47 protein-coding genes and 1 pseudogene (1 of these 48 running past the window's edge) are annotated in these 42694 nt (G+C 71.4%); 17 read left to right on the top strand and 31 right to left on the bottom strand.

The features are described 5' to 3' along the window. Nucleotides 1-426: 426 nt before the first annotated feature. The 7 genes from DT019_RS16690 to DT019_RS16660 all read right to left on the bottom strand — a co-directional run bounded on the left by DT019_RS16690 (nt 427) and on the right by DT019_RS16660 (nt 6012). On the bottom strand, nt 427-1242 hold the full coding sequence (locus DT019_RS16690; RefSeq protein ID WP_223279589.1) for an alpha/beta fold hydrolase: 816 nt from the start codon (nt 1240-1242) through the stop codon (nt 427-429). A 137-nt stretch (nt 1243-1379) separates the two neighbouring features. Further along, nucleotides 1380-1808, bottom strand: coding sequence for a hypothetical protein (locus DT019_RS40260; protein ID WP_223279588.1), 429 nt, complete (start codon nt 1806-1808; stop codon nt 1380-1382). 115 nt (nt 1809-1923) lie between these two features. Further along, entirely contained in the window at nt 1924-2724 is an 801-nt protein-coding gene (locus DT019_RS16680; RefSeq protein WP_114037575.1) for a SigB/SigF/SigG family RNA polymerase sigma factor, read from the bottom strand. 244 nt (nt 2725-2968) lie between these two features. Beyond that, complete coding sequence (locus DT019_RS16675) at nt 2969-4063, bottom strand: glutamate--cysteine ligase (RefSeq protein WP_114037620.1); 1095 nt, start codon at nt 4061-4063, stop codon at nt 2969-2971. A 46-nt stretch (nt 4064-4109) separates the two neighbouring features. Continuing rightward, nucleotides 4110-4307 (bottom strand): CDGSH iron-sulfur domain-containing protein, encoded by a 198-nt coding sequence (locus DT019_RS16670; RefSeq protein WP_114037574.1) that lies wholly within the window; start codon nt 4305-4307, stop codon nt 4110-4112. Next, nucleotides 4288-4941 (bottom strand): HemK2/MTQ2 family protein methyltransferase, encoded by a 654-nt coding sequence (locus DT019_RS16665; protein WP_114037573.1) that lies wholly within the window; start codon nt 4939-4941, stop codon nt 4288-4290. Before DT019_RS16665 ends, DT019_RS16670 begins: the two co-directional genes overlap by 20 nt. 48 nt (nt 4942-4989) lie before the next feature. Then, complete coding sequence (locus tag DT019_RS16660; protein ID WP_114037572.1) at nt 4990-6012, bottom strand: iron-containing redox enzyme family protein; 1023 nt, start codon at nt 6010-6012, stop codon at nt 4990-4992. A gap of 142 nt (nt 6013-6154) precedes the next feature. Between DT019_RS16660 and DT019_RS16655 the strand changes: the two genes are divergently transcribed. Beyond that, nucleotides 6155-6664 (top strand): DUF6328 family protein, encoded by a 510-nt coding sequence (locus tag DT019_RS16655; RefSeq protein WP_114037571.1) that lies wholly within the window; start codon nt 6155-6157, stop codon nt 6662-6664. A 119-nt stretch (nt 6665-6783) separates the two neighbouring features. Here DT019_RS16655 and DT019_RS16650 read toward each other — a convergent pair whose 3' ends face one another. Beyond that, nucleotides 6784-7218 carry an ATP-binding protein gene (locus DT019_RS16650; RefSeq protein WP_114037570.1) on the bottom strand — a complete coding sequence of 145 codons (435 nt, stop codon included), beginning with the start codon at nt 7216-7218 and terminating at the stop codon, nt 6784-6786. A 142-nt stretch (nt 7219-7360) separates the two neighbouring features. On the opposite strand from DT019_RS16650, the gene DT019_RS16645 reads away from it, so the two are divergent. Continuing rightward, the gene (locus DT019_RS16645; protein ID WP_114037569.1) at nt 7361-8251 is read left to right on the top strand and encodes a SigB/SigF/SigG family RNA polymerase sigma factor; all 891 of its coding nucleotides are present in this window, start codon (nt 7361-7363) and stop codon (nt 8249-8251) included. Between the two features lie 4 nt (nt 8252-8255). On the opposite strand, the gene DT019_RS16640 is transcribed toward DT019_RS16645, so the two are convergent. The 3 genes from DT019_RS16640 to DT019_RS16630 form a co-directional block, all read right to left on the bottom strand. Further along, a complete protein-coding gene (locus DT019_RS16640; protein WP_114037568.1) occupies nt 8256-8693 on the bottom strand; it encodes an ATP-binding protein in 438 nt (145 codons plus the stop codon). Nucleotides 8694-8704: 11 nt separating this feature from the next. Continuing rightward, nucleotides 8705-9097, bottom strand: a complete 393-nt coding sequence (locus tag DT019_RS16635) for an STAS domain-containing protein (protein ID WP_114037567.1) — start codon at nt 9095-9097, stop codon at nt 8705-8707. Between the two features lie 99 nt (nt 9098-9196). Then, nucleotides 9197-9457, bottom strand: coding sequence for a DUF5133 domain-containing protein (locus tag DT019_RS16630; RefSeq protein ID WP_114037566.1), 261 nt, complete (start codon nt 9455-9457; stop codon nt 9197-9199). 167 nt (nt 9458-9624) lie between these two features. On the opposite strand from DT019_RS16630, the gene DT019_RS16625 reads away from it, so the two are divergent. Beyond that, nucleotides 9625-10590: an LLM class F420-dependent oxidoreductase gene (locus DT019_RS16625; protein WP_114037565.1), complete on the top strand. Its 966-nt coding sequence runs from the start codon at nt 9625-9627 to the stop codon at nt 10588-10590. A 22-nt stretch (nt 10591-10612) separates the two neighbouring features. Here the strand turns inward: DT019_RS16625 and nrfD are convergent, their stop codons facing one another. The 5 genes from nrfD to DT019_RS16600 form a co-directional block, all read right to left on the bottom strand. Beyond that, complete coding sequence (gene nrfD, locus DT019_RS16620) at nt 10613-11584, bottom strand: NrfD/PsrC family molybdoenzyme membrane anchor subunit (protein WP_189389646.1); 972 nt, start codon at nt 11582-11584, stop codon at nt 10613-10615. Further along, nucleotides 11581-12489: a 4Fe-4S dicluster domain-containing protein gene (locus DT019_RS16615; RefSeq protein ID WP_189389644.1), complete on the bottom strand. Its 909-nt coding sequence runs from the start codon at nt 12487-12489 to the stop codon at nt 11581-11583. The genes nrfD and DT019_RS16615 overlap by 4 nt, the downstream gene beginning before the upstream one ends. Then, nucleotides 12486-15731, bottom strand: a complete 3246-nt coding sequence (gene fdh, locus DT019_RS16610; RefSeq protein ID WP_114037563.1) for a formate dehydrogenase — start codon at nt 15729-15731, stop codon at nt 12486-12488. Before fdh ends, DT019_RS16615 begins: the two co-directional genes overlap by 4 nt. A gap of 154 nt (nt 15732-15885) precedes the next feature. Beyond that, complete coding sequence (locus DT019_RS16605) at nt 15886-16443, bottom strand: hemerythrin domain-containing protein (protein WP_114037562.1); 558 nt, start codon at nt 16441-16443, stop codon at nt 15886-15888. 98 nt (nt 16444-16541) lie between these two features. Next, a complete protein-coding gene (locus DT019_RS16600; RefSeq protein WP_114037561.1) occupies nt 16542-17078 on the bottom strand; it encodes a cysteine hydrolase family protein in 537 nt (178 codons plus the stop codon). A 330-nt stretch (nt 17079-17408) separates the two neighbouring features. Here DT019_RS16600 and DT019_RS40255 point away from each other — a divergent pair, with 330 nt between their 5' ends. The 3 genes from DT019_RS40255 (at nt 17409) to DT019_RS16590 (ending at nt 19540) form a co-directional block, all read left to right on the top strand. Next, nucleotides 17409-17870: a hypothetical protein gene (locus DT019_RS40255; protein ID WP_223279587.1), complete on the top strand. Its 462-nt coding sequence runs from the start codon at nt 17409-17411 to the stop codon at nt 17868-17870. Further along, on the top strand, nt 17858-18055 hold the full coding sequence (locus DT019_RS40250) for a hypothetical protein (protein ID WP_223279586.1): 198 nt from the start codon (nt 17858-17860) through the stop codon (nt 18053-18055). The genes DT019_RS40255 and DT019_RS40250 overlap by 13 nt, the downstream gene beginning before the upstream one ends. Nucleotides 18056-18148: 93 nt before the next feature. After that, nucleotides 18149-19540 (top strand): mycothione reductase, encoded by a 1392-nt coding sequence (locus DT019_RS16590; RefSeq protein WP_114037560.1) that lies wholly within the window; start codon nt 18149-18151, stop codon nt 19538-19540. A 17-nt stretch (nt 19541-19557) separates the two neighbouring features. On the opposite strand, the gene DT019_RS16585 is transcribed toward DT019_RS16590, so the two are convergent. Beyond that, nucleotides 19558-20325, bottom strand: coding sequence for a dienelactone hydrolase family protein (locus DT019_RS16585; protein ID WP_411292713.1), 768 nt, complete (start codon nt 20323-20325; stop codon nt 19558-19560). A 198-nt stretch (nt 20326-20523) separates the two neighbouring features. After that, the gene (locus DT019_RS16580; RefSeq protein WP_114037559.1) at nt 20524-21069 is read right to left on the bottom strand and encodes a dihydrofolate reductase family protein; all 546 of its coding nucleotides are present in this window, start codon (nt 21067-21069) and stop codon (nt 20524-20526) included. A gap of 196 nt (nt 21070-21265) precedes the next feature. On the opposite strand from DT019_RS16580, the gene DT019_RS16575 reads away from it, so the two are divergent. Together DT019_RS16575 and DT019_RS16570 are read left to right on the top strand one after the other, a co-directional pair. Then, the gene (locus tag DT019_RS16575) at nt 21266-21910 is read left to right on the top strand and encodes a dihydrofolate reductase family protein (RefSeq protein WP_114037558.1); all 645 of its coding nucleotides are present in this window, start codon (nt 21266-21268) and stop codon (nt 21908-21910) included. Between the two features lie 200 nt (nt 21911-22110). After that, nucleotides 22111-23061, top strand: a complete 951-nt coding sequence (locus tag DT019_RS16570; RefSeq protein ID WP_189389642.1) for an SDR family NAD(P)-dependent oxidoreductase — start codon at nt 22111-22113, stop codon at nt 23059-23061. A 79-nt stretch (nt 23062-23140) separates the two neighbouring features. Here the strand turns inward: DT019_RS16570 and DT019_RS16565 are convergent, their stop codons facing one another. Then, the gene (locus DT019_RS16565) at nt 23141-24637 is read right to left on the bottom strand and encodes an IMP dehydrogenase (RefSeq protein WP_114037557.1); all 1497 of its coding nucleotides are present in this window, start codon (nt 24635-24637) and stop codon (nt 23141-23143) included. Between the two features lie 613 nt (nt 24638-25250). Here DT019_RS16565 and DT019_RS16560 point away from each other — a divergent pair. Beyond that, nucleotides 25251-25475, top strand: coding sequence for a hypothetical protein (locus DT019_RS16560; RefSeq protein WP_114037556.1), 225 nt, complete (start codon nt 25251-25253; stop codon nt 25473-25475). Nucleotides 25476-25659: 184 nt separating this feature from the next. Here the strand turns inward: DT019_RS16560 and DT019_RS39160 are convergent, their stop codons facing one another. The 5 genes from DT019_RS39160 to DT019_RS16540 all read right to left on the bottom strand — a co-directional run bounded on the left by DT019_RS39160 (nt 25660) and on the right by DT019_RS16540 (nt 29511). Continuing rightward, nucleotides 25660-26181: a hypothetical protein gene (locus tag DT019_RS39160; RefSeq protein WP_147267320.1), complete on the bottom strand. Its 522-nt coding sequence runs from the start codon at nt 26179-26181 to the stop codon at nt 25660-25662. 248 nt (nt 26182-26429) lie between these two features. After that, on the bottom strand, nt 26430-26672 hold the full coding sequence (locus DT019_RS40245) for a hypothetical protein (protein WP_223279585.1): 243 nt from the start codon (nt 26670-26672) through the stop codon (nt 26430-26432). Nucleotides 26673-26713: 41 nt separating this feature from the next. Next, nucleotides 26714-27091 (bottom strand): SGNH/GDSL hydrolase family protein, encoded by a 378-nt coding sequence (locus DT019_RS40240; RefSeq protein ID WP_223279584.1) that lies wholly within the window; start codon nt 27089-27091, stop codon nt 26714-26716. Next, nucleotides 27088-28605 carry an FAD-dependent oxidoreductase gene (locus DT019_RS16545; RefSeq protein WP_114037554.1) on the bottom strand — a complete coding sequence of 506 codons (1518 nt, stop codon included), beginning with the start codon at nt 28603-28605 and terminating at the stop codon, nt 27088-27090. Before DT019_RS16545 ends, DT019_RS40240 begins: the two co-directional genes overlap by 4 nt. A gap of 216 nt (nt 28606-28821) precedes the next feature. Beyond that, on the bottom strand, nt 28822-29511 hold the full coding sequence (locus DT019_RS16540) for a hypothetical protein (protein WP_114037616.1): 690 nt from the start codon (nt 29509-29511) through the stop codon (nt 28822-28824). 296 nt (nt 29512-29807) lie between these two features. Here DT019_RS16540 and DT019_RS16535 point away from each other — a divergent pair, with 296 nt between their 5' ends. Next, nucleotides 29808-30374: a hypothetical protein gene (locus tag DT019_RS16535; RefSeq protein WP_114037553.1), complete on the top strand. Its 567-nt coding sequence runs from the start codon at nt 29808-29810 to the stop codon at nt 30372-30374. A 91-nt stretch (nt 30375-30465) separates the two neighbouring features. Here DT019_RS16535 and DT019_RS16530 read toward each other — a convergent pair whose 3' ends face one another. Then, nucleotides 30466-31830 (bottom strand): hypothetical protein, encoded by a 1365-nt coding sequence (locus tag DT019_RS16530; protein WP_223279583.1) that lies wholly within the window; start codon nt 31828-31830, stop codon nt 30466-30468. Between the two features lie 139 nt (nt 31831-31969). Then, nucleotides 31970-32335 (bottom strand): hypothetical protein, encoded by a 366-nt coding sequence (locus tag DT019_RS39155; RefSeq protein WP_147267319.1) that lies wholly within the window; start codon nt 32333-32335, stop codon nt 31970-31972. Nucleotides 32336-32633: 298 nt separating this feature from the next. Between DT019_RS39155 and DT019_RS16520 the strand changes: the two genes are divergently transcribed. Then, on the top strand, nt 32634-33188 hold the full coding sequence (locus DT019_RS16520; protein ID WP_189389639.1) for a DUF4142 domain-containing protein: 555 nt from the start codon (nt 32634-32636) through the stop codon (nt 33186-33188). Between the two features lie 253 nt (nt 33189-33441). Here DT019_RS16520 and DT019_RS16515 read toward each other — a convergent pair whose 3' ends face one another. Next, complete coding sequence (locus DT019_RS16515) at nt 33442-34260, bottom strand: LysR family transcriptional regulator (RefSeq protein ID WP_114037550.1); 819 nt, start codon at nt 34258-34260, stop codon at nt 33442-33444. A gap of 68 nt (nt 34261-34328) precedes the next feature. Between DT019_RS16515 and DT019_RS16510 the strand changes: the two genes are divergently transcribed. Both DT019_RS16510 and DT019_RS16505 read left to right on the top strand, forming a co-directional pair. Next, a complete protein-coding gene (locus DT019_RS16510; RefSeq protein ID WP_114037549.1) occupies nt 34329-35225 on the top strand; it encodes an NAD(P)H-binding protein in 897 nt (298 codons plus the stop codon). Nucleotides 35226-35492: 267 nt separating this feature from the next. Further along, nucleotides 35493-35897, top strand: coding sequence for a hypothetical protein (locus tag DT019_RS16505; RefSeq protein WP_114037548.1), 405 nt, complete (start codon nt 35493-35495; stop codon nt 35895-35897). 159 nt (nt 35898-36056) lie between these two features. Here DT019_RS16505 and DT019_RS16500 read toward each other — a convergent pair whose 3' ends face one another. From DT019_RS16500 to DT019_RS16490, 3 genes and pseudogenes are all read right to left on the bottom strand, one after another. Continuing rightward, a complete protein-coding gene (locus tag DT019_RS16500; RefSeq protein ID WP_114037547.1) occupies nt 36057-36545 on the bottom strand; it encodes a hypothetical protein in 489 nt (162 codons plus the stop codon). A gap of 84 nt (nt 36546-36629) precedes the next feature. After that, on the bottom strand, nt 36630-37883 hold the full coding sequence (locus DT019_RS16495) for a helix-turn-helix domain-containing protein (RefSeq protein ID WP_114037546.1): 1254 nt from the start codon (nt 37881-37883) through the stop codon (nt 36630-36632). Between the two features lie 205 nt (nt 37884-38088). Further along, nucleotides 38089-39446, bottom strand: a pseudogene (locus tag DT019_RS16490) (cryptochrome/photolyase family protein). A gap of 348 nt (nt 39447-39794) precedes the next feature. Between DT019_RS16490 and DT019_RS16485 the strand changes: the two are divergent. Beyond that, a complete protein-coding gene (locus DT019_RS16485; RefSeq protein ID WP_114037545.1) occupies nt 39795-40205 on the top strand; it encodes an ATP-binding protein in 411 nt (136 codons plus the stop codon). A 9-nt stretch (nt 40206-40214) separates the two neighbouring features. On the opposite strand, the gene DT019_RS16480 is transcribed toward DT019_RS16485, so the two are convergent. Beyond that, the gene (locus DT019_RS16480) at nt 40215-40829 is read right to left on the bottom strand and encodes a carbonic anhydrase (RefSeq protein WP_114037544.1); all 615 of its coding nucleotides are present in this window, start codon (nt 40827-40829) and stop codon (nt 40215-40217) included. A gap of 175 nt (nt 40830-41004) precedes the next feature. Between DT019_RS16480 and DT019_RS16475 the strand changes: the two genes are divergently transcribed. The 3 genes from DT019_RS16475 to DT019_RS16465 form a co-directional block, all read left to right on the top strand. After that, the gene (locus DT019_RS16475) at nt 41005-41913 is read left to right on the top strand and encodes a SigB/SigF/SigG family RNA polymerase sigma factor (protein ID WP_114037543.1); all 909 of its coding nucleotides are present in this window, start codon (nt 41005-41007) and stop codon (nt 41911-41913) included. A 211-nt stretch (nt 41914-42124) separates the two neighbouring features. Further along, the gene (locus DT019_RS16470; protein ID WP_114037542.1) at nt 42125-42298 is read left to right on the top strand and encodes a CsbD family protein; all 174 of its coding nucleotides are present in this window, start codon (nt 42125-42127) and stop codon (nt 42296-42298) included. Between the two features lie 100 nt (nt 42299-42398). Next, a protein-coding gene (locus DT019_RS16465; protein WP_114037541.1) for a PRC-barrel domain-containing protein crosses the window boundary here: on the top strand, nt 42399-42694 show its 5' portion. It continues 55 nt past the right edge of the window; only the first 296 of its 351 coding nucleotides appear in the window; the start codon lies at nt 42399-42401; its stop codon lies off the right edge, out of view.

Here is a 42694-nt window from a genome sequence, read left to right as displayed (position 1 = left end):
CCGCGCTCGCCGAGGCGGGCGGGGGCGAGGGTGCGCCGCTGCTGGGCGGTCCCAAGCCCCTCAGGACGGAGGCCTCCCCCCTCGGCGCCCTCACCAAGGCCCTGGGCCGCCTGCGCCCACCGAACAAGTAGCCCAGCACCGCCCCTGAGCCGGGCACCGGGGGACCCGAGCAGCGCCTCCCGGGTGGCGGAGCCCGGCTGGGGCGCCAACTCCCGGTGGCCAGAGCCGAGTTCGGTACGGGGCCTGAGGGCCCCCTGGACCACCGGGCTTTGATCTGGGCCCCCTCCCGGCCCGGTGCGGAGGCGGGTCTTGGCCCGGCCCGTCGCGCCCCACGGCCTCAACTCCCCACAGGGCGGCGCTGGGACGGGATGGACCGCGCATGCGACGGGGCCTTCCGGCGGCGCGGTTCTCGCGGACAAGGACGAGTTAACCTGCCCGCGGCAGGGGATGGGCGGCCAGGAAGTCCAGGACAGCGCCCCCGGCCTCCTCGCTCCTCTCCAGGAAGTACGCGTGGCGTGCCCCGGTGAGCAGACGCAGCGTCGCGCCCGGGATGCGCTCGGCGAGCAGGGCTCCGTTGGCGGGAGGTGTCAGCCGGTCGTCGGTTCCGTGCAGGACCAGGGTCGGCGCGCTGATGCGCGGCAGCAGCGCCCATGCGTCGTGCTGGGCGCTGGCGCGGCGGTGCGCACGGCGCGCACGGTCGCTCATGGCGGGGTCGCCGAGCACGGGGAGCGGGCCGGGGTGGGACTGCCGCCATTGCGGGCCCACCATCAGATCCGTGAGCGTCTCCGCCGTGTCGTCCCCGCTCAGCGCGGAGACCACCGTGGAATCACTGGCGACCGTGCCGTCGCCGCCGCCGCTGGTGCAGCCCAGGACGAGCGCGCCGACCCGGTGGGGGTGGTCGATGGCGAGCCACTGCGCGACCCGGCCGCCCATCGACGTGCCGTACACGTGCGCCCGCTCGACGCCGAGTTCGTCGAGGACCGCGATCACGTCGCGGGCGAACCGGCGCGTACTCCACTCCGCGTCCCGTGGGCTGTCGCTGGTGCCGGTGCCGAGGCAGTCGAGGGTGATGGTGGTGTGCGCGGACGAGAAGTCGGCCCGCACGGGGTCCCACCACCGGCGGGAGTTCGCCTGACCGGCGAGCAGGACGAGCGGTTCGCCGGACCCGCCGGAATCGAACCCGATCCGGGCTCCGTCCTCGGCCGTCGCATGTCCGTCATGGGTCGGGGTGTCGGTGGACACGTGGTGGCGCTCCTTGGTCGTTCGGGCCGGTGGGCATGGGCGGCTGGCCGGTGCAGCGGGACCGAGCCTTGTGTGGCGCTCCGGGCACCCCGGGGTTCGGGCAGTATCGCCCCGGGTTGCGCGGGGCCCTAGACGGCTCAGTACGTGAGCAGGGGGCTCGTCACGATCTCCGGGAACTCGAAATCGCTCCTGGAGGGGGCGATGCGGAGCTCGGTCCGGTAGACGTGGCCCGGCGTCGGGTTCGGAAGGTCGAAGGTGAAGGCGTGGCCCGTGCGGCACGGCCGGGGCTCGGACACCCATGGCCACCCGTCGGTGTCGTCCCACGCGGTCATGCGGACGTGGCAGTCGGGCCCGCCCTCGACGGGGTCGAACGCGGCGGCGAAGACGAGGTGGGTCGAGCCGTTCCTGTCGACCGTGCGTACACAGGCCTGCTTGGAGGCCGGGCCGGTGCACCCGCCGCCGGTGATGGCCGCCGCGGTTCCGGCCGTGGTGGCGAGAGCGGCGCCCGCCATCACGGTGGTGGTCAACGCCACGGTCACGGCGCGCTTGAGCACACGAGGTGTCATCGTCTTCACCCTGCTTCTCGATCTTGGAAGAGAACGCGCCGAGCATAGGCAGGTGAAGGAAGGCGTCGCCACGGGTATTTGACGATGCATCAGGGGCTGTGCGCGGTGGCAGGCGTCACGCGGCTTCATCGGCGACCGGGCACATCGCCTCGTCGCGCAGGCGCTCGCAGCACTGTCTGAGCAGGCGGCACACCTGCATCTGGGAGATGCCGAGCTCACGGCCGATGTTCTTCTGGGTCATGCCCTGGAAATAGCGCAGGTACAGGATCCGCCGCTCGCGGTCGGGCAGCGCGTGGAGTCCGGGCTTGACGGACTCGCGCTCCACGAGGGTGTCGAGCGCCGGATCGTCCGCGCCGATCGCGTCGCCCAGGGTGCAGGGCGCCTCGGTGGCACTCTGCTCGGCATCGAGGGAGAGGGCGCTGAAACTGTGCAGGGCTTCCAGGCCCGTGCGCACCTCGGCCTCGGTCAGACCGGTGTGCTGGGCGACGTCGCCGGTGCTGGGCTCCTCGCCCCCCGCCGCCTGGAGCTCAAGGCGGGCTTCGCGGACCCGGTTGCGGAGTTCCTGTACGCGGCGCGGCACATGGAGCGTCCACATGTGGTCCCGGAAATGGCGCTTTATCTCGCCGGTGATGGTGGGTATCGCATAGCCGATGAACGCGGAGCCGTGCTCGGGATCGAAACCGTCGACGGCCTTGAGCAGGCCGACCGCCGCGATCTGGCACAGGTCCTCCACCGACTCGCCGCGGTTGCGGTAGCGTCCGGCGAGCCGTCGCGACAGGGGCAGCCAGGCGGTGATCAACTCTTCGCGCAGAGCGGCCCGTTCGTCACCCTCCGGCAGGGCCGCGAGCCGTCCGAAAGCCTCATCGGTGTGCGGAGTGTCGTCGTACGTGCGGCGGGCGGCACAGCGAGCGGACATGGCTTCCGCCTCCTCGGCGCGAGGTTTTTTCCGGAGAAAGAGACGTGATGCGCGGGGAAGAGTCCCGGCGCCGTTCATTCCGTCGGGGCGTATGTCCGCTGAGGCGAGCCTTATGCATGTTGCCGGGCACGACTCGCGGCGCGGCGGAACCATGAGCGGGGTGTGCGCGGCAGAACGCGTACGGTGTCGCGCGCGATTCCGCCTGCGGGCGCGCGGTACGTTTCCGTGCCGTGGCTTCGGCGCTTCAGGCGGTGTGGGAACCGTCCGTGATGAGGTCGAGCACGGCGGGCATGCCGCCCTCGGCGAAGGCCTGGAGTTGCCGGTCCGCCCCGGTTCCCTCGCGCAGGAGCCGGTGCAGCAGGGAATTGACTTCGCGGGCGTCGCCCGCGGCTTCCAGGGCGGGGCCGATGTGCGAGGCGAGCATGCACAGCACGTCGCCGCACTTGCGCAGCCGCCCGGTGGGATCGATGAGCTTGCCGCTGAGCCCGTCCCGGGCGGCGCGCCAGGTGGCCGCTTGCAGGAGCTCCTGCGGGATCTCCGGGACGGGCTCGCCGTCCTTCTGCTTGCGCATCGCCGTCGCCACCAGGGCCCGCACGACACCGGCGAGCATCACGGCCTCGTCCACCTCCAACTGGACGTCCAGACAACGGATTTCGACGGTGGGGTAGCGCTCGGACAGACGGGCGTGCCAGTAGAGCTGGCCGTTGTCCAAGACGGCCCCGGCGGTGTTGAGCGCCTCCACGCGGGACTCGTAGTCGTCGATGTCGGCGAACCGCGGCGGCGGGCCGCTCACCGGCCAGCGGCCGAAGACCAGGGTGCGCCAGCTGGCGAACCCGGTGGCGCGGCCGTCCCACAGCGGTGAGTTGGCCGACAGCGCGAGCAGCGTGGGCAGCCAGACCCGGATCCGGTTCAGCACGGCGACGCCCATCTCGCGGTCCGGGACCGCGACGTGCACGTGCATGCCGTTGATCAGCTGTTCGTCGACGAGCTGCGCGGCGCTGGTGTGCATGGCCTGGTAGCGCGGCCGATCGGTGACGGGCACCGGGGCCGCGCCGAGGTGGGGGGCGGCCGCGACCGGCGCCAGCCGGCAGCCGAGCCCTTCGGCGGCGGCCGCGACGGCGTGCCGCAGCCGCAGCAGGTGGCCGCCGGCTTCCTCCAGCGCCACGCAGATGGGCGTGGCCACCTCCACCTGCGCCTGGAGGAGTTCGGGCTGCACCTCCTCCTCGTCGGCGACGGGGCCGAGGTCCGCGGCGGCGCGGACCTCTTCGGAGCGCGCGACGGGGAGACCTGTGACGGGGTCCACCAGCAGATACTCTTCTTCGACCCCAAACGTGATCATGGTGCCCGAGTACCCGGTGGACACCGTGTGTACCGCATTCACCTCGTCAGCTCCGGCGTCGGTGGCTGGTGTCGCACCACGGGTAGCGGCGGCTGCGGCGACAGGTGCACAGCGCCACCACACAGCGCTCGGAGACGGCGGTGGTGCCGTCTTCGAGCACGACTTCCACGGGGCCCTCGACGAGCAGGGGCCCCTCGCGGCGCAGCTGGATGCGCCGGTTCTCGTCAGACGGGACGTTCGGCACGGATCACCACCAGCTCCTCTGTCGTTGCGCCGTCCTCGATCAGGCCCTGCCCGGCGAGCCACGCGCTGCGGGAGCGCAGGACGGGCCCGAACGGGATGGACCGGCGGGCCGCCACCGCCGCCTTGAGACCTTCCTCCCGCAGCTCGGCGAGCGTCGACTCGGCGCCGCTGAGAGCGGAGTGGACGAGCAGGAGCACGCCACCGGGCCGCAGCCGCAGGGGTGCCTCGCGACAGATGCGGCGCAGCAGGAGGCGGCCGTCCCCTCCGGCGTCCCAGGCCTGGGCGGGGCTGTGCCGGGGGGCGGTGGGGCGGTCTGCCGGTACGTAGGGCGGGTTGCTCAGGATGAGGTCGTAGGAACGTTCCGCCACCGGCGCCAGCAGGTTGCCCCGCAGTACGTTCACGGGCAGCCCGGCCAGGCGGGCGTTGAGACGGGTGCTGAGCACCGCGCGCCACGAGATGTCGACCGCGGTGACGCGAGCGCCGCGCCGCGCCGCCGCCAGGGCGAGCGCGCCGGTGCCGGTGCCGATGTCGAGGACTTCGGCGCCCTGGGGCACCGGTTCGTCGCGCAGCGTCTCCGCCAGCAGGGCGGTGTCGTCCTGCGGGCCGTACACACCAGGGAGAGCGAAAAGATTCACGTTCTCCGCGTACCCGGCAATTCGGGATAGATCTATTGAATTCGATGTTTATTGCCTGGGGGCGCCTGTCGGGGCGGGAAGCGGAACCCGCAGCGAGGTGTCCCCGGCCCGCCAGCATGCGAGCAGGTGGTCGCCGAAGCGGTCCTCCAGGAACACGGTGGCGTCGATGCCGAACACGATGTCCGCCGCGAGCTGCGGCTCCTCCTCCAGCAGACCGCCGACCACCTCGTGGCGTACGACCTGCTCATGCACCGCGTCGGCCTCCACGTGCTCGGTGTAGAAGAACTCGGCGGCGGGGCCCGCGCCGGCCCGCTTCATCGCCAGCGCCAGCCGGCGGGAGGCGGGCGACGAGGTGACCTCCAGGGTGGCGAAGTGGCCGACGAGCGCGCCGCGCAGGGAACGGCGCAGCCCGAGGAGTGACATGAGGTTCACGGTGGCCAGCATCTGGGCCGACGCGGCCTCCAGGTAGTGGCCGTACTCCGTGTTCAGGCTGAGGTCGTCCATGAGGTCGGCGAAGAGCCGGGCGTGCACCCGCTCGGCGCGTCCGCCCCCGTACTCGTCGAACTCCACCGCGGCCATCCCCGCCTTCGCCCGGCCCCACAGCCGCGGGAGCACCCAGGCATGCGGGTCGGCCTCCTTCAGGTGGTACAGCGAACGCTGGGCGGCGTACTCGCGCAGCTGCCACAGCTCGCCCTCGTCCTGGAGGTGGTGCGAGACACCGGTGCCGTGGACCGGCTCCACGAGCAGGTCGCCGAAGGCGTCGTCGACGTCCTCGTGCCCGCGTGCCGCGTCATGGCGCAGCGCCGTGAGGAACCGATCCTCCAGCAGACGGCGCGCCCCGATCAGGGCCGGATCCCACTCGCACTCCTCGTCCACCCCGGCGAAGCCGCGGTAGTGCGGCTCGTAGCAGACGTACAGGGCCAGCTGCAGATCGTCGCCGTAGGGCTGCGCCCGCTCGGCAGCGTGCTCGTCGGGGAGGGGGGTGGCGCCGCCGCGCAGGTGGTCGATCAGCGCCGCGGAGAGTTCACCGCGGGCCTCCGGCAGGGCGGGGCCTCGTTGCTGGGTGGTCATGGTCTACGCCTACCCGGTGCGGGCCGCGCGCAACGGTCACCCGCCGGCCGGTCCCGCTGATTCAGAAGAGCCGCACCGGGTACTGATGCGGCACCGCCCGTGCACTCCGTGGGCGGTGCGGTGCGGAGTGCGGGAGGACGCCATGCGGACGGACGACGACGGGAACCGGCAGTTCGACGACGGGCGCGACGAGTCCCCGGCCGGGCGCGCGGACCGCAAGTGGGGTGACCTCATCCAGGAGGTCAGGGTGGCGCAGACGGGCGTGCAGATCCTGTTCGGGTTCCTCCTCACCGTGGCGTTCACCCCGGTCTTCCACCAGCTGGGCCACGCCGACCGGACCATCTACGTGTGCACGGTGGTGCTCGGCTCGGTGACCACCGGCGCTCTCGTCGCGCCGGTCTCCTTCCACCGCCTGCTGGCCGGGCGCCACATCAAACCGACCGCCGTGGTGTGGGCGTCCCGGCTCACGGTCACGGGTCTGGTGCTCCTCCTCGCCACGATGACCTCGGCGCTGATCCTCGTCCTGCGGGTCGCCTCCGAGGGCGACTACTGGGGCTGGCTGGTGGGCGCCGTGGTCGCCTGGTACCTGGTGTGCTGGTTCGTGCTGCCGCTGTGGGTACGGCACCGGCACACGGAGGAGGACCAGACCTGAGAGCCCACCGTTCCCGGGCTCCCGACACCTCGCCGACGCGGCCTCGCGAGTAGATCCAGGGAGCCACTTTGGCACGCGGGGCCTTCCTCGGCATCCCGATGGCGGCACCGAGGCGCACCCTACGGCTCGGCTCCCGGCAGGCGGATCTCGAACCAGACGGTCTTGCCCCGGCCCCGCGGCACCCAGCCCCAGGCCGCGGAGAGCCGCTGGAGGAGATACAGGCCGTGGCCCGAGGCCCTGGCGGCGCGGTGGCGGCCGTGCGGGCGCGGGCGTTCGGGGCTGTGATCGCTGACCTGCACCCACACCCTGCCGTCGACATGGTCCAGGCGCAGCTCGTACGGGGCGTCACCGTGGGTGCAGGCGTTGGTGACCAGTTCCGACACGAGCAGCAGCGCGTCATCGGCGGCGGTGCTGGCCTGGGGGCCGCGCGGGCCGAACCACTCGTCGAGGACGGCGCGTGTGAGGTCCCGGCTCTGGGCCACCACGCCCGGGCCGCCGTCAAGGGCGAACCGGCGAGTCGCCGAGTGATGCTGCGTGACGTGTCCGCCATCCATGACAGGCGACTGCCCGAGAACCCGGAACCGAATCGCATTCGGCATGAAAGAGGTGCGAAACGGGCATCAAACGTGCAGGACCGCTCGGACGACGGACCCCCTGCCACCGGGCAGGGCGCCCCCGCCCCGTCGAAGGAGCCCCATGCCCACCGCCTCCGCAGGACCGATCCGCACCGCACCACCCCAACCGCCCGCCTCCGACGTGCGGCGCCGGGCGCTGGACGGCATCGCCGAGGTGGAGCGGCCCCAGACGCTGAGCACCGGCGCGGCCCAGTCGCTCTCGGCGGCCCTGTTCGGGCGTCTCGACGCGCTGGAGGAGGGCACCCCGGAGCACGCCTACGTCCGCAACACCCTGGTCGAGCTCAACCTCAGCCTGGTGCGGTTCGCGGCGCGGCGCTTCCGCAACCGCGTGGAGCCGATGGACGACATCGTCCAGGTCGGCACGATCGGCCTGATCAAGGCGATCAATCGCTTCGAGGTGGAGCGCGGAGTGGAGTTCTCCTCGTTCGCGCTGCCGACCATCACGGGGGAGATGAAGCGGTTCTTCCGCGACACCAGCTGGGCGGTCCAGGTGCCGCGCAGGCTCCAGGAGCTGCGGCTGCGCCTGGCCGGAGCCCAGGCGGAACTCGGGCAGGAACTCGGCCGGGCGCCCACCACGGCCGAGCTAGCGGAGCGCCTGGGCGTGCCCGAGGCCGAAGTCGTCGAGGGCGAACAGGCCGCCAACGCCTACACCACCCGCTCGCTCGACATCGCGGACGATGAGGACGCGGGCGAAAGCGCGGTGATGCGTTCGCTCGGCCAGGACGACGAGTCGTTCGATGTCGTCGAGTCCCTGGAGTCCCTCAAGCCGCTCATCGCGGCCCTCACCGACCGTGAGCGCACCCTGCTCTCGCTGCGCTTCGGCGAGGAGCTGACGCAGTCCGAGATCGGCGCCCGGGTGGGCCTCTCCCAGATGCATGTCTCACGGCTGCTGGCGCAGATCCTGGAACGGCTGCGCTCGGGACTCCTGGACGACGCGAGCGACGAGGCCTGACGGCCTACGGCCCGGCCCGTGAGGGCAGGACGACCTCCAGCCACACCACCTTGCCCGCCCCCGTGGGCGCCGTGCCCCAGCTGCCCGCGAGCCGGTCGAGCACCATCAGGCCGTGACCGCCGGGCAGGGACGGGGCGCGGGGGCGGCGCACGGGCGCGGCGGGACTGTCGTCGAGCACCTCCACCCGCAGGCGCCCGTCCGCGTGCCGCAGGACCAGCTCCCGGGGCCCGCCCGCGTGCAGACAGGCGTTGGTGACGACCTCGGACACCAGCAGGAGCACATCGTCGACCCGCTGTGCGTCGGCCGTCTCGACGGCGGAGGTCCAGCCCCAGTCGTCCAGGGCGCGGGCGGTGAAATCGCGGCAGCGGGTGACCGCGCCCTTGACGCCGAACAGCGCCAGGCGGCGGATCTGGCTGTGCCCGGGGGGTTGCGTGCTGGCCATGTCCCGTCCCGCTACGCCGGGGGCCCGGCCGCGAGCGCCGCGTCCAGGTCGGCGTGGGTGCGGAAGACGGTGTGCGCCCCGGTGATCTCGAACATCCGGGCCACGGAGGGCTGGAGCGCGGCGAGTTCCACGCTGCCGCCCGCCGCCTGCGCCGCCGCTCTGGCCCGCAACAGGGTGTTGAGTCCGGTCGAATCGCAGAACCGCAGGTCCAGGCAGTCGACCACGATGCGCTCCGGTGTCCCGATCTGCTCGGCGAGGGCGGCCCGCAGCGGCTCGGCGGTGTCGTGGTCCAGTTCGCCGGTCAGTGAGAGGACCGCGGCCTCGGGAAGGCGCCGCGTCACGACCGCGAAGCGCCCGCCTCCGGCGGTGCGCTCCCGGGGAGCGTCGGTCGATTCCGTCGGCATGGGTTCACCCACCTCCTTCGCTGTCGCTCGCCGCGCGCGGAGCGGTGTCCGGCTGTCCGCGGGAGGGACTCACGGGGAGAGTGCCCCGTCGAGGCCGCTCTACGTGCCCGGACCGCCGGAAGTCAGCGACCCGGCGGTCGGCCCCGGGGCGGGCCGCAGCGCCGCCCCGCCCAGATAGCGCTCGGCGGCGCGGATCGCCCGGTGCGCCGTGCGCTCGCCCATCAGCACGCACAGTGTGTACGCGGTGTCCTCGAAGGTCCTGCGCAGGCTCGGCACGTGAGGATTGGCCAGGACCAGGCGCTCCTGCTCGCGGTAGTGGGCGAGAAGACGGGCGAGGGTCACCTTGTCGGGCAGCAGCATCGAGTCCTCCTGGCCGTGGGCGCAGCGCCCAGCCCACCCATGGTGCCCGCACCTGGCGGACTCCGCGATCCGGGCGGCCGCGGCGCGTGGGGACGGGCCGGGAGACCCGGCGCCGGTGAGTGGAGCGAGGGATGTTTCCCTCCAGAGAACGCGGCTAGTCATTACATATGGTGCAAATCGGCTACACAATGATGACCGAGCAGACCGGCCCGCGCGAACTCGTGACGGACCTGGTCGCCGCCGAGCGCGCGGGGTTCGACTTCTCCGTCACCTCCGACCACTACTTCCCGTGGCTCGACAGCCAGGGTCACGCCTCGTACGCGTGGAGCGTGCTCGGCGCGGCGGCGCAGGCGACCACGCGCATCCCGCTCATGACGTACGTGACCTGTCCGACGGTGCGCTACCACCCCGTGATCGTGGCCCAGAAGGCGGCGACCATGCAGATCCTGTCCGAAGGCAGGTTCCGCCTCGGGCTGGGGTCCGGGGAGAACCTCAACGAGCATGTGGTGGGAGCCGGTTGGCCCGCGCCCCAGGTGCGCCTGGAGATGCTCGACGAGGCCGTCGACATCATCCGCGCGCTCTTCGAGGGCGGCAACGTCAACCACGAGGGCGCGCACTTCGCCGTCTCCAACGCCCGGCTCTGGGACCTGCCCGACGAGCTCCCGCCGATCGGCGTCGCGGTGTCCGGGGAGCGCTCCTGCGCCCTGGCCGGGCGCAGCGCCGACCTCCTGATCGCCACCGAACCCAAGCGGGAGCTCGTCGAGTCCTTCGACCGGCACGGTGGCGCGGGCAAGCCCCGGGTGGGCCAGCTGCCGGTCTGCTTCGACACGGACCGCGACGCGGCGGTCGCCCGCGCCCACGACCAGTTCCGCTGGTTCGGCGGCGGCTGGCCGGTGAACTCGGAGCTCCCGGGCCCGTCCGGCTTCGCGGGGGCGACGCAGTTCGTCACCCCGCAGGACGTGGCCGAGGCCATCCCGTGCGGCGACGACGTCAGCGCGTTCGTCGATGCGGTGCGCCCCTTCGTCGACGCGGGCTTCACCGAGGTCGCGCTCGTACAGATCGGCGGAGGACACCAACTGCCGTTCATCGAGTGGGCCGAGAAGAAGCTGCTGCCCGCGCTCCGCGACCTGTGACCGGGCGCGGCCGGCACGGCGGTCAGTGAGCGGCATCGAGCAGCTCCCGCTGCGGAACCACCGTGTATGCGGGGTCCTCGGCCGAGGCGATCCCGGCGGCGAAGACGCCGAAACGGGTGCACACCGAGCCCGCGAGCAGGGCGAGCCCGCCCGCCACGGCCACCGGACGGCGGTGCCCGGCCAGCGCGCCGGCCACCGCCCCGCCCGCCGTGAGGATCTCGGCGGCCTTGAGCAGCCGGCCCGCCCGGCCCTGCTCATACGTCTCGGCCACCATGCCCAGGCGGCGCCGCGCGCACCGGAGGGCGGCGGTCTCGGCGAGGGCGGCGAGCGGCGCGGCGCAGCGGGCCGGGGCGCTCTCGTGCGACGGTCCCACGGCCAGGGCCATCCCGGCGGCCGCGGCGGTCGCCGACGCGACGAACAGATACGGCAGTTCACGGTGGGCGCCGTGCCATGCGGGCACGGCGGTGTCGGCGGCGAGGACCGCCGTGTACGAGGCGACGGCGGGCCCCAGCAGCGCGGCCCCCGCCGTCGCGGCCGCGCCGACGCGGGGCAGTCGCCCCGTCGCGGCGGTGAGGGCGGCGGCGCCCGCCGCGGGGCCGTAGAGCGACAGCAGCCAGGAGCCGACGCTCATCGGCGAGGTCGGCTTGAACACCCGCAGCATGTTCGCGAACCGGCTCGGCACGCCCAGGTCGTGGACGAGGGCCGCCGCGGAGAGCGACACGGCCGCGAGGGAGGACACCTTCATGGCGGTGGCCGTGGCCGGGCGCCCCGTCAGCTGGGCGCCCGCGGCGAGCACCGAGCCGGCCCCCGCGAGTCCGCCGAGGAAGAAGTACCCGGCGATGTCCCGCGCCGCCCACGACGGCGCCTTGATGACGGGCCTTCCGTAGTACGAGTCGAACTCGGCGCGCGGCACCATCAGTTGCTCACCGCGCCGGCCCCGGCGCCGCCCTGCCCCTCGCCCGCCGTCGGGGCGCGCGGTGCTCGCCTCGCTCATCGTGACCTCCGTCGTGTGATCGCGGGCAGCGCGAAGGACGCGGCCATCCCGCCGAGCAGGGCAAGGGCGGCCACGCCCGCGTGCTTCCACATGGCGGGAAGGTCGCGGGTGGTGACGACCGGGGCGGGCGGCAGGCCGTAGACCTCGGGCTCGTCGAGCAGCAGGAAGAAGGCGCCGTCGCCGCCGACCCCGTTGTCGGGCTCGTGGCCGTAGAGCCGGGCCCCGGCCACCCCGGCGTCCCGCAACTGTCCGACGCGCAGCGCCGCGCGCTCGCGCAGCTCCTCCAGCGGGCCGAACTGGATGGAGTCGGTCGGGCAGGCCTTGGCGCACGCCGGCTCCTGCCCGGCGCCCAGCCGGTCGTAGCACAGCGTGCACTTGAAGGCCCTTCCGTCGCCCGGGCGTTGCTCGATGACCCCGTACGGGCAGGCGGGCACGCAGTAGCCGCAGCCGTTGCAGATGTCCTCCTGGACGACGACCGTGCCGAACTCGGTGCGGAACAGCGAGCCGGTGGGGCACACGTCCAGGCAGGCCGCGTGCGTGCAGTGCTTGCACACGTCGGACGACATCAACCAGCGCAGCTCGGACGGCTCGGGCGCTCCCTTCGACTCGCCGTCGAGGAGCGGGAGTTGGGGCCTGCCGTCCGGGGCGGGGACCTGCTGCTCGACGAAGGCGACGTGCCGCCACGTCGAGGCGCCCAGGCCCGCGGTGTTGTCGTAGCTCATGCCGGTCAGCGACAGGCCGTCCTCGGGGATGGCGTTCCACTCCTTGCACGCCACCTCGCAGGCCTTGCAGCCGATGCATACGGAGGTGTCGGTGAAGAAGCCGACGCGCGGCGGCGGTTCGGCGTGCCCGGCATCGAGGGCCGGGTCCGGCTCGGGGCCGCTCAGCAGGTGACGGTCCGTCATGTGCGTACCTCCGTGCCGGTCGACCCGGTGATGCCTGCCCGCCTGCGGTACTCGGCCACGAGTTTCGGCAGGTCGGGGCCGCGCGGCCGGCGTCCCGGGCGGATGTCGGCGGTGAGCGCCTTGTCCTCCTGGATGTGGGCGTTGGGGTCGAGCGCGATCGCCATCAGCTCGTTGGCGGCGTCCCCGGTGACCATGCCGTTGGGCCCCCAGTGGAAGGGCAGCCCGATCTGGTGCACGGTGCGCCCGTGCACGGTCAGCGGCCGGATCCGGTCGGTGACCAGGACGCGGGCCTCGATCGCGTTGCGGGCCGTGACGATGGTGGCCCAGCCCGTGTGCTCCAGCCCGCGCTCGGCGGCCAGCTGTGGGGAGACCTCGCAGAACAACTCCGGCTGAAGTTCGGCGAGATGGGAGGACCAGCGGCTCATCCCGCCCGCCGTGAAGTGCTCGGTGAGACGGTGGGTGGTGACGATGTACGGGAAGACCTCGGCGCCCTTCTCCTCGCCGCTGGGGTGGTAGCGGTTTCCCTCCCGGGGCAGCAGCTGGCGGACGGGGGAGCGCGGCGTCGACGGGTAGAGCGCGTTGGTGAACGGCGAGTCCTGCGGCTCGTAGTGGGTGGGCAGCGGGCCGTCTTCCAGGCCCGCGGGCGCGTACAGCCAGCCCTTGCCGTCGGCCTGCATGATGAACGGGTCGTCGCCGCGCAGCGCGTCGGGTCCCTTCGCGTCCCTGGGCGGCACGTGGTCGGGGGCCCGGTCGGGGACGAAGTCCGGAACGTCGCGGCCGGTCCACTTCCGCTCGGCCGCGTCCCACCACACGTACGCCTTGCGTTCGCTCCACGGGGCGCCGTCGGGTGCGGCCGAAGCGCGGTTGTACAGGATGCGGCGGTTGGCGGGCCAGGCCCAGGCCCACTCGGCCGCCACCCAGTCCTGCTCCGCGCCCGGCTTGCGGCGGGCCGCGTGGTTGATGCCGTCGGCGTACACCCCGCAGTAGATCCAGCACCCACAGCGCGTGGAGCCGTCGTCCTTGAGCTGGGTGTAGGCGGACAGCGGGGCCCCGTCCGGGCCGTGGCCGTTGATCTCGGCGAGAATGTGGTCGGCGATCGGCTCGCGCAAAGGTCCGTCCACCGGGTAGTCCCAGGTCAGGTCCTGTACGGGACGGTCCATCGGGTCGGTGGAGCCGGCCAGTTTCGCCTTGATGCGCCGGCCCAGGTGGTACATGAACCACAGATCGCTGCGGGCGTCGCCCTCGGGCTCGACGGCCGCGTGATGCCACTGGAGCCACCGGTTGGTGTTGGTGAACGAACCCGACTTCTCGGTGTGGGAGGCGGCCGGGAAGAAGAACACCTCGGTGGCGATGTCCCGCGTCCGCAGCTCACCCGTCTCGATCTCGGGCCCGTCCTGCCACCAGGTCGCCGACTCGATGAGCGAGAAGTCCCGCACGACCAGCCACTCCAACCGCGCCATGCCCAGCCGTTGCAGCCGGGTGTTGGCCGAGCCGACGGCGGGGTTCTCCCCCAGCAGGAAATACCCCTTGCACACACCGTCGAGCTGCGCCATCACCGTGTCGTACGTCGAGTGCGAACCGGTCAGCCGCGGCAGGTGGTCGAAGCAGTAGTCGTTGTCCGCGGTCGCCGCGTCGCCGTAGTAGGCCTTGAGGAGGCTGACGAAGTACGCCCGCATCTCGGCCCAGAAGCCCTTCTCCGTGCGGCTGGCCTCGACGAACGAGTCCAGCGACTCGTGCGCGTGGGCGTGCGGCATCGGAAGGTAGCCCGGCAGCAGGTTGTACAGGGTGGGGATGTCGCTGGAGCCCTGGATGGAGGCGTGGCCGCGCAGCGCCTGGATGCCGCCGCCGGGCCGGCCGATGTTGCCGAGCAGCAGCTGGAGGACGCTCGCCGCGCGGATGTACTGCGAGCCGACCGAGTGCTGGGTCCAGCCCACCGCGTACACGAACGCGCTCGTCCGCTCGCGGCCCGAGTTCGAGGTGAGGTCCTCGCACACCCGCAGGAACGTCTCGCGCGGGACGCCGCAGGTGCGCTCCACCAACTCCGGTGTGTAGCGGGCGTAGTGACGTTTGAGGATCTGGTACACGCAGCGCGGGTGGGTGAGGGTCTCGTCGCGCGGTGCCAGGTGCCCGGTGCGCGCGCCGCCCGAGCCGTGCGTCTCGGGGTCGCCGGACCCGCGCGTGCGCACCTCGTACTGCTCGTCCACGTCACCGGCGGGCGCCTGCACCCGCACGCCCTCGTACTGCCAGCTGGACGGGTCGTAGTGGTGCGCGTCCTCGTCGAGACCGGAGAAGACCCCGTCGAGGTCCTCGGTGTCGCGGAAGTCCTCGCCGACCAGCGTGGCGGCGTTGGTGTAGGCGAGCACGTACTCGCGGAAGTCCTTCTCCTCGGTCAGGACGTGGTTGATGATCCCGCCGAGGAACGCGATGTCGCTGCCCGCGCGGATCGGCACATGCAGATCCGCGAGCGCGCTGGTGCGGGTGTAGCGCGGGTCCACATGGATGATCCGGGCGCCGCGCGCCTTCGCCTCCATCACCCACTGGAAGCCGACCGGGTGTGCCTCGGCGAAGTTGGAGCCCTGGATGACGATGCAGTCGGCGTGCTGGAGGTCCTGCATGAAGGTGGTGGCCCCGCCGCGTCCGAAGGACGTGCCGAGCCCGCTGACCGTGGAGCTGTGGCAGACCCGCGCCTGGTTCTCCACCTGGACCACGCCGAGACCCGTGAGGAGCTTCTTGATGAGGTAGTTCTCCTCGTTGTCCAGGGTCGCGCCGCCCAGGCTCGCGATGCCGAGGGTGCGCGCGGTTCGCTTCCCCTCGTGCTCCCACTCCCAGGTGCGGCGCCGCGTCTCGATCACCCGGTCGGCCACCATGTCCATGGCCGTCTCCAGATCGAGCGGCTCCCAGTCGGTGGCGTGGGGGCGGCGGTAGAGCACTTGGTGACGGCGGGCGGAGCCGGTGGTGAGCTGGAGTGTCGCCGAGCCCTTGGGACACAGCCGGCCCCGGCTGACCGGGGAGTCCGGGTCGCCCTCGATCTGGACGACCTTGTCGTCCTTGACGTAGACCTGCTGGCCGCAGCCGACCGCGCAGTACGGACAGATGGACGGGACCACCCGGTCGGCGGTCTCGGTACGGGGCCTGAGCCGTTCGGTGTGCTCCGACATGGCGGCGCGGCCGCGGCCCAGCGGGTCGGCGCCGGTGAGCTGACGGTAGACCGGCCAGCGTTCGGCCCGCTTGCGCACACTCATGGAGCTTCCTCCTCGACGTCCCGCCCGTGACCGCTGCCCTCCCAGGCTCACCCGCCGCGCCCGCCACGGCGACCGGAGAGGCGCGGCGCGCCCCGTGGGTCGCGGCGCGGGGCAAGGGTGCGGAGCGCGGACGCGCCTCGTGCGGAGCGGCCGGTTACTTGCCGCGGCCGGTGACGTGGTCGCGTACGCGGTCCACGAACCCGGTCCCGGGGGCCAGGAGCTTGTTGAGCGGGGGCGTGTTCGGCGCGCCGGGGTGGGGGCGGGTCGGTGCCGCCTTCTTCGCCGAGCGGATCTTGTCGCCCAGCTCCTCCATGCGCTCGGCCGAGCAGGTTTGGCGGAGCTTCACGAACAGGTTCGTCTCCTCGTCGTGCACATGCGAGGTGACCTCGAACCTGAGCTCGGCCACGATCTTGTCGAAGTCGTGGGCGTCGGCGTCGCGGTGTTCGAGCTGCTTGAGGAGCTGCTCCACCTTGGAGTGGTCGGTCAGCTCCTTGTCCGCGATCGCGTCGCCCTGGGGGAGGTGTTCCCGTACCGCGGGATAGAGGTGTTCCTCCTCCGCGACGGAGTGCCGGACCAGTTCGATCGTGAGCCGGTCGGCGAGCTTCTTGCGTTCGTCGCTGCCGGCGGGGGCCTTCTCGATCTCGGCGAACAGGTCGTCGACCTCCCGGTGGTCGGCCGTCAGCTCCGCGATCACATCTCCGCCATGGCCCATGACGTACCTCGCTTCCGTGGCTTCGATTTCGGCGGCCGGTGTGTGTCCGGCCGGCCCCCGGGTGCCCGCTCGCCCGGGTCCCTAACCGGACGCCGGGCTCAGAAGCGGAGGTCGGCGGCGACCGGGATGTGCGCCCCCATGTTGCGCTCCATCATGCGCAGGGCCGCCGCCGCGAGGTCCTCGTGGATGTGCGCGACGGCGTCGCTGGGCACGGTCACCTCCAGGTGCCGGATGTGGGCGTCGAGCGCCGAGTACAGCACGCACTGCTCGGTGACCTGACCGCACAGCACCACGTGGTCGACCTTCTGCTGGCTCAGCAGATAGCCGAGCGGTGTCTCGTAGAAGATCGAGTGGCGTGCCTTGACGACGAACAAGGACGCCTTGTCGGGCGCGACGGGCCGAACCAGATCGGCGTGCGGCCCGCGCAGCGCCGTCTCGACGATCTCGCCGTGGTGCGAGCGCCACTCGCCGAAGTTGTCGTTGGCGTAGATGACGGGGACATCGCTTCGGCGCGCACGGGCGAGTAGCTCCGCCACGGTCGGCAGGACTGCCTCCACCGAGGGCAGCAGCAGCTCCGCGTCCTCGTGGTCGTAGGTGTTGATCATGTCGATGACGATGAGAGCCGTCTTTCCCATGGGCCCATCCTGCGTCGCCGTCCTTCGGATCCGGACACGGCATGCCCTGACGGGGCGGAGTTCGTCGTGCGGAGCGGGTGATCGGCGCGGCCGGTCGACGCCGGGGTGACGTGCCGTCCACCGTGGCGAGGGGTCGGATCGCCGACGGCCGGCGGAACGGCGAGCGGTACCGGGTGACCTGACGGCCCATCACGAACTCGGCGTGCGGGCGCACGCGACCGCGTTCGAGGAGTGCTCGTGCGGTCGAGGACCAGCGACCCCCACCGTCCCGGGTTGCGCCGGGTGCGTCACGGCAGTGGTTTCCGTTACCTCGACCGCGGGGGAAGGGCTGTGGACGACCCGGACGAACTGCGGCGCCTGCGCGCGCTCGCCGTCCCGCTGGCCTGGACGGACGAATGGATCTGCCCTGGCCCCAACGGGCATCTCCAGGCGGTCGGCACGGACGACGCGGGGCGGCGGCAGTACCTCTGCCACGAGGAGTTCCGGGCCCGCCAGGACGCGGCCAAGCACGCACACGTACGCGAGGTGGCCCAGGCGCCCTGCTGTGCCGCCGGGTGTCCCGGCAGCTCGCCGCCGGCGGCCTCGGCAAGGACCGTGTGCTCGCACGAGGTCCACGGGGCGGACCTCAACGACGCGCTGCGCGGCCTGTCGGGCGTCGAGATCACCGCCAAGGCTTCAGGACGTGGCACGCCACGGTGCTGGCGGCGGTCGGGCTCGCGGTGTCCGAACCCGTCGCACGGCGCTCCGGGACGGCCCGGCACCGGGCCGTGGTGCGGGTGGTGCGCGAAGTGAGCCACTACCTCGGCCACATGCCCGCCGTGTGCAGCGCTTCCTCCACCGACCCGCGCGTCATCGAGCTGTACGACCAGGGGCGCACCATGGCGACCCAGCTGGGCGGCTTGGGCGCGGGCGCGGACTACGGGCACCCGTCCACGCAGGGCCCCATCGAGGAGGCGGTGCTCCGGCTGCTGGGCTGACGAGGGGGCGGGCAGGCCGCCGGGGTCTGGGGCCGACAGGTCCGGGCACCATCCAAAGAGAATGAATCACCACGAAGCGGATACGTTGCCGCTATGCGCTCTCATGACCTGATCGTTCTCGGAGCGGGGTCGGGCAACGCCCTCATCGACGACCGCTTTGCCCACCTGGACGTCGCCATCGTCGCGGAGGGGCCCTTCGGGGGAACCTGCCTGAACGCCGGCTGCATCCCGAGCAAGATGCTCGCCGCGACCGCCGACGTCGCCGACGCGGTCGGTGAGGCAGCGCGGCACAACGTGGACGCCGAGCTGCGGCGGATCCACTGGCCCGCCGTCCACGACCGTGTTTTCGGCCGCCTCGACAGCACCTCCGAGGAGGGCGAACAGGACCGGCGCGCCTCGGACCACATCACCGTGTACCGCGGGCGGGCCCGCTTCACGGGGGACCGGCGGCTGCGCGTCGAGACCGGAACGGGGCCGGTGGACCTCTACGCCGACCGGGTCGTCCTCGCCGCCGGCGGCCGGCCCGTCGTCCCGCCGGTGATCGCCGACTCCGGACTGCCCTACGAGACTTCCGACACGATCATGCGCGTCACCACCCCGCCCGGCCGCCTGGTCGTGGTCGGCGGTGGATACGTCGCAGCGGAACTGGCGCACGTCTTCCACTCCGCGGGCAGCGAGGTGACCCTCGTCGAACAGCAGGACCGGCTACTCGGCCAGCAGGACGAGTCGATCTCCAAGGCCTTCACCGACGCGATGCGCGCCCACTGGGACCTGCGCCTCGGGCGTGAGGTGACCGGGCTGTCCGGCGAGCCCGGCGATCTCCTGGTCACGCTGGACGACGGCACCGAACTGCGAACCGAGGCCCTGCTGGTGGCCGTCGGCCGCCGCCCCAACAGCGACCTGCTCGACCTGGACCGGGGCGGCGTCGACACGGGCGAGGACGGGCGGATCAGCGTCGACGCGCAGTTGCGCACCAGCGCCGAGGGCGTATGGGCGCTGGGCGACGTGTCCAGCCCGCAGCCTCTCAAACACGTCGCCAACCGCGAGGCCGAGGTGGTCGCGCACAATCTCCTGCACCCGGGCCGGGAGCGGACGATGAGCTACGAGGCGGTCCCCTCCGCCGTGTTCACCCGACCCCAGATCGCCCAGGTCGGCCTCACCGAGCAGGAGGCCCGCGACCAGGGTCTCGACTACGTCGTCGCGGTGCACCACTACGCGGACGTGGCCTACGGCTGGGCCCTGGAGGAGACGGAGGGCTTCTGCAAGGTCCTCGCCGACCGGGGCACCGGCCGCCTGCTCGGCGCCCACCTGCTCGGCCCGCAGGCCGCCACCCTGGTCCAGCCCCTCGTCCTCGCCCTGACCTTCAGGATGACCGCGCGGGAGCTGGCGGAGAAGCCCCTGTGGATCCACCCGGCCCTCACGGAGGTCGTAGAAAACGCGCTGCGCGACCTTGACACGCCGCCGGGAGAGCCTGCGCCGAGCTGACCGGGCCCGGAGCCTCCTCAGCCCGTGGCCAGCGTGCGGTCGAGGAGGGGGAGCAGCCGGTCCCAATGGCGTCGCAACGCGGCGGAGTTGAAGGCGTCGGTGTCGGCCATCGTGAAGCCGTGCACGGCGCCGGGGTAGACCTCGCAGGTGTGGCTGACACCCGCGGTGTCCAGGGCCCGGCCGAGTTCGGAGACGGCCTCGGGCGTCATGTCCTTCTCGGCGAGACCGAGGTGGATCTGCGCCTTCAGGCGGGGAGCCAGGAGGTGCGGGCTGTCGGGTGCGTCGGTGACCAGGGGGCCGGGGTGGAATCCGGCGACGGCGGCCACCTGGTCGGGGTGCGCCGCCGCGGTCCGCAGCGCGAGCGCCGCCCCCATGCAGTAGCCGACCACCGCGACCGGGCCGGCCGCGACCTCGGGCCGGGTGGTGAGGAACTGGAGGTAGGCGTCGGCGTCGCGCAGCGCGTGCTCCGGGGTGTGCGCGTTGATCAGCGGCATCAACTGCGCGAACAGTGCGGGCCGGTCCTCCTGGCCGATGTGCTCGGGGAGTTCGACGACCGGCGCGGGTCCGTGCCGGTAGAAGAGGTTGGGCACGAGCACGTAGTACCCGTGCCCGGCCAGCTCGCGCGCCATCTCCTCAAGCACGGGCCGCACGCCGAAGGCGTCCATGTACAGCAGCACCGCCGGGTGCCGCTCGCCGTCGTCGGGAAAGGCGGCGAAAGCGTCGGCCTGGCCGTCGGGGGTGGGGATGAGGAACGTCTTGCTGAGAATGGCGGATCTTCCTTCCATGGGCCGGGGCCAGGGCGCGGCGTCGAGCGGGCGGCTGGCCATCCGGAGATCAACCTGGCGATCACTACCATCACCCCCGCGGTCAGCGCGGTCAAGCCGCCACCGGCCCCGGCCCCGCCCCGTTGGAGCACCAGACAAGTCATCGCCAGCCGGAGTGCCGGGAGCCTCAACTGCCGCAAGAGCAGCGGGACTTCGGGGTCAGGGCCGCTGGTAGCGCAGACTCACGGCCTGTGCGGGGTCCCCGTCGTGGACCAGGGCCCAGCGGACGGGATCGATGCCGGGGCAGTCGAACAGCCGCACCCCCGTGCCGAGCATGACGGGCGCGACATGGACGTAGAACTCGTCGATCAGGTCCTGCTCGACGCACTGCCGGGCGATGTCCTGACCGTGGATCTCCAGGTTCTTGCCTCCCGCGGCGGCCAGCCCGATCCCGACCGCCTCGGCCACCTCGCAGTTCAGGAACGTGATGCCGGGATCGGGAATCGCGTCCTCGGGATGGTGCGTCAGCACGAAGACCGGGCCGCTCCACGCCCCGCCGTACGGCTGGCGCCCGGCCCGGCCCGGGTGGCGTTCGGCGACGGCGTCGTACCCGCGGCGCCCGCCGAGGACAGCGCCCAGCCCCGTGATGGATTCCTCGGGGATGGCCGGGTCCACCCGCACTCCCGACATCCAGTCCATCGCATGGTCGGGACCGGCCACGTATCCGTCCAGCGACATCGTCACATGCCACAGCACCTTGCCCATCGGATTCTCCCTCTGGCCCGCCCCTGTGGAACGCCTGATGTGCGCTCTCCTCGGCCCGGCCTACCGAATAGACCGCCCGGCGTGCGCGGACTCATCGGAGGCGATCGAATCCCTGTGTATCGCGACCGTGAGCAGCGATGAGTTTCCGCGGCTGTGCCGGTCTGCATCAGTGTTGACAGCGGCTCAGGAGGATCGTGTGGCTCAGTTGGTAAGAGTGCAGAACTTCACCGTCTCGCAGGACGGGTTCGGCGCCGGTGAGGACCAGACCTTGGAGAACCCCTTCGGCCACGCCGATCCCGGAAGGCTGTTCTCCTGGGCCGGGGCGACGGCGAGCTGGCCCATGCGCACGGATCCCGGCGGGAGCCGGGGCCTGGACGACTACTTCACGCGGGACTTCGCCCGCAACATCGGTGCGGAAATCATGGGCCGCAACAAGTTCGGGCCGCAGCGCGGGCCCTGGCAGGACCACGACTGGCGGGGCTGGTGGGGGGAGGAGCCTCCGTTCCACACGCCGGTGTTCGTCATGACCCACCACCCGCGCCCTTCGTTCACGCTGTCCGACACCACCTTCCACTTCGTCGACGGCGACCCGGCCACCGTCCTCGGGCAAGCCAAGGAGGCGGCGCAAGGCAAGGACGTCCGCCTGGGCGGCGGTGCCAGCACGATCCGCCAGTTCCTCGACACCGACCTCGTCGACACCCTGCACGTGGTCGTGTCGCCGGTGAAACTCGGAACCGGTGTGCGGCTGTGGGAGTCGCCCGACGATCTGCTCGACCGGTTCCACCTGGAGGTCGTGCCCAGCCCGAGCGGCGTGACGCACCACTTGTTCTGGCGGAAGTGAAGGTGGGCCGGTCGGAACGCCGCTCTCCAGCGGCCTCCCGACCGGTCCCGCGGCCCGGCGTCGGGGCTGCCCGGCGGAAGCTGTCGGCGGTGACCGAGATCTGTCGGCGTCCTGTCGACGACCTGTCGGTCGGGCCTGCGACCTTGAGCGGGCCGGTGCTCCTCGTGAGCGCACCGCCCGAGCACAAGGAGCCCTTCGCCGTGTCTTCCGTATCCCAGATCCGACCGTGGGACGTCCACCGGCTGCCGTCCGCCGGTGACCAGAACATCCTGGTCACCGGCGGCAACGCCGGGATCGGCTACTTCGTCGCAGAGCAGCTGGCCGCCACCGGCGCCCTGGTCGTCCTGGGGAGCCGGGACGGATCGAAGGCCGACGCCGCCATGGCGTCGATCCGCTCCCGGGTCCCCGGGGCGCGGCTGCGCCACCTCCCCCTGGACCTCGCCGACCTGACGTCCCTGAAGGCGGCCGTGGACGGACTGGGGCTCGGCCATCTGGACGCGGTGGTCCACAACGCCGGGGTCGCGCTCGACGATCCCCCGCGCCGGGAGACCGGGGGCGGACATGAGCTGATGTTCGCCACCAACCACCTCGGGCACTTCGCGCTCACCCGATGGCTGGCCCCGCTGCTGTCGGCGGCACCGGCGGGGCGCGTCGTGACGGTGGGGAGCTTCGCGGCGCGCTCCGAACGGCTGGACCTGGACGATCTGCAGTCCACCCGGGACTACCGGCCCAAGCAGACCTACGGCCGGTCCAAGCTCGCCCAGATGTCCTTCGGCTTCGAGCTCGACCGCCGCCTGCGTGCCGTCGGCAGCACGGTGATCAGCGTGGTGGCCCACCCCGGCGGCGCGCTGGACGCGCTGACCCCCTCACGCCCACCGGTCCATGTGACCACCCCCGGCGACCGGTTGCGTGCCCTGCCCGCCGGGCTGGTGATCCAGGGCAAGGACGCCGGGGCATGGCCCATCGTCCGTGCTGTGCTCGACCCGCAGGTGCGGGGTGGGGACCTGTGGGGGCCCCGGGTCTTCGGCCTGCGCGGCGCGCCGCGGCGGGAGCCCGTTCACGCGCACATGGCCGACCCCGTGGTCGCCGAGCGGCTGTGGGCCGCAGGTGTCGAACTGACCGGAACCGATCCGCAGCTGGGCTTCCACTAGGGACGGGCACCTCTCGCCCGGGTGGGAGGGGGCCGTCGCCGGGTGCGGCAACCCCCTCGCCCGCGGACCCCGGCGGGCGTCAGGTGGCCGTCGCCGGGGTGTCCCGCAGGGTGACGTTGGCGTGGCTCTCCTGGAAGCTCTGGTCCGAGACGAGCGTCAGGCGGGCCGTGGACTGGAACTCCGCCAGGCTGGCGGAACCGCAGGAGACCATGGTGGTCTTGAGCTTGGTGACGGTGAGGGCCAGCCCTTCGTCGAGGTCTCCCGCATAGGGCACGTAGCCGTCCACGCCCTCCTCGAAGACCAGCCCCTGACCGCCCTGGCCGTAGCGCTGCCAGTTGCGGGCCCGGTTCGAGCCCTCGCCCCAGTACTCCTTCACGAAGCCGTCGCGGGTGGGCAGCTTGGCGCCGGCCGCCTGGTCGAAGCGGGCGAAGTAGCGGCCCATCATGACGAAGTCGGCCCCCATCGCCAGTGCCAGCGCCACGTGGTAGTCGTGCACGAGCCCGCCGTCGGAGCAGATCGGCACGTACTCGCCGGTGCGTTCGCGGAAGGCGTCGCGGGCCGCCGCGACGTCGAGCACGGCACTGGCCTGGCCGCGGCCGATGCCCTTCTGGTCGCGGGTGATGCAGATGGAGCCGCCGCCCACACCGACCTTGACGAAATCGGCTCCCGCCTCGGCGAGGAAGGTGAACGCCTCGCCGTCGACCACGTTGCCCCCGCCGACGGGGATCTCGGGATGGTGCTTCTTCACCCAACTCAGGGCTTGCGCCTGCCAGTCGCTGTACCCGTCGGACGAGTCGAAGCACAGCGCGTCCACGCCCGCCGCCAGCAGGGCCGGGACGCGCTCCTCGTAGTCGTGGGTGTTGATGCCCGCACCCACCCGCAGGCGCTTGGCGGCGTCCACGAGCTGGTGCGGGAAGCGCTTGTTGTCGGTGTAGTCGGAACGGAACACCAGATGCTGCAGGTGTCCCTCGCCATCCAGCACCGGGAGGCAGTCCAACCGCTCGTCCCACAGCCGTGCGTTGGCCTCCGACAGCGTGATGTCGGGTCCCGCGTGGGCCAGTTCGGTGACGGCGGTCATCCGGCCGCTGACCGGCCCGTCCAGGCCGTGGCGCTGCGGGTGGAAGTCGCGGGAGGTCACGAGGCCAAGCAGGCGGCCCGTGGCGGTTCCGTCATGGGTGACCGCGGCGGTGCTGTGGCCCGTGCGACGCATGACGTCGACCAGGGCGCCCAGGCTGTCGTCGGGCCGGACGTTCGTGTCACTGGTGACGAAACCGGCCTTGAAGTTCTTCACTTGGCGGACCGCGGCGACCTGGTCCTGGATCGGCTGGTTGTGGTGCAGGAAGCTCAGCCCGCCGTTGCGGGCGAGCGCGATCGCGAGTTCCGGTGTGCTGACCGCCTGCATGATGGCGGACGTGAACGGGGTCTGCAGCTCGATCGCCGACGGCTCGCCCACGAGGTGCCGCACCAGGGGCGTGCGCAGTTCGACCGTCGCGGGCGAGCAGTCGGTCCTGGTTCGGTTCGGCAGCAGCAGAAACTCGTTGAACGTCCGTGAGACCTCGGCGATGAGCTGTGCCACTCGTTCCTCCTGACCCGTCGGCCGGGCCCACTGCCCCGCCGTGAGACCGCCCCGGTGTCCCGGGCCGGGCAGGCAGAGGTCGGCACAGCGGTCGTGGAGGTGCCACCACCGCGGCAGAGCCCTGACCGGCCCGTGGATCGAACGGGGAGCGGTCGTGACCTGGCACCTTAGCGACTGCGCCGCCGTTGTACGAATCGGCGTCCGTCACGGGGACGGGGAGGATCGGGCCGTACCGACCGTCGCGGGGACGCGTCGCTGGCGAGGTGCCCTCACAGAACAAGGCGCGGTATGCGGGAGCTGCCAGAGAGCACCTCACTATCGGAACCATCGGAACTGGCCATGGCGATCACGAGGTTGAGAGCGCTACGCTCGTGCATGCGAGGCGGGGTGTCTCGCACGCGGAAGTCAGGCAGGGCGACGGCAACGAGGACCGTCCCAAGAGGCCTTCCTGGCGGAGCTCCCCCGATCGGTGGACGCAAGGGGGCACCGGCGGCGAGTTGTAGTAACGAGCGCTTTGATGCGTCCAAAGCCTCAGTAAGGCCACATCCATGTGGCCGAGCTGAGGTGACCCCTGCCATCGGTTCGGCCACCCTTTCGAAAGGGATTCGGACCGGTGAAACTCTCCCCCTTCGCCGCGCAGGTGCTCTTCCTTCTCCTGGCGCTGGTGTCTTCCAGCCTTGTCGCCGTGGTCGCCGGCGTGCTGAGTTGTGCGACCGGAACGAGCATCGCGGGCTCAGTGCTCTACGGCGGGGGCGCATTCATTCTCTGGATGACGCTCTCCGTCACCGTTCTCACCGCGCTCGGACTCCTTGGAGGAGCTGGCAACAGTGGCCCGTAAACGGGATCGGCCAGGCCGGGCCCCTGCCGCAGGATGGCGGCTTTGCTCGGCCGCCGTGCGCTGCGCGGCCTGCTCCGCCTAGGTCACCCGCTGGACGGCCGCAGGATCGACGCTCGGAGCCGACGCAACGGGCAGCGCTGCGGCGGGGGTTGGAGTGACCGACTCGGGCGTCGGGGACAGGTGGTCAACCAGTGGGATTGTTGACGGTGCTGCGCAACGTAACGCCGCCCTTGTACGAGGTGTTGATAGTGCACCTAGCGGTCACCGAGCCGCCCTTGGGGGTCGATGGGACGATCGCTGTGCAGCTTCCGACGCTTCCAGTCGACCCGGTTGCGGACGCGTCGCCCTGCTTGGAGAGGACAAACTCCACCGTTGCCCCGCCGGTCTCGGTGCCTTTGTTGGTGACGACGCGGGACACGGGACATCCGCCGTTGCCACTGCTGTTGCACGGCCCTTCGAACTGGGGCATTCCTACCTGAGAGAAATACACTTTGCCGCAGAAGATCGAGATGGTGGAGCAGCTGGCCGTCGCCGAGGCGGAGGGGGCCGGCTGCGACGTGCTGCCCGTGTGGCTGGTGCCGTTGGCCCAGTCCCTGAGCTCCGAGAAGTTGTGTATGCCGAAGAAGGCGGCGACAGCCAGCGCAGTGCCGACGGCCCCTATCAGCCACTTGCCGTCCCCGCCGCTGCCCGTCGGCGTATCGACCATGGTCTCGCCCCGTCACTCTGCCGAAAGGTGAGGCTAACCGGCCGGTACGTCAAATCACAAGGCCCATAAGGCAGTTGAGCATGTCGCCGCTGGTACCTGTGTCATGTGCAGTCGCCGCATCCTGATACAGAGCAGCGAAACCAGCCGCGGACGGTCGCGGACTGCGCGGTCACCGGCTGAGGATGGCCGTGCAGTCCGCGAGGTGGGGTTCCTCGGGCAGGGGGGCCGGGTCTGTGTCGGGGGCCGGGTCAGGCGACCAGGCGCAGCCAGGCCGCCCCGAGTGCGGCGTGGCCGGCCGGTGTCGGGTGTACGCCGTCCGTAGACCAGTGCGCCGCCCCGGTGCGCGCGGCGAGCGAGGCGAACATGCCGTCCGCGGCGAGCAGATGCGCCCCATAGGTGTGTGCGAGCTCGCGGACGACCTGGATCTTCGGGTCGAGATCGGCCCGCCATTCCTTGCGGACCTCCTCGTCCACGGGTGTGTCGCCCGCCATGACGGTGCCACTGATCGGGAGGAGGAACGGCTCGATGAGGATCAGCTGGGTGCCTGCCGCGGCCAGAGGCGCGAGGAGCCGGTCGTACCCGGCCGCGAAGTCTCGGTGGGAATCACGTAGCCGTCGGGGTCCATGATGTGCCGGCCCATGTCGTTGACGCCGACCAGGATCGACAGCACATCGGGGCGCACGACGAGTACGTCGGTTTTCCAACGGGCTTCCAGATCCATCACCTTGTGGCCCGCGATCGCGGTGTTGAGCCAGGTGACGGGGCGGTCCAGGTGGTGCGGGCCCCATTTGCCCGCGATCCTCAGCGGATAGCCGAGCCCGAGGCCGCCCTCGCTCTCCCGTCGCCGGCAGTCGGTGATCGAGTCGCCGGTGAACAACACGGTGCTTCCCGGTCGGACAGTGATGGTCATGCGCGCGGGGCCCCGAACCAGTAGGTGGCGGCCTGCTCGAACGCCTCGGCATCAGGGGCGTGTTCGCCTGCCCAGATCACCGTGCCGTCGGGCCGGACCAGGACGGCGGTGAGTCCGAGGTCGTTCCTTGCGGCGCCCGCCGCGTAGCGGATGCGGTTCGCAAAACCGCGCGCTGGACCTTGCAAACGTTGGTCGGCGCTGAAATCGAGCAGCACGCCCTGTCCGTCCCCCATCAGGTCGCCGAGGCGTGTGCCGTCCTCGAAGCGGAAGTCCGGTGCGCTGCGGCCCATCAGGGGATGGTCGCTGCCCAGGTCGTAGCGGATCGAGGCACCTGACAGCCGCTGGAACACGTAGGTCGTTCCGTCCCGGGTCCCGAGCAGGTCGCGCACCACCGCCTGGAGTGCCTGGGAATGCGGGTCCGGCCGCATGGCCGCCACTTGGGCGCGTGACCAGTCGAGCACCCGCGCGCCGACCGGATGGCGCTCGCTGGTGTACGTGTCGAGAAGGCCGTCCGGCGCACGGCCGTGCACGGTGGCCGCGAGCTTCCACCCCAGGTTCATGGCGTCGCCGATACCGGTGTTGAGGCCCTGGCCGCCGAGGGGTGAGTGGATGTGGGCGGCGTCGCCCGCGAGCAGCACGCGTCCTCGCCCATACGTCGTCGTCTGCATCGCCCGGTCGGTGAAGGTCGAGACGCGATGGACCTCGCTCAGCATCACGTCCGTGCCGGACACCCGGCGCAGGACTGCCTGGAGATGCTCGCGGGTCGGCTCCCGCGAGCGGTCGAAGGCTCCGCCGTCGAAGTCCGTCATGGCCAGGTGCCCTTCCGAGGGCTGGAGGACCAGGCCCGTCGGCGTCAGGTTGAACCCGGGGCTCAGCTTCTCGGGATCGGCGAGGGTGGCGTGCAGGGCGTACCCGGTGAACTGCGGTTCGGTGCCGACGAACGCGAATCCCGCGGCCTTGCGCACGGCGCTGCGTCCACCGTCGCAGCCCACCGCCCAGCGCGCCGTGTACTCGTGCTCGCCAGCCCTCAGGGTCACGCTCTCAGCGTCCTGCGTGACGGCCGAGACGGCGGCGCCGCGCCTGATCTCGACGCCGAGCTTGTCGGCCCGTTCGGACAGCACGCGCTCGACCGCGTCGAGGTAGGTGGGCATGCTCCCCGGCACCGGGCTGGGCAGCCGGTACGCCAGGGCGGCCGTGTCGAGCTGGGCCGGGTCGAGCACCATGCCCGCGAAGTGGCCCACCGCGCGCGGGGGCGACGGCTCGTGCGCCTCGGTGTCCGCGGCGGGTAACTCGGGGGCGCCCGACGCCGTCAGCAGCTCGCGCAGCATCCCGCGGCGGTAGAACGCCTCGACCGAAGCGTTGGACAGGCCCCGCAGGCCGAGGGGTTTCGCCTTGAACGGGGAGTGGGCGTCCGGCTCCCGTTCGAGCACCAGGACAGAGCAGCCCGCGAGGCCGAGCTCACAGGCGAGGAACAGACCGACCGGGCCGGCGCCCGCGATCGCTACGTCAAACAAGAGAGGTCCCTTCCCTAACCCCGGCCGGATCACCCGGCCGGACCTCTCCCAAGGTGCCGCATGCCACCGACATCCGGCCGACAGCGGCAGCGCACCACCGACACGCGACCGACAAGACCCCCGCCTGCGGGGCGTGGGTCTTGTCGGTCGCGTGGGCAGTCTCAATACCGCTACAGGGCCGCCGGCTCCCAGATCGAGCCGGTTGAGACGGGCCGCTCAGGAGATGCCGAGCTTGGCCAGTGCGGTGGTCCAGTCGGTGGCGATGGCGCTCTGGGCGGCTTTCAGCTGCACCTTTCCGGAGCACACGGCCTTGGACAGCTTCGATTCGACGGTGTCCTTGGGGTTGTTGGGGCCGCCCCCGGGCTTGTGGTCGGGCGACGGCGGTTCTACCCACAGGTTGCGGGGGTCGTCCGGGTCGCCGCCGAGGACGAGCGAGACGAGGTGGTCGTACTCGCCGTCGCCCAAGGCACCGGTGTAGTCGTACGAGCGGGCGTTCGCGGTCTTCTCGGGGCCGGTGACGGACACGGGCGGCCGGATGGTGCCGGTGTAACCGGACTTGCAGACCGTGGAGGCCAGGTTCTCCTGGGTGACCTTCGGGTTGAGGGCCCCCGGGGTGCACTTCGGGTCCGGCAGGGGCTGCTTGTCGGCGGTGTAGCGGTAGTGGCACGTCCCGGGCGATGGCTGGGCCGCCACCGTGTACTTGGCCTGCGGTCCAGGACCGTATGCCAGGGCGCCCGGCGCACCGGGCGCCGGTGGCGCGGAAGTGGCGCCGGCGGATTGGCTCGCGGCGGGTGTTTTGGGGTGCTTGGTGTCGGAGGCGCCCTTGCCGCCGGAGCAGCTGGTGAGGGCGGCGGCGATCAGGCAGGTGGCGATGGCGGTGGTGGCGAGACTCGGACAACGGCGCATGGTCACGGCGGCTCCCGGCTGGGCGGCGGTGCTGGGCGATGTCGCAGCGTTTCTACCCATAATGTCGTCAAGTCGCCTTTCGTGTGGGGGAGTTGGCTCGAACGAGGGATGGCAGGGACCGGTACCACCAAAATGGCTTGAAGCTCCGGTCATGCCTGTCCCAAGGGCAGGCAAGGATCGCGCAGGTCGCTCACTGTTTACCTCACGGTTCTACTCGCATAGACCCCGGGGGTGGTGTCATGCCGTCAGTCGCCCGGCGGATCCCGGCCGGGCCTGAATTCGACGGAGACCCCCACATGTCCGCGATACGCCGAATCGCCCCCACCCTGGGCGCGTTCACCCTCGCCTCCGGCGCTCTGTTCCTCGGCACGGGCAGCGCCCACGCCGCCCCCGCCGTCGTTTCCGCCGCCCCGGCGGGCGTCACGTCGTCCTGTTCGCAGTCGTTCCTGCCGCTGCCCGACCCGGTCTGCCAGCCCGGCGCGTACAACCCTTCCGTGACCCAGTCCACGATCGGTTCGACGATCTGTGTGTCGGGCTGGACGTCGACGGTGCGCCCGCCCACCAGCTACACCAACCCGCTGAAGGTCCAGCAGATCGCCGCGTACGGCTACAGCGACACCAGCACGGCCGACTACGAGGAGGACCACCTCGTTCCGCTGGAGCTGGGCGGTGCGCCGCGCGACCCGAAGAACCTGTGGCCCGAGCCGCGGTACAGCACCGGCGGCAAGACCGCGGGCAACAAGGACACCGTCGAGAACAAGCTCAAGACGGCGGTCTGCAACCACCAGGTCACCCTCGACGCCGCCCGCAGCGCGATCGCCTCCGACTGGACCACGGCGCTGGCCGCCGTCGGCCTGAGCTGACCCATCGAGGACGCCCCGCGGCCCGTACACCCACCGGGCCGCCGGGTGCCCTCCGCTCCGACCTGCCCCGCGGCCGCGGGGACCGGGATGGTCAGATGGCGTAGTGCCAGGTGGTGAGCATGTAGGCGCCGTACCAGCAGCCGAACAGCGAGGCGGCCGACAAGACGATGGCCGCGGTACGCGCATGAGTGCGGCCGAGTGCCCGGGCGAGGGGGATGAGGAAGACCAGAGCGGGGACCACCAGGCGCAGTTTGCAGTGGTAGTAGTTGCTCTGGGCGAGGGTGAGCACGAGGATCCCGGTGCCGTAGACCAGGAGCGGCGGCCAGGTGCCGCGCCGCCAGGCGAGGGCGGTGGCGACGATGAGGGCGAGAAGCAGGACCGCGGTGCTGACGGGGACCCAGCCGTCGGCGTCGGTGAAGGTGTCGCCGAGGAAGTCCCAGAACGCCCTGCCGTTGTCCCAGCGGGTGTCCCAGCCGGCTTGCTGTATCGCGAACCAGGCGTTCGGCTGGTGGAGGCGCTGTCCGACCCACGCCAGGTAGGCAGGGGTTCCGGCACAGGCCAGGGCGACGGCGGTGATCGGCCGCCAGAGCAGGCGGCGTTCGCGCACGAGGTGCAGCAGGACGGCCACGCCCAGGGCTAGGGCCACGGCCGCGGCGGCGGGCCGGGTCAGCCCGGCGAGCAGGGCGAGGAACCCGGCGGTGAGCCATGCCTCACGGTGTGCCGCCAGCAGCGTGGCGGCGGCCAGCGCCAGGAACAGGGACTCGCTGTAAGCCATGAAGAAGGCCAGGGCCATGGGTTGGGCGCAGGCCAGCAGGACGGCGGCGACGGTGGCCGTCCGGCGGTCGTGGGTCCGGCACAGGAGGTGGTGCACGGCTACCAGCGCGGCGATCATCGAGAGGTGGGCGGCGACTATGGCGGCGGTGTCGTAGCCGAGTCCCGTCAGGGTGTGGACGATGCGGATGAGAGCCGGATAGGCGGGAAAGAAGGCCAGGTTGTTGCCGGTCAGTTCGCCGCTGGGGGTGTGGGCGAAGCTGTCGGGGTAGCCGTCCTGGGCGATGTCCCGGTAGAGACTGCCGTCCCACGAGAGCAGCTTGGCGTGGACGCCCGGACCGTCCGCTGGGCTCATGACCGCCAGCAGGACGAGGTGGAGGACGGCGGACGCACCGTAGATCGCCAGCGCGGGCCACGTCGCGTTCCAGACTGTGCGCGGCGAGGAGCCCTGCCTCCGCAGACGGCTGCCGGGAACCTCGGGCGACGGGGGCGAGGTATGGGGAGCATCGGGTTGGGCTCGCGCCGGTATTCGACGGGGGCTGACGGCCGTGGGGGTCGAGGCGTTCATGGGTCTTTCCTGGTCGGCGGTCAGCTGCGTCCGGGGTCGGACGATGGCGGCGATCGGCTGTCCGGTGGGCCGGCGGACCGAGTGGGTGTGGCGGACGGCGAACTTCTCCTCGGTCAACAACGGCTCCTCGCATGGTCGGTCCTTTGACACGTCTACGCCCGGGAGCGGGCGCCGGGTTGACATGCGAGACGCACATCACACTCCGGCCGGTCGGCCATGAGAAGGGATTCACGGCCCACATGGTCCGAGACGTGGCTCAACCAGGCGATGCTCGCCGGGAGTTGGTCCTTCGGGCCGTACGCCGCAGATCCGCTGTCCGTACGCTCACGTGGTGAGTCGAGCCCACCGCGACGAGAGGTGGCCCCGCTTCGAAGGCCGACTCCGGGCCGATCAAGGGAAGACCGGCCCGGAGCCGCGCGCTGTCCACACACACCTGGGATGCGGTGGCGGCCTCGGTCATGGCGCCAGGAGATGCGCTCTTGGTGCGGAAGTCCCACGAGAGCGAAGGCAGTTCGGCACCAGTCCACCGCGCGAGCCGCCCCGTGCGCATGTTGTGGAGCCCGGCCTCGACGAGGAGGTCGAGCACCTCGACGGCGGCGGCCTCACGCTTCGCTTGTGCCACTTCGACAACCTATCGCCGATGGGTGAATCTGACGAAGAGCCGGTCGTTCAGGGGGCCGCGGATGGGCAGGACCCGGCCGGTTCAGAAGATGTTTCGAGCCGGGGGGAACGCGAGCGCGCCCCCTTCGCAGAGGTGCTGACCAGGTGCTTCGGGCATGTCCGTGACGGTGAGTGATCTGGACGGGCGGGTGCTGGAAGGCGCGCCTAGGATGTCTCGGGTTGAGCCATTGCCCGGACCGGCATCAGCGGTCCGGATGCCGAAGTGGCCCTCACCAGGCCCACGGATACGTGGAGGTCTCATGCGTTTCACCCACACCTGTGTGACAGTGGCTGCCGCCGCCGGAGTGCTCGCCCTCACGGGGACGGCGACCGCGTTCGGCGCGGCCAGCCCCGCCGCCGACTCGGACGCCGTCTTTCTCCAGACGATCCACCAGGCCAACCTGGCCGAGATCGCCGCGGGCAAGGACGCCCGCACCCATGCGACCACCGACTGCGTGAAACGGGTCGCCGACATCATCGTGCGCGACCACACCACCCTTGACTCCAAGGGCGCGGCCCTGGCCAAGAGCAAGGGCATCACCATGGCGAAGGAGCCCAGCGCCGCCCAGCAGAAGCAGTTGTCCGCGCTGAAGTCGAAGAACGGCACCGCGGCGTACGACAGTGCGTGGCTGAAGGACCAGAGCAGCGGCCACCAGCAGGCGCTCGCGCTGATCGACAAGGAGCTGAAGTCCGGCAAGGACAGCCAGATCCGGGCGGCCGCCCAGGCGGCGCGGCCGGTCGTGGCGGCGCACCTGAAGATGGTGGAGGGCGGGGTGTGCCATGCGCCCACGGAGAGCGGCTCGCCGCAGCGGTGACGCGATCGGGTTGTCTCGCGAGGCACCGGAGGCCCGCGTCCAGGGGTTGGGCGCGGGCCTCCGGCTGCTCGCGCGACGGGAGTTCGGCCGCTGGTCCATAACAGGTGCTCAGCGCTGTCGCGCCATGGGATGCGGCGTCCGCGGATGCCAGGGCGTTCACCGGGATGCGGCGTTCGTGGGTGCGACGGCGCTCACCGGGGTGCGGCGTCCGCGGGTGCGACCGGCGTTGAGCCGGGATGCGGCAGGCGGTCCGTCATGCCCCCGAGGTGGTCCGCAGTGTCGCGACGGCGATCTCCAGGAAGTCGCGCAGCGGCCTGTTCTGCCCATCCCCGGCCACCACCAGGCAGGTCTCGGCCGCGGGCGCGTCCGTGACGGTGAGGTGGACGAGGCCAGATCGGGAGTAGGAGACCGCGACGCTCAAGGGCAGGAGCGCGATGCCCTGCCCCGAGGCGATCAGCTCGATCTTCTCCTCGAGCGAGGCCGTCCTCCGCCGCGGCGAGCCGAGCATGGGCTCACCGTCGAGGTCCGCGGAGGTGAGTGCGTCGCGGTGTGCCAGCGGGTGGGCCGCGGGCAGGCAGGCGACCCGGGGCTCCTGGCCGATGGGGATGGTGTGCAGCCCGGTGTCGGTGAACGGGCGCCGCAGATAACCCACTTGGGCCCGGCCGTCCCGCAGGGGCGCGTCCGGCTCCCACCAGCGGGCCGGAACGACATCGGTCTCGACGTGGGGGTGGCGCGCGGTGAAGGCCCGGATCACCTCGGAGACATGCAACCCGGGGGAGAAGGCGACCACCAGTCGCTGGACTCCGCGATCGATGTCGTGCACGCGGCCCACGGAGGCCGCGACTGCCGCGAGGGTCCCTTGCGCCTCCTCGTAGAGCTGTCGGCCCGCGGCGGTCAACTCCACGCTGCGGGTGGTCCGCACGAGCAGCGAGCACCCCAACTCGCGCTCGAAGGCCCTGATTTGGCGGCTGAGCACCGGTTGGGCGATGTAGAGCTGCTCCGCCGCCCGGCCGAAGTGCCGGTGCTCGGCCACGGCGACGAAGTAGCGGAGCTTGCGAAGGTCGAGATCCATGCCTCCAAGGTATCAATCGGCCGGAAGGGTATTGGACGGCCGCGGGCGCGGGCCCCGAGACTCGAAGCATGATCGTCATCACTACTCCCACCGGCCAGATCGGCAGCCGAGTCCTGGACGTCCTGCTCGACGGGGCGCCCACCCACGGTGAGCAACTGCGCGTCATCGTGCGCGACCCCGACAAACTCCCCGACGCCGTCCGCACCCGTGTGGACATCGTGACCGGCTCGCACGGCGACGCCGAGGTGGTCGACCGGGCCTTCGCCGGCGCGGACGCCGTCTTCTGGCTGGCCCCGCCGGACCCGCGCGCATCGAGTCTGGACGCCGTCTACCGCGACTTCACCTGCCCGGCGGCGAAGGCGCTCACCGCCCATGGCGTGGGACACGTCGTCGGTGTCTCGGCGCTCGGCCGCGGCACCGCTGTCGCCGACCGCGCCGGACACGTGACGGCGTCCCTGGACATGGACGACCTCATCGCGGACACGGGCGTCGCCTTCCGGGCGCTGGCCAACCCCTCCTTCATGGACAACCTGCTGTGGCAGGTCGCCTCGATCCGCGACCACGGTGTGTTCACGGGCACCGCCGCGGCCGACCGCAGGGCCCCGCTGGCCGCCGTCCAGGACATCGCCGAGACCGCGGTCGGCCTGTTGCTCGACCGCACCTGGACGGGGGTGGGCGAGGTCCCGGTGCTGGGCCCGGAGGACCTGTCGGGGAACGACATGGCGCGCATCATGTCCGACGTGCTCGGCCGCCCGGTCCGCTACGAGCGCCAGTCGCTCGGCGAGCTGCGTGCCCAGTTCGCCGGACGCGGCATGAGCGACGCGCTCGTGCAGGGCTACATCGCCATGATGCGGGCCAAGGACGAAGGCCTCGACAACGGCGTGGGCCGCACCCCGGAGACCGGGAGCCCGACGACGTTCCGCGAGTGGTGCGCGCAGGTCCTCATGCCTGCGGTGCGGGCATGAGCGGACGTCCGCATCGGGCACGTTGAAGGGGCTGCGGTCCTCGCCGGGTGACGTGGGTATGGTCGGGGGCGAATTCGGACAGATGTGATGTCGTACGTCGCCTTGACGCGCACCGCCTCCGAGGTCGGGCGGGCCCCCTCCGACGCGATTTTGCCAGGGGAGTTGCCACCGTATCCAGCCAGCGGCACGCCTGTCTGTCTGCCCGCATGCGGCAGGCTGGCACTTGCACCATTCGGCACGCATTATCTCCAGTAAGCGAGGAATCGTATGCAATTCATCGCCCGTACGGGACTTGCCACCGTTTTGGCGGTCGGAGCTTTCGCCGCCGCAGTCGCGCCCGCCTCCGCCGCCGTCGCCGTTGACGGCGCGCGCACGGTCAGCGGCGCGCACGCGATCGCCGCCAATCCGAAGACCATCAAGCCCGCGGCCTACAACCAGGCGCGCAGCATCCTGGCCAACGCCGGGAGCCAGACCGCCGCCAAGTCGCATCCTGTGCACGGCAAGGACGACGTGCCCGTCAGCTACGGCACGAGCCTGCTGGCGGCCGCGCGCGACGAGTTCCGGCACAACGACCGGAACCTGCCCGCGAAGCAGAAGAAGTCGGACATGTCGATTCCGCACTACAACGCGGTGCACAGTGCCGCGAACACGATGGGCGTCGACCGCTGGTGAGCCGATAGGCCTCCGCCCGAACCGAACGGCCCCGAGAGTGACAGGACCCACTCAGGGACCGGAGAGTCATGACACCCACCGCACCATCCCGGCGCCCCCGCAGTACTTGAGCGGGGGTGCCGGGCCGTGGCCGGAGCGGGCGGTGGATGGCCGGCCTGTTCACGACTCGGCCCCGCCGGGCATGGCCGTGCCCGCCCTGATCAGCTCCGTGAGCCGTGCGGGATCACACAGCGAGCCGGGCGCCTCGATGGGCACCGCCCAGTAACTCGCGTGAGACTCGTCCGGCCCGGTGCAGCCGACGCGGGGTACGCCCAGGTAGCTGCCGAGACCGAGATGGGTCGCGCCCGGTCCGAGACACGGCTTGGGCGGCGACGGCGGCACCAGGGCATAGAACCGGCGCCCGTACGGATCATGGATGACGGGCCCGTCGAGCCCGCGCAGGACAGCGACAGCGAGCCCTGGTACCTGGCCTGCCGCGGCGTACACGACCTCGTCGGTCAAGCGGACGGCCGAGAAGCGGCGGCCGAGTGCGAGACACGCCAGATGATGGCGCTGCCACTCCTCGTGTGCGTAGCTCGGCCTCTTGAGGTCGGCGGTGAGCCAAGCCTCGACGGCGGCGTCTCTGGCGGCATGGGTGGCGGTGTGCACGGTTCGCTCCTCGGTCGGTGTGCGATGACCATCGACGGTAGGAGCGTTCGCCGCAGGCAGGGGGCCGGGATTCGGCCCCCTGCCTCACGCTGCCAACATGCCGATCTTCACGGCGAGTTCCGCTGCGCGACGTCGGCGCTCGGGCGTGCGACAGGCCGCCTCCTCGAGTATCAGCCGCCGAGCGTAGCCGTTGTACCTGATCGTCTCGGGAGCGGCGGCGTGAGCCAGTTCCAGCGTGGCCAGCGCCGTGTCGTGCTGCCCGTCCAGGTGGTAGGCGCGGGCCTGCTCGATCCGGTGCCGAGCCCGTCGGGGCCGCGACGGAATCGTGTCCGCCCCGGCGCGCTCAGCCTGTCGCACCGATTCGCCGCCGGCTCGCAGCTCGACGGCCACTGTGACCGCGTGGGCGCCCATGATGGCCTGCCCGAACGACGTGACGGGGTGGTAGTAGTCCGCAGGCAGGGCGCGAGCCGAGCGCATGGCCTTGTCCCACCACCCCCATGCCGACCCGGACTCCGCTCGCCGCGCCGCGGTGTAGCCCGCCTCGAACTGCAACGCGCCGGCGATGGCACGTACGTTGTCCGGAGCGTCGGGGAGAAGCGCCGAGAGGTAGCGCAGGGTGGTGAGGGTGAGGTCGTCCGCCGCGTCGAAATGCGCCGGACCACTGTCGCGATGGGCTTGGACGGCCAGCCACGCGGCTACGCCGATCGCGTGCGGATCCTCGCTCTCCTGCGCGGCGACCATGCCTCGCTCGGCCACCCGCCAGAGCAGCGCGGAGTCGGGCTGGTAGGCGACGAAGAACTGGCTGAGGCTGTACACCTCGGACAGGACGGCCTGGGCGGCGCGGCGTGCCGGTACCGTCTCGCTCTGACGTACGGCGAGTTGCGCATCCTGGATCAAGCCCGGCAGCAAGTTGCCCAGCACTTCGCGGTGGTTGGGTGCCTTGTGGCGTGCCGCCCACGCGGTTGCCAGTCGCGCACGCAGGTACTCGGGTCCGGGCGCGGCGCGGTCGCTGTCCAGGGGGTAGGCGTTGATCACCCTGGCCACCGCCGGGAGCTTGGGGTGCCCGGGGCCGACGAACAGGTCGACCTCAGGGGCGTTGTCCCCTCCGACCAGATCGTTGAGGGTGCGTACGCGGAGTACCTCCGCGAAGCGCAGGATCTCGGGCAGTCGTGGCATCCTCAGCTGCCCGCCCTCGATCTTCTTCACCCACGAGGAGTGATGGCCCATGAGACCGGCCAACTGCTCGCGGGTCATGCCGCGGCGGGTCCGAAAGATCTGGACGCGTTGACCAAAGCGCACAGGATCCTCGTACGGGTCCGGGGTGGCGTCAGGAGACATAACGGCGTTGCCTCTCTCTGAGCAGCTCGTCACCGTCAGGGTAGGGGGCACGGCCTGTCCTCTGGACCTTTCTTCGCGCGACGAGTGCGCCTCGTCAGGAGGTTCCGGTCAACGGCCCTGTCCCGCTTCGCGCGTGGCGCAGCGCGCTGGCAGGGACAAGGGCTCGGATGCCGAGACTCGGCCTGCACGGCGCGCTTCCAAGGCATCACACCCCGCGGGCCCGCTCGAAGCGGGCGCGGGCCTCGGCGAGGTCCACGATCGGGTCGGGGTAGTCGATCCCGGCCCGGTCCGCGGCCTTCAGCTTCCACGGCTCGTGGATGAACTTGTGCTCCAGACCGGCGAGTTCGGGCACCCAGCGTGTTACGTAGGCGCCCCGCGGGTCGAAGCGCTTGCCCTGGATGACCGGGTTCAGGACCCGGTTGGGCCGGGTGTCGGTGCCGGTTCCGGCCACCCACTGCCAGTTGAGCTGGTTGTTGGCGATGTCTCCGTCGACCAGGAGGTCCAGGAAGTGGCGGGCGCCGGTCCGCCAGTCGGCGTAGAGCGTCTTGGTGAGGAAGCTCGCCACCAGCATCCGGCCCCGGTTGTGCATCCACCCCTCGTGGGCGAGCTGCCGCATCGCCGCGTCCACCAGCGGGTAGCCGGTGCGCCCCTCGCGCCACGCGGCGACCTCCCGCTCGTCGGCACGCCACCGGTCGCCGCGCGGCCGGTAGTCCTCCCGCGCCGTGTCCGGGCGGGCCGCGAGCACCTGGTGATGAAAGTCCCGCCAGGCCAGCTGCCGGATGAACGCGTGCGCGCCCGGCGATCCCTCGCGCTTCGCGAGATGTACGAGCTCGGCGGCGGACAGCGCGCCGAAGTGGAGGAAGGGGGACAGCCGCGACGTGGCGTCGCCCGCCAGGTCGTCGTGGCCGTCCTCGTACCCGGCGATGCCGCCGGACAGCCACTGCCGAAGCCGCCGCCTGCCCGCCGTCTCCCCGCCCTCCATGAGGCCGGGCGACACCCGGGCCGTCCCGGCGCGTCGGGGCAGGGTGCCCGCGGCGACCCTGGGAACGGAGATCTTCCGCGGCGCCGTGACCACCTCGCGGACGCCCTCCTCGCTCCAGCGGCGCAGATACGGCGTGAACACGGCGTAGTGGTCGCTGCCCGCCGGGGTGACAGCCCCCGGCGGGCAGCGGTCACCACCGCGTCATGCACGGACAGCTCGCAGCCGAGCTCCTCCAGCGCCGTGCGCAGGCGCTCCTCGCGGCGTGCGGCGTACCGGCTGACGCCCCCCGCGACATGGACGCGCACCGCGCGCGTCTCGGTCGCCACGGCGCACACCTGCTCCACCACGTCACCGGCCCGCACCACCAGATGGCCGCCGCGGGCCCGTAGCGCGGCATCGAGGTCGGCCAGACAGTCGGCGAGGAAGGCGCGACGGTTGGGGGCGTCGAACCCGGCCGCCCGCACCCCGTCGTCGTCCACGAACAGCGGCACCACCTGCTCGCCCTCGCGTGCGGCCGCGGCCAGCACCGGATTGTCGTGCAGGCGCAGATCGGATGTGAACAGGGCTACGGAAACCGGCACTTGGGGGCCTCCTCAAGAGGTGCGCTCTTCGTCAACGGGGTGACTGCGGGGCTGGGGGAGAGGGGAGGGGGCGGATGACTGGATCTTCCCCGGCGTCGGCTCGATCCTCCTTGACCGCGGGCTTCCCGGGGTGATCCGGTGCGGGCGTGGCGAAGGATTGGTCCGCCCACCCCGGGGAGTGACAGCGCGCCCGCACGGAGGGTCACGCCCTCCAAAGAGCCACCAGGTGCGGAACAGGATCGGGGGACGTGGCAGCCTTGGACGAAGCGCATATGTTCGGCTCTGACGAATGTGGGCAGAAGCCCCTGCGCATCCACATCGACGAGCACACCTCAGGGGGTTCCGAACATGGCTCGCCCGCTTGCCGGCACACGTCCCGCGGCGGCCTCCGCCGTGCGGGCCACGAGTCCGGCCACGGCCGCCGAGGCCCGCGACGCGGCCCGCGTCTTCCTTGCCGCGCTGGCACCCCTGCCGTCCAGAGAATGCGCCGAGAACGTGGTGCTCGTCGTCTCCGAGCTCGTCACGAACGCGTTGCGGCATGCGGGCGGGGTCACGGCGCTGCGGTTCGCCGCCGACGGCGGCACGCTGCACGTCAGCGTGCGCGACCCCAGCCCCGTACCCCCGGGGGAGCGGCCGCCGGACCTCAGCGGGTACGGCGGCGGCTTCGGCTGGCCGCTGGTCCGCCACCTCGCACGCGAGGTGACTGTCACCCCTTCCAGTGACGGCGGCAAGGACATCCGCGTCGCCCTCCCGCGCTAGGGACCCGCGCTAGACACCCCGCGCGGTGACCCTGCGGGCGGTGCCTTCGGCCAGCCGGTAGGCCAGGCCCGCGATGGCGGCGCGGCCGCTCGCCACCTGGTCGGCGAGGATCCGGGAGCGGTCGAGGAGCAGGTCGACGGTGTGCCGAAGATGGGCGTCCACGAGGTCGCTGTCGGATTCGAGCCCTGCGGCACGCGCGGCCAGCACGCTGGGCATGACGCGTTCGACGACGTCCCGCACGTGTCCGGCCGCGGGCATCCCCCCTTCGACGGCGGCGCGAGCCGCTGCGACGGCGCCGCAGGAGTCGTGCCCGAGCACCACCACGAGGCGGCAGTCCAGCACGCTCGTGGCGTATTCGATGCTGCCGAGCACCTCGGGGCCCAGCACGTGGCCCGCGGTGCGGACGACGAACAGGTCACCGAGGCCCTGGTCGAAGATGATCTCCGCGGCGAGGCGGGAGTCGGAACAGCCGAGCAGCACGGCGAACGGCTGCTGGCCCGGAGCCAGCTCCGCGCGCCGTGCGGCGTCCTGGTTGGGGTGTCCCGGCGTCCCCGCCACGAAGCGGCGGTTGCCCGCCAGCAGAGTGTCGAGAGCCTGGGCGGGAGTGGAAGGGCGATCAAGCATGAGCGCAGCATAGGAGCACGTCAGCGCCCCCCTGTGCGGCATTGCCGGACGAGATGGCCGGCTCGGCCCCCGGCGTCGGGACCTTTGTCCCTTCGTGGAACGTGGACGCATGATCCGCGGCGATGGGGGCAGACGAAGGCTGCGATGCAGTTACGCGACTAGGGAGGATGTCTTCATGCCAGCGGCGCGGGTTACGGGACGAGAGCAGGCGGACCGGACGGCGACCTCGGCGGTAGGCCTCAGGGAGGGGGAATTGCCCTGGGTGGAGGATGCGGGGAAGGTCGCGCCGAAGGACGCGCGGGAGTTGTCGAGGGTTTTCTTCGAGCGGCTTCAGGTGCTGGAGGAGGGTACGCCCGAGTTCCAGTACGCGCGGAATACGCTGATTGAGATGAATCTGTCGTTGGTGCGGTTTGCCGCGGGGCGGTTCCGTAATCGGGGCAGCGGTGAGATGGAGGACGTGGTCCAGGTCGGGACCATTGGTCTGATCAAGGCGATCGACCGGTTCGAGCTGTCGCGTGAGGTGGAGTTCACGTCGTTCGCGGTGCCGTACATCGTGGGGGAGATCAAGCGGTTCTTCCGTGACACCACGTGGGCGGTGCATGTGCCGCGCCGTTTGCAGGAGCTGCGCGTCGACATCGCCAAGGCCAAGGAGAGCCTGGCGCGTGAGCTGGACCGCGATCCGACGGTGCGCGAACTGGCGGCCCACCTGAAGCTGGACGAGGAAGAGGTCGTCGAAGGCCTCGTCGCCGCCAACGGCTACACGGCCGGCTCCCTCGACATGTCCGCCGACGCGGAAGAGACGGGCGGGACTGCGCACAGCCGCAGCCGCACGTTCGTCGATTTCATCGGTGAGGAGGATCCGGGCATGGAGAAGGTGGAGAACCTCTCGGCGCTGGCTCCGTTGATGGGTGAGCTGTCCGAGCGGGAGCGGCGGATCGTGAGCATGCGGTTCGGGCGGGAGCTGACGCAGGCCGAGATCGGTGCGGAGCTCGGTGTCTCGCAGATGCAGGTGTCCCGGCTGCTGTCGCGCATCCTGGCCAAGCTCCGTGCCGGGATGACCGAGGAACCCCTCACAGACGCCTGACCGCCGCCCGAGGGGCGCGCCTGTCCCGGTCGTCATACCGGCGGCGTGCGGCGCCTTCGTGGTCTCAAGTGGCGTATGGGCAGGGTGTATTCAGCCTGCCCAAATCAATTCGTCAGTCGTGCCTCGGAAGGTCGTAGGACCCGTTTGAAACCGGCCAAAGCGGCCAGGTGACTTTTCGTCCACGCGATTGATCCATGCTGGAGGCGAAGCAATGTCCGCTGACAAGAAGGCCCGGGTGAAGACCGAACAGGCCAAGGGCAAGGTCAAGGAAGCACTCGGTCGCGTGACGGGCAACGAACGGCTCACTGCCGAAGGGCGCATCGACCAGGTCAAGGGCGAGACGCGCGAGGAAAGGGAGAAGGCCAACGAGGCCTACAAGCACTGATCCCCGAGGGCCCCGGCCCAGGTGACCGAGGCGGCGAGAGCTGCGCGGACCGCGGGCCGGAAACGCGTCGCGTCATGAACGGAAAGGAGAAATCCCTCCGATGAACAAGGATCTCTGGGGTTACCAGGACACGAGCGGTCATCTCGCCGGTGCGGACCTGCGCGGGTGGAAGGTCGAGGCGGCCGACGGAAGCATCGGCAAGGTCGATGTCCACTCCGACGAGGTCGGTTCCGCCTACCTCGTGGTGGACACCGGGCCGTGGATCTTCGGCAAACGGGTTCTGCTGCCCGCGGGTACCGTCACCAGGCTCGACCAGGACGAGAAGAAGATTCACGTGGCCCTCACCCGGGACCAGGTCAAGGGTTCGCCGGAGTTCGAGCCGGCCACCCATCTCGA

This window comes from Streptomyces sp. SDr-06, from assembly GCF_003324565.1.
In the GTDB taxonomy this organism is placed as follows: Bacteria; Actinomycetota; Actinomycetes; order Streptomycetales; family Streptomycetaceae; genus Streptomyces.
Note: the sequence above shows the minus strand (reverse complement) of the source record. Positions and strands in the feature narration are given on the sequence as shown.

Bases quoted from the DNA above. Each gene is read 5' to 3' on its own strand.
- DT019_RS40260 (WP_223279588.1), bottom strand. From the start codon at position 1,808: ATGACACCTCGTGTGCTCAAGCGCGCCGTGACCGTGGCGTTGACCACC.
- DT019_RS16680 (WP_114037575.1), bottom strand. From the start codon at position 2,724: ATGTCCGCTCGCTGTGCCGCCCGCCGCACGTACGACGACACTCCGCAC.
- DT019_RS16675 (WP_114037620.1), bottom strand. From the start codon at position 4,063: ATGATCACGTTTGGGGTCGAAGAAGAGTATCTGCTGGTGGACCCCGTC.
- DT019_RS16660 (WP_114037572.1), bottom strand. From the start codon at position 6,012: ATGACCACCCAGCAACGAGGCCCCGCCCTGCCGGAGGCCCGCGGTGAA.
- DT019_RS16655 (WP_114037571.1), top strand. From the start codon at position 6,155: ATGCGGACGGACGACGACGGGAACCGGCAGTTCGACGACGGGCGCGAC.
- DT019_RS16650 (WP_114037570.1), bottom strand. From the start codon at position 7,218: ATGGATGGCGGACACGTCACGCAGCATCACTCGGCGACTCGCCGGTTC.
- DT019_RS16645 (WP_114037569.1), top strand. From the start codon at position 7,361: ATGCCCACCGCCTCCGCAGGACCGATCCGCACCGCACCACCCCAACCG.
- DT019_RS16640 (WP_114037568.1), bottom strand. From the start codon at position 8,693: ATGGCCAGCACGCAACCCCCCGGGCACAGCCAGATCCGCCGCCTGGCG.
- DT019_RS16635 (WP_114037567.1), bottom strand. From the start codon at position 9,097: ATGCCGACGGAATCGACCGACGCTCCCCGGGAGCGCACCGCCGGAGGC.
- DT019_RS16630 (WP_114037566.1), bottom strand. From the start codon at position 9,457: ATGCTGCTGCCCGACAAGGTGACCCTCGCCCGTCTTCTCGCCCACTAC.
- DT019_RS16625 (WP_114037565.1), top strand. From the start codon at position 9,625: ATGGTGCAAATCGGCTACACAATGATGACCGAGCAGACCGGCCCGCGC.
- nrfD (WP_189389646.1), bottom strand. From the start codon at position 11,584: ATGAGCGAGGCGAGCACCGCGCGCCCCGACGGCGGGCGAGGGGCAGGG.
- DT019_RS16615 (WP_189389644.1), bottom strand. From the start codon at position 12,489: ATGACGGACCGTCACCTGCTGAGCGGCCCCGAGCCGGACCCGGCCCTC.
- fdh (WP_114037563.1), bottom strand. From the start codon at position 15,731: ATGAGTGTGCGCAAGCGGGCCGAACGCTGGCCGGTCTACCGTCAGCTC.
- DT019_RS16605 (WP_114037562.1), bottom strand. From the start codon at position 16,443: ATGGGCCATGGCGGAGATGTGATCGCGGAGCTGACGGCCGACCACCGG.
- DT019_RS16600 (WP_114037561.1), bottom strand. From the start codon at position 17,078: ATGGGAAAGACGGCTCTCATCGTCATCGACATGATCAACACCTACGAC.
- DT019_RS16590 (WP_114037560.1), top strand. From the start codon at position 18,149: ATGCGCTCTCATGACCTGATCGTTCTCGGAGCGGGGTCGGGCAACGCC.
- DT019_RS16585 (WP_411292713.1), bottom strand. From the start codon at position 20,325: ATGGAAGGAAGATCCGCCATTCTCAGCAAGACGTTCCTCATCCCCACC.
- DT019_RS16580 (WP_114037559.1), bottom strand. From the start codon at position 21,069: ATGGGCAAGGTGCTGTGGCATGTGACGATGTCGCTGGACGGATACGTG.
- DT019_RS39160 (WP_147267320.1), bottom strand. From the start codon at position 26,181: ATGGTCGATACGCCGACGGGCAGCGGCGGGGACGGCAAGTGGCTGATA.
- DT019_RS40245 (WP_223279585.1), bottom strand. From the start codon at position 26,672: ATGGCGGGCGACACACCCGTGGACGAGGAGGTCCGCAAGGAATGGCGG.
- DT019_RS40240 (WP_223279584.1), bottom strand. From the start codon at position 27,091: ATGACCATCACTGTCCGACCGGGAAGCACCGTGTTGTTCACCGGCGAC.
- DT019_RS16540 (WP_114037616.1), bottom strand. From the start codon at position 29,511: ATGCGCCGTTGTCCGAGTCTCGCCACCACCGCCATCGCCACCTGCCTG.
- DT019_RS16535 (WP_114037553.1), top strand. From the start codon at position 29,808: ATGTCCGCGATACGCCGAATCGCCCCCACCCTGGGCGCGTTCACCCTC.
- DT019_RS16520 (WP_189389639.1), top strand. From the start codon at position 32,634: ATGCGTTTCACCCACACCTGTGTGACAGTGGCTGCCGCCGCCGGAGTG.
- DT019_RS16515 (WP_114037550.1), bottom strand. From the start codon at position 34,260: ATGGATCTCGACCTTCGCAAGCTCCGCTACTTCGTCGCCGTGGCCGAG.
- DT019_RS16510 (WP_114037549.1), top strand. From the start codon at position 34,329: ATGATCGTCATCACTACTCCCACCGGCCAGATCGGCAGCCGAGTCCTG.
- DT019_RS16505 (WP_114037548.1), top strand. From the start codon at position 35,493: ATGCAATTCATCGCCCGTACGGGACTTGCCACCGTTTTGGCGGTCGGA.
- DT019_RS16495 (WP_114037546.1), bottom strand. From the start codon at position 37,883: ATGTCTCCTGACGCCACCCCGGACCCGTACGAGGATCCTGTGCGCTTT.
- DT019_RS16485 (WP_114037545.1), top strand. From the start codon at position 39,795: ATGGCTCGCCCGCTTGCCGGCACACGTCCCGCGGCGGCCTCCGCCGTG.
- DT019_RS16480 (WP_114037544.1), bottom strand. From the start codon at position 40,829: ATGCTTGATCGCCCTTCCACTCCCGCCCAGGCTCTCGACACTCTGCTG.
- DT019_RS16475 (WP_114037543.1), top strand. From the start codon at position 41,005: ATGCCAGCGGCGCGGGTTACGGGACGAGAGCAGGCGGACCGGACGGCG.
- DT019_RS16470 (WP_114037542.1), top strand. From the start codon at position 42,125: ATGTCCGCTGACAAGAAGGCCCGGGTGAAGACCGAACAGGCCAAGGGC.